This window comes from Desulfovibrio gilichinskyi (assembly GCF_900177375.1).
GTDB classification, from domain to species: Bacteria; Desulfobacterota; Desulfovibrionia; order Desulfovibrionales; family Desulfovibrionaceae; genus Maridesulfovibrio; species Maridesulfovibrio gilichinskyi.
This window is the reverse complement of record NZ_FWZU01000003.1, coordinates 403,699-461,369: the sequence shown is the minus strand read 5'-3', so window position 1 is coordinate 461,369 and position 57,671 is coordinate 403,699. Positions and strand designations below refer to the sequence as shown.

Here is a 57,671-nt window from a genome sequence, read left to right as displayed (position 1 = left end):
TGATGATCAGAAACAACAACAGTCATTCCCATTTCATTTGCAGCAGCTATTTCCACATTATTACTTATGCCGCAGTCGACAGTAAGCAGAAGCTCGACCCCTTCATCACTAAGCTTTTTAAGCTGAGGAATATTAAGCCCGTATCCTTCTTCAATTCGATTCGGTAGATGATAAGCACATTCAAAACCGCGAGATTCAAGAAAAGATATTACGAGAGCTGTGGAGGTTATGCCGTCAACATCATAGTCGCCCCACACCGCAAACTTTTTACCATCAGTAAGCCCCTTGACCAGTACATTCGCGGCTTCTTCAATACCGGGTACTTCTGTAGGTTTACATAAGTTTCTAAGCCCCGGAGACAGAAAAAAATCCATCTCGCTGCGAGTATGAAAGCCTCTGTTCCATAATATTTCAGCTAAAAGTTCAGTAATACCTAACTCCGCCGCCAATGATGTTAATGACGAAGGCAATTCCTCTTCACTTCTCAGCTTCCAGATGGATGGCAAATCAAACTCCGTTATTCTTTGTGAGGTAAGTCTTTAAGGTGCGGCTGTTTATTGCGGTTAAAAACTAATCGTCAAATCTGGGATTGGACCTTTTATGCTTTTTTTCTTTTTTGTAATAGGATTAACAACGTTTTCAGATTGAACGACTTTGTCCTTTCCGTAGACGATATCCTGCATATACTTTAAAAAAAGACCGGCTTCTTCATGGTTAGGATTAATCTTAAGACTTTTGTTAAGGTATTTCAGGCAGCCGTCAATATCTGATTTTTCAAAATAGGCACGAGCAATATTGAGGCATAAATTATCATCTTTTTTGCAGAGACTTTCAGCTTTGCGATAATACTTCAAAGCCTGGTCAAGCATGCCGTTTTTGCGAAGGCCCATCCCGAATTCATTGAATAAATGTTTATGCTCCGGTTCATATATCGCCTCAAGATTAATCAGACGATTAAAAAGAGCTCCAGCTCTTTCAGTTTCACCGCGGTCAAGATATGTCAGTCCCAAACCAAAATTTGCCCTGATATTATACTTATCAATTTTTACAGCAGAATTGAATTCATACTCCGCGCTGTAATTTTCAGAAAGGTCACGGTGGTGCTCACCACGCTTGATTGTGGCTTCAAGTTCCATAATTTTAGGCAGAACAACATCAGCGTAATATTCAGGCTCAGGTTCAAAATTATCCCAAAATTCAGCTTTACTCACAGTATGTTTAATCCCCGAAGGAACATCATTACTGTTTAAAGGCTGAACCTCAAAGACATCCCCTGCAAGTTCCTTTACAAACAAGTAGGTCTTTTGCATGATTTTTTTGGTCGTAGTCCCTATTCCGACTTTTGATCTAGTCATAGTAGAAAAAACACCAGTAATTTCATTTTTATGTCCGGTAGACATTTTACCGTCCAACCTCCAACTAAGAGTTCATTTCAGCAACAATTCTGCGAGCAGCTTCGGCCGGATTATCTGCGCCGGTAATAGGTCTGCCCACAACTAAAAAGTTTGACCCTCTACTTACTGCTTGAGCCGGGGTAACAACTCTGCGCTGGTCATCTGAGACGGACGCAGGTCTGATTCCCGGGGTCAAGCATAAGAAATCGCTTCCGCACTTCTCTTTGACAGACTCAACTTCAAGTCCGGAACAGACAACTCCGTCAAGACCAGCCTGCGAAGAAGCAAGTGCTAAATCAAGCACAACTTCGCCGATTCCGTTAGGAACGGCAAAAGGCAGATCTTCTTCACTCATACTTGTAAGCACTGTAATGGCCATAAGCAATGGCCCTTCGCCGCCGACAGCAGCTTCAGCCCTGCCTTCACGTGCGGCAATGGCCATGCGCTCTCCGCCCATAGCATGCAGACTGAGCATGTCGGCTCCGGCAAGAGTCGCTGAACGAACAGCACCTTTTACGGTATTGGGGATATCAAAAAATTTAAGATCGATAAAAACTTTAAACCCCATTTCCTTAAACGTGGTCACGATATGAGGCCCTTCTGCACAAAAAAGTTCAAGACCTACTTTTACCCATGGAGCAACTCCGCGGACTTTTTCGGCCATGGCTATGGCAGATTTTGCATCTTTAAAATCTAAGGCGACTACCAATTCAGACATACTACTCCCAGGTGCTTAATATACTTTCTAGAAGTCCCGGATTTGTACAGGGACGGTTTTTTCCGGCAAGATAAATTGATCTCAACTCAAAATAAGCCTTTTCAAGATCATCATTGACGATCCAGAACTGAAATTGAGGAGCTGAGGCCATTTCACTCATGGCATTTCTGAGTCTGCGCCCGATAACCTCTGCAGAATCGGTATTCCGACCTTCAAGACGAGCTTTAAGTTCAGCATAAGACGGAGGCATCAAAAAGACAAATATCGCATCCGGCATTGTTTCCATGAGCTGCATGGCTCCCTGAAAATCAATGTCAAAAAGAATATCCATTCCTTTAAACAACATTTTCTCAACAGGTCTTTTCGGAGTTCCATAGAAATTACCATGAACTTCGGCCCATTCAGCAAATTCTCCGCCATCGCGTTTTGCCATAAATTCTTCAACAGATAAAAAATAATATTCTCTACCATGCGCCTCGCCCGGTCTGGGTTCACGCGTGGTGCAGGAGATAGAAAATCCGACTTCCTGAAAATCACTGCGAAGACTCTTCACAAGCGTGCTTTTACCAGTGCCTGATGGCGCGCAAAGCACCAGAACCTGTCCTTTTCGTGGGGGGAAAGGATTATCACTCACTATCAGCTTCTCCAGATGTATAACGATGTCCGATGGTTTCCGCCTGTATAGCTGAAAGGATTACATGGTTGGAATCCATAACTATAATAGATCTAGTTTTACGTCCCTGCGTTGCATCGACAAGACGGCCTTCCTGCCTTGCATCTTCACGAAGCCTACGCATCGGAGAAGATGAAGGATTAACAATGGTAATTACGCGGCTGGAAACCACGTAATTACCAAAACCAATATTGAGTAATGTCTGCTTTTGCATTTCAGATATAATTATTCGATGTTTTGAACCTGCTCACGGCATTTTTCAAGCTCAGCCTTAAATTCAACAACAACACGGCTGACTTCTGCATCCTGACACTTGTTACCGCAGGTGTTAATTTCTCTGAATGTTTCCTGTAGCAGAAAATCAAGCCTCTTACCCGCATCATTGTCACTGCGTAAGACTTCAAAGATGCGGTCAAGATGAGCATCGAGACGGGTTGCTTCTTCTGATACATCAAGCTTATCAGTAAGAATAGCAACTTCCTGAATCATTCTGTCTTCTGAATATTCAGCTCCTAAAGTTTCCATCATGCTGGCCACTCTTTCAATAAGAGCGGCACGTCTTGCTTCAAGTATTTCAGGAACTTTAATTTTTACGCTTTCACCGTATTCTTTGAGCAGAGTAAAACGTTCTTCAAGATCTTTAACAAGATCCGCTCCCTCAGCTTCTCTTGATTCCCGCCAGTTGGCAAGGGCGCCTTCAAGTCCGGCAGTAATGCTTGCTGCAAGCTTTGGATCAGGCTCACTCAAAGCATCTCTCCACAAAGAAGAAAGTCCGAAAAGTTTATTATAATCAGGAGTGAAAGCAACTCCGTCAGCTTCGGCCATTTCACGAACCTGATTGATCATAGCTTCAGCCTGAAGTTTATTCAAACCTATTCCCATAAGTTCTGCGCTGAAAACTTCAAGGTTTAAAGAAATATCAACTCTACCGCGGGAACCGTATTTTCTGACAAGTTTTTCCCAGCGGGCTTCATAGCCGCGCAGAAAACCGGGAAGTCTCCATTTCAGATCAAGGTAACGTGAATTTACACTGCGTATTTCCCAGCAATGGCTCCATTTATCTTCAGTAGTCTCAAAACGTCCGAATCCAGTCATGCTAACAGGCATTTGTGCCTCCTTCGTTTAAATATCATTCAAGCAGTATACGTACGGGCTGCGCATCAATTTTATAAGAACAAATTCACTATAACATTAAGGTTCTAAAAGCCGAACCAGCAACTTATCTTCCAAAACTTTTACAGGAACCACTTTCACTAGTTCACGCGGAACTATTCCTTCAAAACTATTTTCCAATTCGCATGTAGAATAAAACTCACAAATTCCTTTATCCTTATCCTGAAAAAGAACATTCAATGAATCAAACTTGGAAATTTTGTGTAAAAATTTACTTTTTTTCTCTTCGACAAGTGCGCGAAGTTTTGCCCCGCGTTCTTTTTTAACAGAGCTTGAAAGCTGCCCTTTCATCTTTGCCGCAGCTGTTCCCGGTCTGATTGAATACGGAAAAACATGCGCGTACGTTAAAGGAAGCTTTCGGCAGAATTCAAGAGTATTATTGAACTCATCCTCAGTTTCCCCCGGGAAACAAGTTAAAATATCAGCTCCAAGACCGAAAACAGGCCATATTTTGCTAAGTTCTTCGGTAAAGAGAAGCGCATCTTCAGCTTTGTAATGTCCTCTTCCCATCCTTTTTAAAACAGAATCATCTCCGCTCTGCAAAGACAAATGCAGCTGCGGGCATATCAATTTAGAAGAGGAAAAAATTTCAAGGGCACGATCTTTAAGCTGTCCCGGTTCCAGTGAGCTGATTCGCAGTCTGGCTTTTGTGCCCCACTCTGCGCCGAACTCTTTTTCAATCCTTTCCATGAGATCCCAGAAATCAAGGTGATCCTTGAATTCCCGTCCATAATGACTGAGGTTGATACCGCTGATCACCATTTCTCTGAATCCGGCATCCAGAAGTCTTTGAATCTCACTTATGATATCTTCCATTTTCCTGCTGACGCTGGGGCCGCGGGTAATTGGAACTATGCAATAGGTACAGCGGTGCGAACAGCCGTCCTGAACTTTAACAACAGCTCTTGCCCGTTGGTAATCTTTAATCTCAAACGGCTGAAAAATTGTTGTACTGCCTGAAACTTCGCCGTTAATCTCAGCTTTATCCCTATCGCCGAGCCTTAAAATATCCGCTTTACGATCTTGGGGAATAACTTCACTTACACCGGGAAGTTTTTTTAAATCTTCGGCAAAAACCTGCGCGGCGCATCCTGTAATTATAATATCAGCTTCAGGATTACGGCGATTTATTCTACGAACCAACTGTCGCAAATCACTCAAGGCCGAAGCAGTTACAGCGCACGAATTAATCACGACCTCGTGAGCCTGCGCATCGTTTAAAGCCAGCTCAAAACCCATCTGTTCCCAACGCTGACGAATTGATTCGCTTTCATATTGGTTGATCTTGCAACCAAGGGTGGTAATCCAAAATTTTTTCATATTTATATCCGATCCATTTCAATCATATATCATGGAGGCCCAAGATATTAAACAAGTTTACTTTTTAGTGTTAAACCCGCCCCTTAGCACCGTGACTCTGGATTTTAACGCCTTTCTTAAAGCGATAGGATTTGCCGTGATCTTTCTTCAAAACAGGTTCAGGTAGAACAGGCTCAGGCTTAGCCATTTTATAATCAAAATTTTCAAGATGATGTAAGGAAAGATGCCCGCCGATTAATTTATCGATCTCTTCAACCTGCTTAATGTCTTCATCTGCCGCGAAAAGAAAGATCACACCTTTTTTGCCGTCAATATCAGCCTTTTCTATACGATGTTCATATATTTCAGTAGTATCCGGCATATCATAATTAATGACATGCGTAATGGATGAGCATTCGATACTGCAGGCAGCGAGATCGGTTGCGACCATAATTTTAAATTCTCCGGATTTAAATCCGTCTAAAACAATCTTCCGCTTACTTTGAGACAAATCACCGTGAAGCGAGACCGCATTCAACCCTGCTTTTATAAGCCTTGCTCCAAGCCGGTCAGCCCAGCGTCTTGTTCTGACGAAAACAAGAACACTTTCAAATTCAATATCTTCAAGTAAGGCTTTTAAAAATTCCTGCTTAAGATGCACGGGAACAGGACAGCAGATATGCTTTACAGTTTCAACAGGCGCAGTGTTGGCTATTTGAAATATTTTCGGATCTTTTAGGACCGCTGCAGAAAGGCTGCTCACGCCTGAAGGCAGTGTTGCGGAAAACATTAAATTCTGACGATTCTTTGAAAGCTTAGTGAGAATAGACTTGATCTCGAAAGAAAAACCCTGCTCAAGCAGGCAGTCAACATCGTCAAGAACAATGGTATCAACCTGCGACAAATCAACTTCGGCCCGGTTAATCAGTTCCATGAGTCTGTCAGGACCGGCTACAAGCACGGTCACATGGAAAAGATCTTTCAGTTTGGTCTGCTTTACTAATTCAGAATCATCGGCGCTGAAAACTGCGCCGCAGCGTATTCCGGTCTGCTTGCCGAGTGAAATAAACTTTTCATGAATTTTTATAACCTGTGCAGAGCCTGGAGCAAGCACCAAAACACGCACAGGACCGCGTGTATGGGCTTCGGAATTGATTAAACGCTGGAGAACAGGCAGCACAAAAGCAGAGGTTTTTCCGGTTCCGGACTGAGTTAACCCGAGTACATCATAGCCTTCCAAAATTGCGGGAATAGCTTTTACCTGAACAGAGGTCGGAGAGCTGTAACCGGTCGCACGAATGCCTGAAGCTATGCGGGAGTCAAAGCAAAACGATTCAAAATTCAAGTATTTCTCCGTTATCTTATTAAAGTTACAGCGCGCCCTTCACGGTGTCAAACAGCTATACGCTCAGTCACGCGAGCGCGCGGACTATCATATATTTATTGCACACTGTAAAGCTAAATGGGAGTGCTATAAATATAAAGAATCTCCTCCGACATACCATAAAATATGCAGGAGGAGATTCAAAAATTTGTAAATATTAATATTTAAGGCAAGTTACTTTGACAACTGAAACAGATATTTTTTACCACCTGCGTGACAGACGTTCGCGTGCCCATTCCGCCATATACGGCAGCAGTTCCTCGCCAAGCTGATGAAGAGGAACAATACTTCCTTCTATTATAATACCCTGCGGCAGAAGCTGCATATCATGGTATTCTTTAGGCCCCAGAAAAGCCGTGTTTTTTGCAAGCAGCACAGAAACATTCATTTCAGAACAAAAGGCTATCAATCCTTCCGGAAAAAATCCGGCATCTTTGATATTTTCACCTACAGTTCTAAAGAGAGTGCTGCAAATTGCTACTAAATGTTCACGACGCAAGGGTTGATGCATTGCGGCAACGTTTTCATTTGAGACAAATGTAATCTGTTTGTCCTTCAAAAATTCATAATTTCGACTGTCCCGGGCATCAGCAAGAATAATCTCGGCAATACCCAGCTCTTTAAAAATTTTATAACTCTGCAATCCGACCATTTTATCATATTCTATCCCGAAAAGATTAATATTTTCAAACCCCAGTCTGCGGGCATGGATATGCTGTGCAAGGAGTAAAATTCCTGTTCCGGTCCCGATATCAAGCCCGACATATTCATTTGAATCAATTAAATTCGGAGAAATTTTATGGGTGATAATAGAACGTATAATATGACTTGTTTTTGGAATATCAGCGAGCATTCGGAGAGAAAATGACCACTGACGCAGATAATTCATAAGTTCAATGTCATCATCAGGTTCGTTAAGACTGCGATGCCGGCTGAACATCTCGCAAAGAGAGCTTACTTCTTCCAGCGGAACAACTTCATCAAAACTGCCCTTATGAACATAACAATAAAAAAATTTGAGAACCATTCCCATAACCATGGGATCGGTTACAACAACAGAAGGATCACTCATCATGCTTACATCTTTCAGCAATGATCTTTCAGCATAAAATGACGGATCGATGACCATATCCTGAATAAATTTATTCTGATGACCAGCCTTCTCTACTTCCGCGGCGATATGTTCATGCATATCTATCTCCCCTTGCAACCATCAATATGTTAATCAGGCAGGCTTTGCCTTTCCTCTTCGCACATTGCATAGACCGTACCCAATCTTTTATGATATTTACATAAAGCGAAATTTTATATATTTATCATTATATTTTGGTATGTTGTTTGTCTAAATTTATTTTAGACTCTCATAAAAAAAGGTCGTCTTCAAAATTGAAAACGACCTTAATGGGAAATAAATTCACCCTGACAGCAGCTCTTCTTGTGAGAAAAGATTTCGCCTTATTTTTAAAAACTCCTGAAAGCCCCTCCTGAGGGATATCTGCGTCTTATGGAATCCACCACATCAAGATGTGCCTTGAAAGGATTCAGCGGTTCCAAAACTTCAGGAAGCGGCTTAAGATCATGCTGCGGAAATCTTTCAATATGCAGATTATACCCGCGAATCATTAAATTTTCGAGGTTGACGCTGTCCAGAACATTGTACGCAAGCAAAGTTTCGAGAGCTTTATCATTACCGGACATTTCATATTCATTCCATAAAAGAACTGCAAAATACCCATCGAGCCCTTCCGCATCTCCGCGATCCATACCGAAATAATGTTCAATCCCCTTAAGACCACCGGTAATCCCTAGCGACCGGAAGACAAATCGCAAATCAATATGGGCTGCTTTAACCTTTATACCGAAGTACTTTTCAATAAACGGGACATCAAAACATTTTCCATTAAAACTTACTATCATCGAATACTTGGCAATCTCATCTTCAAAATCATAAAGATTGCGCCCTTGAACGTAAGTTTTAACGTCATGCCCGTTCCATAACGCGATAGTTGTAATATCACAGCTATGAGAATCTGTTCCGGTGGTTTCTATATCTATATATGCAATGTTCTTTCTAAAATGAGGAAAAAGACGCCATTGATCCGAGGCAGGAAGCCTTTCCGCAAACCAGACGGGATCACATTTTTCAAGTCTGTCCAGAGATTCACTGCACCCCTTCTCAAGCTCGTTCACCTTAGCAGAGGAAAAAGGTATTTCAATTCCGGCAAGAATATCCTTCCAATGACTTACTCCGGATTCCCAAATTTTTGCTTCGGACGCGGCTCCGATTCCTTTAAGATGACAAAAAGTCCTTTCGAGCATTTCACAAACCTTTTATTAAGCAATGTTATCACATACGTTACAATAACCATTTATTCTGGAGGTGAATAGCCGTAATGACCATTATAGTCCAGAGCAAACCGACATTGACAATTTAACGGTCCGGCAACTACATAGATACATAATAAGTATAAATTTTAGCGTACTCATATATTCACAACAGGATATCAATAATGGATAAATTAAACCTTCAGCTCTTGTTAGACAAAATAAATACAGTGATCGTAGCCCCGGTTATGAAAATTTTTAAGACCATGCCTCCGGAGTCTATACCCATCATACTTGCAGCTGCCGGAGCCTTAGCTTTACTTGCTTCGCTTGTTGCTTATCTCATAATCCGACCTTCTTCAAAAAAACAAAGCAGCGAAACTTCCGGCAAAGAAAAGTTGATATCAAGTTTCAAAGATAACGGCGTAATCTTGGACATTGCTCTTCCTGATGCGCATGAAAATGTTCTGGCAAGAGCTGTTATTACGGACATAAAAGAGGACAGATTAAGCTTAGAAATAGTTTACGATATGGGTCTGTCGGAGCAACAGGAATCCGGCCGGATACTGCTGATGTTCCCACCGGAGAAAACAGCAACAGGAACAGTTAACAGCTTCAAAGTAACAATAGCGACTCTTCAATGTAAAAAAGAAGGATGCAGCAGATTAAGCACAACTCTTCCACAAGCTTTTTCAGCAGTTATCCGCCGCCGTCATAAGCGCAAAAAAGTTATCGATCAACAATTCATACGGGTTAAAATATGGCTAGGAAAGCCGGATACAGATGATGCTTCGTTTGCGGATTCCATTCCTGATCTGGCTGTTAATTCGTATGACCCAAGATCCGGCGGTCATGAAGACAATGAAGTTATTAATATTTCGAACGGTGGGCTAGCAATCAGCACGCCTCTCATCTTAAGCGAAAATAAATTTGATACGGATACGGATGTGCTTATCAATATTTTTATGTTCAATTTTCGACAAAAAATATTCAAACCTTATTGGTATGCAGGTAAAATACGCACGGTTGAAAATATCAACAGAGCATCATGCAGACTTGGTGTGGGTTTCACCATGAGTGGAACCATACGGGATGAAAATGAACAATTTATTGATTGGGTTAAAATTTAATTCATTACACCAGACGATAAACCCCGACCGGAATATAATTCCTGCCGGGGCTAATCATGTCGTACCGTCATCTACCGCATAAAGATTAGACTAAAAACCTGTTTGCGAAGTTATCCAACCTTATTGATAAACATATTTGTCATGCGAGGAGTCCCCTTAGCAGCGCCGAGATACCCCTTAAACCTGACATTTTCTTTCTTGGTCCGGCCCAAATCAGCTTTAAGTGAAGCATGCAGCTTCTTCGCTTCTGTAGTCAGCTGTCCCTGAAGAGACTTGAGCTTTTCGATCCTGCTGAGTACATCATTAAGACTTACGCTTGCTTTAGTTTCAAGGGCCTGACTGGTGTAAAGACCTCTTTTTTCAGCAGCCTCAAAAGCTTCATCAACGTCTCCGGCCAGCAGGAGCTTGAGTTCCTTATGGCCGAGATCCAAAGCCTGATCCAAAAGATGTAGTGTGTCAGCCATAATAATTACCTCTTTGCAGCCTCTCTGATATCTTCACGAATTGCGGAAATAACGTTCTTCCACTTTTCAACTGAAGGCAGAAATTCATATTCAAGTAGGTCTGCAAGTAAAATCCAGTCTTCGTTTTCAAGTACTTCAGTCATTTCAGTGAAAAGACTGGAAAATTCTTCCAGTACAACACCGAAGCCATTGCTGTCTTTAAGAGAAAAGTTATCTCTGAGGCTGCCCAGCATATTGAGAAAATCTCTGGTTACATCAAGTAGATCCTGATATAATTCAAGAGCTTCTGCATCATCTGCCTGCCTGAAAAGTTCTGCTACCTGCTTACCGCCGCCAGCCATAATGTTAACGACTTTATACAGTTCAATGGTAATGCTGCTTGCAATTTCAACGGTTGAAGCACTCTTGATTTCAAGGCTTTCAATTTCGGTAGTTTCAATATCCTCGGATTGGTTGGGGTAAATTTCGCTGAATGGTTCATCATTTACAAAAACATCAGTTACAATGCGGTCAGCAAGAAAACCCTGTTCCAATACACTGTCAAAAACTTGCTCAAGATTTTCAAAACTTCTAACATCCAAGTCCTTTTTCTGCCCATCGATGACGATCATGATTAATCTCCTTCTAAAATTAGGTACGTAATTATTTCCGGTTGGTCCGGTACACAGGAGATTATACAAGAGTTGTGCCAATTTTATTCAAAAGAGACATAAAGCGCAGAGACAAGCCCCATGTAACGACTTAAAAGAAGCGCAAGTCCATCCATTGTATCATTCGCTCTGGACTCAAAATACCAAAGAGAAGAAAGGACTGTAAGCTCAGGGCATGAAGACAAAATATCCTGTATTTTTTGAAAGTTAGCCAAAAATTTAACCTTAAGATTTTCCATAGGATTGTCTTGCAAAAGCTGCGCTTGTTTACTCAGCAGAAAGAGAATATCCCGTGCTTCTGAAAGCGGCCTTACAAGTCTTAAACGAAATTCAAGTGAAGGAGGTTCGCCATGCAGTGTCAGTGCAGAAATATCTTCATCGTCAAGAAAACGACGATATAGTTCACGTTGAAGCATTATCCATTTATAGCGGTCAGTATCATTGTGGTCTGAACGCGACGTCAGGGACATAAAACCAAGTTCATCCCGTCCGGTGAGATATAAACGGGCTCCCTTCAAGGTTGAAGCTTCCCATACTCCTTTAGTAATGAACTTAGAGACCGCCTCAAAAACGGCATCTGCGCTAACCTCATACCGGCACATATTATCATGTGGACAGGGGACTCCAAACGGGCAGGGATGACAATCAACATCGGGTTCCAGACAAAGCGAGTTGACTGCCGCCGGTCCTGTATCCCAAGGCTGAGCTGTAGCCAGAAAAATCGCAGCAACAGGTGTTCCAGCTCCGGCGGCAAGATGCATTGTTCCGGTATCGTTTGTCACAAGCACATCAAGCTTGCCAAGCACTGCAGCAAGTTCAGGGAGGCCGGTTTTACCCATCAAATTTACGGACGGAAAAGAAGCTCCTTCAAGAATTCTGTCTCCGAGATGTCGTTCTCCTTTGGTTCCTAGAAGCACAGGAACCTTCCGCAGTTCTTTCCATAACCGTTCGCCAAGTTCTCTGAAATATTTAACTGGCCAGCGTCTGCGTTCTTCACTTGCTCCTGGTTGAAAGCCTACGTATCCTTCTGCTCCGTCTATAGTTTCAGCAAAAAGTATGTCAGATGCCACCTTCATTTCAGGTGAAGGATCAGCAAGTTTAAAAGGAACTGTATTCCCGAGTCCGGCTACCCTGCTGAAAAGATCAACAACGTTAAAGGGACTGGCCCCTCTGTTAGCCGAAGCGACTTGAAGAAATCCTGCCCACGGAGTGGTATCAGCGTTAAAACCGAAACTGTCCACGGCAAAACCGCGCAGTTCCCGCACCTTTCCCTCCATTCGGCTAAACCGCATTGCCAGCAGACGTGCAGGAAGTGACGGGGTTAAGTTCACTATTAGATCAGGATCAATCTGCTCCAGCACTTCAGCGCAAAATATTTCAAAAAGCTTTAAGGATTCCCGCCAGTCACGGTCAAGAGCGGCAAGAACAGAAGCTCCCGGCAAGGCAAAAGTTAAAGAAACATCCCGCATAAGATCCGTTGTTCCGGCAAAATTTTCAAGACACATGATGCTGGTCTCATATCCGTTTTGCACAAGGCCGGAAACCACAGGTTGAGTTTGGAGTAAATCTCCGAAACGCGTAAGATTTATGACAAGAGCTTTCATCGGGTAAAACTTCCTTTTTTCATCTTTTTTAGACTATTATACTCTGATAACACCAGTCTACAGACTCGGGCAAGGGTTACAAGTCTCCATTAACGGCATCTTGTTTAGGTGAACGGGCCTTTCACTCCGCCAAACGGTACTCCATTCAACCCCTGATTTTAATAATGCCGTTTATCGAAAAGCGTGTGCATCACCTTGGAAAAACGTATATAACTAACTCATCTGGTCAAAAGAACTGTTATACAGGCGGCTGACCGAATACAACTTCTTTACATAAACAGGCATCTGCAAAAACTCTCAGGAGGTCCGGGACATGAATGAAGAAAATAAAATTGAAAGCCTTTCCACTGAACACAGAATTTTTAACCCTCCGACCAACCCGACTGCATGTGTAAAAAGCCTTGAAGAATATAAAGCCATTTATGATCGTTCCATCAACGATATGGATGGATTCTGGGCTGAACGCGCAGAGGAACTCCTCACATGGGACCGTAAATGGGACACTGTCCTTGAATATGATTTCGACAAACCTGAAATCAAATGGTTTGAAGGCGGAAAGCTCAATGCCTCTGCAAACTGCCTTGACCGTCATCTGGAAAATGGACGCCGTAACAAAGCAGCCCTTATCTGGCAGGGTGAGCAGGACAATGAGGTAAAAGTTTACACATACGATATGCTTCATCGTGAAGTTTGCCGGTTTGCAAATGTGCTTAAAAAGCTTGGCGTTGAAAAAGGTGATCGTGTTTCAATCTATCTGCCCATGATTCCGGAACTGGCCATTGCCATGCTGGCCTGTACCAGAATTGGAGCTCCTCACACAATCATTTTTGCAGGCTTCAGCTCCAACAGCCTTCGTGACCGCATCAATGACTGCGGCGTAAAAGTTCACATCACAGGTGACGGAGTTCTAAGAGGCGGCAGAGTCATTCCTTTGAAACCTAATTCAGATGAAGCTCTTAAAGAATGCCCCACGGTTGAACAATGTGTTGTTGTCCCGAGAGCAGGCAATGAAGTTAACATGGTTGAAGGGAGAGATCACCTGTGGGCAGATCTTATGTCCGACCCGGATATAACCGACAACTGTCCTTATGAGCTGATGGATTCGGAAGATCCTCTCTTTATCCTCTACACTTCCGGCAGTACCGGAAAACCGAAAGGTGTTTTCCACACAACCGGCGGTTACATGACTTACGCAGCACACACCTGCCAGTGGGTCTTCGACCTTAAAGACGACGATGTTCATTGGTGTACAGCGGATATCGGCTGGGTAACCGGACATTCATATATTGTATACGGCCCGCTCGCTCTCGGAGCGACCAGTGTAATGTTTGAATCTGTACCCACCTACCCTGACCCGGCAAGATTCTGGCAGATCTGTGAAAAATTCAGAGTTAATATTTTCTACACAGCACCTACGGCCATTCGCGCACTGATGCGTGAAGGCGATCAATGGACTGAAAAATATGATCTCTCCAGCCTGCGCATTCTGGGAACAGTCGGCGAACCGATCAATCCTGAGGCATGGATGTGGTATCATAACCAGATAGGCGGGGGAAAACTCCCTATCGTAGACACATGGTGGCAGACCGAAACAGGTGGGCATGTTCTCTCTCCGCTGCCATACGCCACACCACTCAAACCGGGGTCCGCAACACTACCGCTGCCCGGTATTGATGCCGCGATTGTGGACAGACACGGCAATGAAGTCGGACCGAATGAAGGCGGATTCCTTGTTATCAGAAAACCGTGGCCCGGAATGCTTCGGGGTGTCTGGGGCAATCAGGAAAGATTCAAGCAACAATACTTCCAGGGATTCCCCGGCGTATATGAATCCGGTGACGGAGCACGCAGAGACGAAGACGGCTATTTCTGGATCATGGGTCGCGTTGATGACGTTATCAATGTATCAGGTCACAGGCTCGGAACAGCCGAAATCGAATCGGCTCTGGTTTCACATCCAGCTGTTTCAGAAGCAGCAGTTGTCGGAATGCCGCATGAAATTAAAGGGCAATCTATTTATGCTTACGTGACTCTCAAGGCTGAATTCGATGAAGGCGAAGATATCACCAAGGAACTGCGCAATCATGTCCGCAAAGAAATCGGACCTCTGGCCGCACCGGAAGTGATTCAGTTCTCACCGTCACTGCCTAAAACCAGAAGCGGTAAAATCATGCGCAGAATTCTTCGTAAGATTGTTGAAGGTGACACTGCAAATCTCGGTGACACTTCAACACTGGCTGATCCGTCAGTAGTCACAGCTCTTATCGAAGGTTACCATGAAATTATGAATTCTAAATAAATCTTAAATATTCCGGATCAGGCCGGGAGTTCGTAAGGCTTTTGCATATTGGAAGGTGGCAGCAAAAGTAATATGAACCCCGGCTTTTTTATGCCCGGCGTAATTATCATGCAAAATTATCATGTTCACACTTGCAAAGCTTATTCTAACTGCTACTATATAGGTATAGAACTTTTACAAATAAGGAGTACCCAGTGAGACGTGAGATAGGTCAAATTTTTAAAGGGGAACCTGTTACTGAAGGGGCAGGTGTAAAGCTGCATCGTGCTTTCGGATATTTTGAAGCATCTCTTTTTGATCCATTTCTGATGCTGGATGATTTCCGTTCGCATAATCCGGAAGATTACATCAAAGGTTTCACGTGGCATCCTCATCGGGGAATAGAAACCATAACCTATATTCACAGTGGTGATGTAGAGCATGGCGACAGTCTCGGTAATAAAGGGATAATTTCATCAGGCAGTGTGCAATGGATGACTGCCGGAAGTGGAATTATTCATCAGGAAATGCCCAAGGGAGATGAAAACGGTTCCATGCTGGGATTTCAGTTATGGGCAAATCTTCCTGCGTCTCATAAGATGATTGAGCCCTGCTACCGCGAAATAGGCAAAGATGAAGTTCCGGAAATTGTACGAGAAAACGGTACTAAAATAAAAATTATTGCAGGTACTGTTGACGGTATAAAAGGCCCGGCGCGCAATATTGCCATTGATCCTGAATACCTTGACTGCCGCGTTCCGGCAGGACTAGAATTTGTTCATCCGACAAACAGAGAATACACCGTTTTTATTTATGTAATAGATGGGCAGGGAACCGTAAACGGTTCCGAAGTTAAAAACCGCTCACTTGTTCTGTTTGATAAAGGTGATGAGCTGGCCGTAACCGCCGGCAAAGAAGGTTTGCGCTTTCTGCTCATTTCCGGCAAACCATTAAATGAACCTATCTTCTGGCGCGGTCCTATAGTTATGAACTCCATGGAAGAGTTGGATCTGGCATTTAAAGAGTATAAGGACGGAACATTTATAAAACACAACCCATAGGGAGGATAATATCATGGATTTTAAGGATATTTTAATAAAAAGAAGAGCTGTTAACTTTTTTGACCCTGACCGCAACGTAGAAGAATCCCTCTTAAAAGCGGTTATCGAAGATGCAGCCAAAGCGCCTTCAAGTTATAACCTCCAACCTTGGAAGCTTATGGTGCTAAGAGACCAAGCCGAAAAAGCAAAGCTCCAAGCCCTTGCTTTTGACCAGCCTAAAGTGAGCGAAGCTCCAGTCACACTTATTGTTCTGGCTGACCGTGACGGATGGAAAGAAGAAAGCAGCACCCTGAAAGCTGTCTTCAAAGACCTTGTTGCTTCCGGAAAAATGCAACTGGAACAAAAGGAATGGTTCGCAGGAGTAACGCAGGGATTATACGGAAGAAGCGATGAAGCTGCGCAGGCTTTTGCCAATAAAAATGCAGGGTTATTCTGCATGTCACTTATGTATGCGGCATCTGAACATGGCCTGCAAACTCACCCCATGGATGGTTTCGATCATGACGGAGTAAAAAAAGCCTTCAATATACCTGACAATTACTGGATTCCTATGCTCATTGCCGTTGGATACTTGAAACCGGGAATTGAAGTTTATCCCAAAGCATGGCGGCAATCTTACGAAGAAATGGTTATAAAATAGCAAACACACATTTTAAAGCGGCTCTGATACATTCAGGGCCGCTTTTTTAAGACAAGCAAAATAGTTTCAACCTCTTTATCATAAAAGATTCCTACCACTGTTTTCCCTTTCATTATAAAACCTGTCCATGGCCCCGTAAACGGCTTTAATATTACGATGGATGGTATACAAAATATGCTCCCCGCCATCCTCCAGATTATCCTGCCCGTTCACCGAAAAAGAGATGCATAAGTCTTTTTACTGTGCTTTACTCCATAAATAAGGAGACTTTTGCAGCAAAAAGTGATTGTACACACCTCTGGAAAAGGAATGGCTAACAACAACACTTGAACTGTAAAAATACGAAACCAAAAGAGGAGAATTAAAATGGAACAGAAATTAGCAAATCCGGCACCTTTGGGGCTCATGGGATTCGGCATGACAACCATTTTGCTTAACATTCACAATGCGGGGTTTTATCCTATCAGTGCGATGATTCTTGCTATGGGAATATGTTATGGCGGAATAGCGCAGGTCATTGCCGGAATAATGGAATTTAAAAAAGGAAATACATTCGGCATGACCGCATTTGTTTCCTATGGTTTTTTCTGGCTCAGCCTAGTCGCTCTTATTGTTTTACCTAAAATAGGATGGGCGGAACCGACTCCGGCAGGATTTATGGCATGGTATCTTGTAGTTTGGGGAATTTTTACATTATTCATGTTCATAGGCACACTTAAAAGCAACAAAGTTTTGCAGTTTATCTTCCTGTCACTTACCATTTTATTTTTTATGCTTGCAGCCCGTGACTTTACAGGCAATGAAGCAATAGGAACTCTTGCCGGATATGAAGGCATTATCTGCGGAGCTTCAGCCTTCTATCTTGCTATGGCAGAAGTTATAAATGAAGTTTACGACCGTACAGTACTGCCGATAGGTTAATTCTACAGTTTATTTATTAAGACCTTCATGGAAAACATGGAGGTCTTTTTTATGTATGCTTTCGGCTAAAAATAAATTTTTCATTACCATTTTTCATCCAACCTTAGCTTGACAGGGATGATGTCAGTCACTAACTCTTATCAGTTACAGCAATGCGCAATATTAGAAGCCGGAACAACTTTTTATTTCCGGCCTTTTTTTATAATGACAATCAAATTTAAGGAGAGTTCCTGTGGCTTACAATGTAAAGCTTTTTAAACTGATTAATGGCGAAATGGTTATCGGAAAATGGGATGCTGAAAAAAATCTTATCAATGATCCTGCAGTACTTCAGACTGTTCCTTCACAGCAGGGCGGTGTACAGATGATGATTCTGCCGTTCGGATACCCCTTTGACAACGAAATTGAAGGCGAAATTGACGGCAAACATATTATGTTTGAATACAAAAACTGCCCTGAAGATGTTTCTAACAAATATCTTGAAGCAGTAAGCAAAATCACCCTTTCTTCAGGCGGACTCGGCGGAAAACTTTCCGACATTTCCGGACTTATAAAATAGCAATTCTGACGGGGAGTTTTTACTAAGCTCCCCGCTTTAAACTTCCCGCGATATAAATACTATGGTATTTTATTAAACGCGCCCTTTTACGCAACGTCGCGCATAAATCTTTTTTTACAGGCAATACATTTGAAAAAGCTACTCCCCCTCCTTACACGCCCCACCCGTTACCTCGGCTCTGAATGGGGCACCGTTCACAAGGACCTGACCACGGTTAAAGCTCATATAGCTTTGGGATTTCCAGACCTGTATGAAATCGGAATGTCATATCTCGGTCAGAAAATTCTTTATGAAATTGTGAACAAAATTCCTGAGTTCTACGCTGAACGTGCTTACGTGCCATGCGAAGAAACAGCTGGAATAATGCGCGAACATGGCGAATTGCTATGCACCATGGAAAGCGACACGCCGCTCAAAGAGATTGACGCGGTCGGTGTAAGTCTTACGCATGAGTTATGCTATACAAATGTACTTTATATGCTGGATCTCGCAGGAATACCGCTTAAATCAGCTGACAGAGCAGAAGACTGCCCGCTCATCATTGCCGGCGGCGGGGCCTGTTTCAACGCTGAACCGATGGCTGATTTTCTTGACGTAATGATGATCGGAGACGGTGAAGAATCCATTATATCCGTTCTTGAAACTATTGCGGACTGTAAAGAAAAAGGTCTTTCCAGAGCGGACAAGCTGACAGCGCTGTCCAAACTCCCCGGTATTTATATCCCATCCTTTTTCGATCCGGAAAACCCCGGTGATTTCATGGTTGAAAAAGCTATTGTAGACGATCTTAATCCCATTGATTTCCCGAAAGATCAGGTTCTTCCATACGGTAACGCCATTCACGACAGACTGACTCTTGAAATTGCCAGAGGTTGCACAAGAGGTTGCAGATTCTGTCAGGCAGGGATTATCTATCGTCCGGTAAGAGAGCGTACACCTGAGGTTTTAAACAATACAATGATGCAGGGGCTAGATGAAACTGGGTACGAAGAAACCTCTTTGCTTTCACTAAGTACTGGCGACTACTCTGCTCTTGATACTTTGTTTGCAAAAAGTTTCGACCACTGCGCAGCCGAACAAATTTCAATTTCACTTCCTTCTCTGCGTGTAGGCTCACTTTCACAGCCTATCATGGAACGCATTGCAACCATCAGACGCACAGGCGCAACCCTTGCGCCGGAAGCGGGAAGCCAGCGTTTACGTGATGTCATCAACAAAGGAATCACGGAACAGGGTTTACTCGATCATTCGTTAATGCTCTTCGAGAACGGATGGCAGAGCATCAAACTTTATTTCATGATCGGACTGCCCACAGAAACCTTCGAAGACCTTGATGCAATGTTGGATCTTTGCCTCAAAGTCCGCGATATTGCAGGCCCGCACGTTAAACTCATGCAGATAACAGCGGCAATTTCTCCGTTTGTGCCGAAACCGCACACTCCGTTTCAGTGGGAGCAGCAGATTTCACTGGCTGAAATTAATGAGCGGCTTGACTATCTGCGCTCTAAATTCAGCAAATATAAAAGAATTAAACTTAAATTCCACATTCCGCGCATGAGCTTCCTTGAAGGCATTTTCTCACGCGGTGACCGCCGTCTCGGACCTGTTATTCAAAAGGCGTACGAACGCGGTGCTCTTTTTTCAAGCTGGAAAGATCATTTGAATTTAGATCCTTACCTTGAAGCGATGAAAGAAGAAGGTCTCACTCCCGAAGAATTTCTTGCAGAACGTCCTGTTGAAAGCAGACTCCCCTGGGATCATATTTCCAGCGGTGTGAGCAAAAAATTCCTGCTCACCGAAAGAGAACGCGGTTTTAAAGGAAAAATCACCCAAGACTGCCGTTACGAAGAATGCCGTAATTGCGGAATCTGCGAATTTGACGGACGCAAATCTCTGTTAACCAAACAGGCTGCAGTAAAAGACATACGCCATAAAATGGTCTTCACTCAAAGAGATCAGGCTAATGAGGATATTCCTCCGTATATTCCTAAAGAAAAACCGGACCTCGGACTCAAAGGAAGTCATTTCAGAGTATGGTATACGAAAATCGGAACAACTGCTTATTTGAGCCAGCTCGATTTGCAACCTGTTTTTGAACGGGCAATACGCAGAGCCAAACTTCCGCTTACTTTCTCTCAAGGATTCCACCCGATGCCGCGGATTTCCTTCGGACGGGCACTTCCTGTCGCAGTGGAAAGTCAGGCTGAATGGATGAACATAATGTTCCGTACAGAAATTCACGAGAGCGAACTGGTTAAAGAGCTAAACAAGCAAATGCCCATCGGCATTGTCATAATTAAAGCGGACACGCTTTCTCTTTCTCACAAACAGGAGCAGCCTCAAGTTGAAGATTTTATCATCTCTTTCAGAGGTGATGATGAAAAAACCGCCCAGAGAGTTGCAAAATGGCGTGAATATCTTGAGTCTGAAGAATATCTCATTCAGCACAAGGTAAAAAAGGGATTTAAAGAGAAAAATGCCAGAGCATGTCTAAGCAGTTACGAAGATCTAGGGCATAATACAATAAAAATGACTTTTGACTGGACTGACCTTTACATCAGCCCGACCAAAATTATTGCAGCGATTTGTCCGGAAACAACATTACTGGACTACTCATTAATAAAAACCGATCAACGATTCTAGCTGACAACCGATAATATCAAAAAAGGGTGCATTTCATATTATGAAATGCACCCTTTTTATTTGAGAAAAAATCAGCTACCATTTTAAAAACGGCTCACCGTCTTTTGTAATATTTATCTTTACAATTTTATAAGCATCACGCTGTGTATCATTTGCCCTTTTAATATTTATAACGATCGGAACTTCTCCTATCGCCAAAACATTAAACTTAAACCGCCAGCGTCCGAAATCACCCATCATGCCGGAATCAGGCTTTACTATTTTAAATTTCTCAAGCTTGACCAGTTTAGGGTCAAACGTAACCCCGTCAAACAGATACCCGCCTGAGCCGGGATTTCTCATTTCAAAGAGAACGGAGTCGCCAGGCTTCATAATCAATGACAGTTCATGCATTCCATCAAGATCATACTCCGGAACAGAAGAGGCAAATGGATTAATGGATGCGCAACCACCTGCAGTTACAAGAATCAGGACTAATATTGAAAAAAATACAGCCCTGTTCTTAGCTCTAAATTGCAACAAACATTGACTTTTATTGGCAAATTTAAAACTATTCTCGAATAAATTATTTTTCATAAGTAATTTCAAGATGTTAAAGATTTGAGAAAAAATTAATTCGAGCGTAATACTATAGAGCACTTACGGCAAGGGGAAGCCGTACAGTTTACATTTTTTTGCAATATCTTAATGTTTTGATGTAACCTTTTTCGAGCGTCATTTGTAAAAGGTCTACCTGTTTTTATTACCGTTTTTTAATTATCAAGGAGTGTGGGGATGAAACGTTCATTAGTATTTCTGGTGATTGTCGCCGTTCTGGCTCTCGGCCTTATCGGCTGTAGCTCAGAAAAGAAAGAAGAAACCAAGGCTAAACAGGAAACCGCTGAAAGCGCAACCGGCGGAAAAACTCTTAAACTTGCTATGGATGCCGACCCGGTATCTCTCGACCCTCAGGTCCAGCTTTCCGGTGGGATGATGCAGTACGCACACATGGTTTTTGATCCACTCCTACGCTGGAAAAAAGACGGTTCATTTGAACCTCGCCTCGCAGAATCATGGGAGCAGATTAATCCTACAACCATGCGTTTCCACCTTCGTAAAGATGTAAAATTCCACAGCGGAAACCCCTTTACAGCTGAAGACGTTGTATGGTCACTCGACCGCCTCCAAAAAAGCCCTGACTTCAAAGGACTCTTTGAACCTTTCGGACAGGCCGTTGCAGTTGACGATCATACTGTAGATCTCGTTACTAAGAAGCCTTACGGATTGCTACTGAACATGGCCACTTATATCTGCCCCATGGATAAAAAATTCTATGCAGGTAATGACGAGAGCGGACAGCCTAAAGATGCTATCGTAAAAACCGGACCCTCTTTTGCAAACACACACGAATCCGGAACAGGTAAATATATTGTAGCTGAACGCGAACAGGGTGTCCGTGTCGTTTTCAAAGCTTTCCCTCAGTACTGGGACAAAAACACCGGTAATGTTGACACCATCATTCTTACTCCAATCAAGAACGATGCTACACGCGTGGCAGCGCTTCTCTCCGGAGATGTTGATTTCATCATGCCCGTCCCCCCCCAGGATCTGGATCGCATCGGCAAGACAGAAGGCCTTCATCTTGTAACCATGTCAGGTTCACGTGTCATCACCTTCCAGCTTAATCAGAAACGTTTCGAACCGTTTAGAAATCTTAAAGTACGTCAGGCTATCTGTTACGCAACAGACAATACCGGTATCGTAGAAAAAGTAATGAAAGGTTTTGCAACAGTTGCATGTCAGCAGGGTCCAAAAGGATATGCAGGTTACAATCCTGAACTGACTCCTCGTTACGACCTCGAAAAAGCTAAAAAGCTTATGAAAGAAGCCGGTTACGCTGACGGTTTTGAATGTACTATGATTGCACCTAACAACCGCTATGTTAACGACGAAAAAATATGTGAAGCTTTTGTTTCCATGCTCGGCAAAATCGGTATCAAAGTTAACCTCAAGACTATGCCTAAAGCACAGTACTGGGATCAGTTTGACGCACAGGTTGCTGATATTGAAATGATCGGTTGGCATGCAGACACAGAAGATTCTGCAAACTACACAGAATTCCTGCTTATGTGCCCGAATACCAAAACAGGTTACGGCCAGTACAACAGCGGTAACTACTGCAACCCTGAAGTTGATGCTCTGACCCTTGAAAGCCAGACTGAAACCGACCTTGCAAAACGTAAAGCTATCCTTCAGAAGACTGAAAAGATCCTTTACGACGACGCAGCATTCGTACCTCTTCACTGGCAGAACCTTTCATGGGCCAGCAAGAACAATATGAACACTGAAGAAATCGTGAATATTCAGAACTTCCCTTACTTCGGCGACCTTGTTATTAAATAGCCTACCATAACCTATACTAGAAACAGAGGGGAACCCCGTAATGGAGTTCCCCTTTGAAATGAAGTGCCTATGTTTGCTTTTATAGTTCGACGAATCGCGCAGGCGATAATAGTTATGCTGGTTATCAGCTTCATCGGCTTTGCAATAAAGCAAAGCTTCGGTGATCCGATCAGGGAAATTACCGGAGTTACGGTTTCGGTTGCAGAACGTACAAAACTCAGAAATGAGCTCGGGCTTAATGATCCTTTCCTAGTCCAATTCGGCAGATTTATGAAAGGAGCGGTCCATGGCGACATAGGCAGATCCTTTTTCTATAAAAAATCTGCTCTGGATGTCATTCTTACAAAAGCCCCTGCGACTTTAGAGCTTGTTTTCTGCTCTGCTATAATAATTGTGCTTTTTTCTATCCCCCTCGGGATATATTCAGCCATCAAGCCGCGATCGATACTCTCGCGAATTATCATGAGCGGTTCGACTCTGGGTGTTTCTATCCCGGTATTCCTGACCGCGATTTTGATGATTTACATTTTTTCGGTTGAATTACACTGGCTCCCTTCTTACGGACGCGGTGAAACTATAAACCTTGGCGGATGGCGTACAGGGCTTCTGACTCTTGACGGTCTCAAGCATTTAATTATGCCGTCAATCGCCTTGTCCTCTATCATGCTCCCTCTGTTTATTCGCCTCATCCGCTCTGAAATGATGGAAGTTCTGCAGAACGATTACATCAAATACGCATGGGCGAAAGGACTTACTCCTCGCCGCGTGTGGATCGTTCACGCTTTCAAGAACACTCTGCTTCCGGTCATCACCGTCGGCGGTGTACAGCTTGGAACAATGATTGCGTTCACCATCCTGACTGAAACTGTATTTCAGTGGCAGGGCATGGGTTTCATGTTTATTGAAGCCGTTGAACGAGGTGATGCTCCATTGATGGTAGCCTATCTGGTAGTTGTCGGATTTATATTCGTTATTGTTAACACTCTGGTTGACGTCATTTACGGACTGGTCAATCCACAAGTCAGAATTACGGGGCAAAAATGATAACCAGATCTCGCTGGCAGAGATTCAAAGAATCATATTTTCTGCATGATTTCCTGCGCGACCCCGTTGCTATTACAAGCTTCTGTATTTTGGTCGTGCTCGTATTTTTGGGTTTTGCGGCTCCGCTTGTTGCACCCTTTAATCCATATGATTCCGCAAACATAAACATCATGAATGCGGAAATTCCGCCAGCATGGCTCGCCGGCGGACATTCGGCTTTTCTGCTTGGTACGGATGGGCAGGGAAGAGACCTTTTTTCCACAATGCTTTACGGCATGCGAGTCTCGCTTATTATCGGTTTCGGCGCAGTTGCACTCCAGGCTTTTCTTGGAATTCTGGTCGGGCTTATTGCCGGATTCATGGGCAAGAAAACAGAATCAATTTTAATGCGTGTTGCAGATATTCAGCTATCATTTTCAACTTATATGGTAGCTATTTTTATTTCTGCAATCTTTCAGGCCGCTTTCGGCGTAGCCCAGTATGAAGAAATTGCTGTACCGCTCCTTATTCTGATTATCGGATTTGCGGAATGGCCTCAGTATGCCCGAACTGTCAGGGCTTCCGTGCTGGCTGAAAAGAAAAAAGAATACGTTGAAGCTGCGAAGGTTATCGGCCTTTCCCAAAAACGTATTATGTGGAGACATATTCTCCCTAACACCCTTTCACCTGTATTCGTTATTTCCACCATTCAGGTTGCAAATGCTATCATGAGTGAAGCAGCTCTTTCCTTCGTAGGACTGGGCATGCCTGCAACAAAGCCCTCTCTCGGATCGCTGATTAATGTCGGGTTTGAGTATATTTTCAGCGGATCATGGTGGATTACCATGTTCCCCGGAATAATACTTGTAGTCCTGATTCTGGTCATAAACCTGCTTGGGGACTGGCTGCGCGATTATCTGAACCCGAAGCTGTATAAGGGATAAAGCATGCAACATCTACTCGAAGTAAAAGACTTAAGCGTAGACTTCGCTTTGCGGGCAGGCTCTTTAACGGCTGTGCGCAATGTGAGTTTTAATCTGGATAAAGGCGAAAGACTGGGGCTGGTGGGAGAATCCGGAGCAGGAAAATCCGTTACCGGTTTTTCAATCATTAATCTTATTTCACAGCCTGGCCATATCTCAAAAGGCTCAATTCTGTTTGAAGGTAAAAATCTGGCTAAACTTCCTGACGAAGAGATGCGTCAGATTCGCGGCAACAGAATTTCAATGATTTTTCAGGACCCGATGATGACCCTTAATCCGGTTCTGACCATCGGCACCCAGATGATCGAGACAGTTCTGGCCCATATGGATGTCAGCCACAAAGAAGCTGAAGAGATTGCTCTTGAAAAACTTAAAAAAGTTTATATCCCATCTCCACGCAAAAGGCTCAGCCAGTACCCGCATGAGTTTTCCGGCGGAATGCGGCAGCGCATTGTAATTGCAATTTCACTGCTCACTGAGCCGTCTTTGATTATTGCGGATGAACCTACAACAGCTCTTGATGTTACTATTCAGGCTGAGATAATGGACCTGCTCCTTGAGCTTTGCCAGTCTGATGATATGGCACTCATCCTTATTACTCATGACCTTGCCGTTGTTTCAGAAGTCACGCAGAGAATTGCCGTTATGTATGCAGGAAGTATTGTTGAAACAGGTCTCACCAGTCAGGTTACAGGAAATCCTGCTCATCCTTATACTAAGGGACTTATTGCGGCTCTGCCGCAGAGCGGAGGTTCCGGCGACAGATTGACTCAGATTCCCGGAGCCATGCCTTCTTTACTGCACATGCCTTCAGGTTGTCCGTTCCACTCAAGGTGCTCAATCTGTACAGATATTTGTAAAATAGAAATTCCTAAACTTATTGAAAATAAATCCGGTATTCTGGTGGCCTGCCACCATGCCGATAAATAATAGAGAATCGTCATGAAGACCGACTCCCTTGTAGAAGTAAAAAATCTGGTTAAGCACTTTGATATTTCCGGAGGATTGCTTGATCAGTTATCAATAGAAAAAGGGCGCATCACTCGCCAGCACACAATTGTTCAGGCTGTAAATAACGTCAGCTTTGCAATAAAAAAAGGCGAAACCTTGAGCGTGGTAGGTGAATCCGGTTGCGGTAAATCAACACTGGCAAGAACCGTTATGGGACTGTACCCTCCTAACAGCGGTGAAATTTATTACGACGGACAGCGCATCGATAAGCTGTCCTCATCGAAAATGCTGCCGTTCCGCAAAAAAATGCAGATGGTTTTTCAGGATCCTTATGCATCCCTTAATCCTCGCATGAGAGTTCGCCAGATCATTGAAGAACCGATCTACTTTCACAATAAAGGAATCTCCCGCGGGGAGGCTAAAGAACGCCTTCATAATGTAATGAAAAGTGTAGGCATGGACCCCGAATGGGCAAATAACTATCCGCATGAGTTCTCAGGCGGTCAGAGGCAGCGTATCAGCATTGCCCGTGCACTGGCTGTAGACCCTGAATTCATCGTAGCAGACGAACCGATTGCGGCTCTTGATGTTTCTATCCAGGCTCAGGTTCTGAACCTGCTGATGGACGCACAGGAAGAACGCAATCTGACCTACCTGTTCATCAGCCATGACCTTTCTGTTGTTGAACATATCAGTACAAGAGTTGCTGTTATGTACCTAGGATGCTTATGTGAACTTGCACCTGCAAAAGAACTTTTTTCATCACCGAAACATCCGTATACGCAAGCTCTCCTCTCAGCAATACCGACCCTTGGCGGAAAGCGTAAAAAGCATATTCACCTTTCCGGTGATGTCCCGACCCCGATTAATCTACCAACAGGCTGTGTCTTTAACGGCAGATGCCCTCATGCTAATGACCGCTGTCGTGAAGAAATACCGCAAGCCGTTCAAGTCGGTGCGGAAGGATTAGTTGCATGTCACGCCTTTGAAGAAGGAAGAATTTAACATTCTAATCGACATAGTTTATAAACCTGCTTATAATACTTTGGATAAAAACCATTTTTGATTTTATTTAAACGAAATCAAAAATGGTTTTTATCTGATATACCCTCCATTTTCTCTAAATTTGTTGAAAAAGCATTTTTTTCTTCAAAAACACGAATAATATTAAATTTTAATTAGAAAATAATTTGATTTTTATAAATATTCATATTTAGTTCTTTTGCGTATCTTAAAAAATTTAATTTTCTAATTTTGCTCATTACGGCTATCCGATCACTCTTTAGGGAAAAATATTATGACTGAAATAAATCAAGTGCTGGGCGTCTATTCAAAAAACACCGAAGAAAAGACCGGAACAGGCACAACCCTTCAGAAAGCAGCTCATAAGACATTTTACTACGTAACCCGTTCAGAAATTGATGAATACCATGTACAGCCGTTAAATCAGCAGCATGTTCCTTCAGGACTTGTAACCAGTTTAACAAAGCGACAATTTTTAACAACTTTTACTCCTGAAATGGACTATTATGAAAAGAAAACAATCCCTGCATTAAGATCTCTGCAAGCTAAAATTTTAAAGGGAGAAGAATTGTTTTCCGAAGGAAATCTGGACGAGGCTGAACAATATTTTGCAAAAGCACTCCTGCTGGACCCTGAAAATCCGAAAGCAAGTCTGGGAATAGGCTCAATCTTATGCAATAAGCAAAACTTCCAAAAGCTTTCTAAAATAGTTAGCAAACTCTTAAACAGTGATGCAGTCTTTTTAGAATCACAAAGAAAAGAATTTAATATCTTTGCTATAGCTCTACGCAAGCAGGAACTTTTTGAGGAATCTATCAATTTCTACAAAAAAGCGTTGGAAATTAATAAAAATGATGAAAACCTGCATTTCAATCTTGCAAGAGCATATTTTGATTCAGGAAATACTGGCAGGGCCTTAAAGCATATTGATAAGGCATTAGCTATTCAGCCAAACCTTGAGTGGGCACATAAATTTAAAAAATATATAATCAAACAAACGGGAAAATGATGAATCAAAGTGCAAAACTGAAAGCAGCATGTACTCCGGGATTACGAGTTGCCATTGAACTCGGCGGCCTTAATGACAAAGCTCCTTCCATTGTTATAGGAGGAGACCCGTCTAAATATATACTCCTCAAAGAACCGATGGTTCATCCAAATGACAAATCAATCTGGTCAGAATACCTCTACCCTGGAAATGAAGCCACTGTCAGGTACATATTTGAAGGTGTTGCCTCCGGATTTAAAACCAGCATCATCAAATTGATCAACTCGCCTGACAAAATACTTTTCTTAAAATATCCTAATCGCGTAGAAACATACAATCTCAGAAGACATAGGAGAATCAATTGTTTCCTGGAAGCTGAGATAATGATCGGTGAGCAAAAGACTCTGGCAATTGTTGAGGATTTGAGTAGTAGCGGATGCGGAATCACCTATCTTAAAGATGATAATTCATTTTTCCCTGAAATCGGAGATGATGTTAAAATATTTTGCCCATATTTTATTGAAAATGATAAAGGATTCATCCCCTGCAAAGTTCAAAGAGCCACAAAAGATACACGTAAAATAGCACTCGGCTTAACCTTTGATAAGCCTGCTCCGGAAATTCTTGTCAAAATTCAGGACTATGTTGCTACGGTTCTACAGCACTCAATATAGTACGATATTAAAATATAAGCAGAATAGCCTCATAAAAAAAGATCAAATCTACGAACAAATATTGTTTCGTAAATTTGATCTTTTAATTTTAAGCGACCATTTCTCAGATTTTCCCGTTAACCTTTCCTCTTTACCGTCAGTCCAAGATCACTGAGCATTGTAAGGTCATTTTCAAGTCCCTGCCCTGAAACAGTCAGAAAATCTCCGACCATAAGACCGTTACATCCTGCATGGAATATAAATGACTGCAGAGAGCGCAAAGCACCGCGTCCGGCGGCCATTCTTACTTCTGAATCGGGATTTACAAGACGAAACATAGCGATGTTGAGTAAAATTTCAAGCGGTTCCAGCTGTGGACGATCTTCCATTGGCGTACCGGGAATCGGAACCAGAAAGTTAAGCGGAATTGAATCAACTTTCTCAGCAGCAATAGCCATTGCAAGCTCCACTCGTTGCTCAAGACTTTCGCCAAGTCCCAAAAGTCCGCCACAACATACTTGAAGTCCTGCTCGCCTTGCATCACGTACGGTTCTGATTCTTTCCGCATAAGTATGTGTAGTACACACAGAAGGGAAAAAGCTCTCAGAGGACTCAAGGTTATGATGGTAACGCGTAACCCCTGAATCTTTAAGCTTCTGTAAAGATTCAAAGCTTAGGCAACCAAGAGAAGCACAATGGTTGAAAGATCCTTTTGACGGGTTCATTCCACGCACCGCTTCGCAAACATTATCCAAAGATTTATCGTCAAGAGCCCTGCCGCTGGTAACATAACTGAAAAATTCAACAGGGGCTTTTCCACCTTTTTCAGCGCATTTTTTTATCTCATCAACGGACATAAGCGGATATTTCGGAGCAGGCACTCCCTTAAAATGGCTGGACTGAGCGCAGAATGAACAATTTTCAGAACAGTTTCCACTCCGCACATTTGCTATGGAACATAAACTAATTTCATTGCCGAAACGGTGCGTGGTAACATGATGCGCAGCGTGAAGAATTTCAGCAAGTTCTCCATGCGATGCTCTGAGAACTGCAAGGGCTATATATTTATCTATGGCTTCACCTGCGTGGACACAGTCCCACAAAGCCAGTTTTTCCTGTCTATCCATCAAAATTACCTCTGCAAACTGACCACTTCGCAAATAGCGGAAGTGAGAGCTTCAAGCTCAAGGTTGGAAATAATATAAGGCGGCATAATATAAATAAGCTTACCAAAAGGCCTTACCCAAACACCGCGCTTAACAAATTCACGCTGTATGGCATCCAAATCCACAGGATTTTTCATTTCAACAACGCCGATAGCACCGAGACAGCGCACATCCGCAACAGTAGAAAGCTTTGCACAAGGGGTAAATCCCGCTCGAAGCATAGCTGTGATCTGCGGTATGCGCTCCTGCCAGTTACTTTCCACAAGCAAATCAAGGGCCGCATTGGCAACAGCGCAGGCAAGAGGGTTCGCCATAAAAGTAGGCCCATGCATAAAAACACCGCCGTCTGACGAAATTCCCTCTGCCACTTTAGCAGTAGCAAGAGTTGCTGCAAGAGTCATATAGCCGCCGGTTATGGCCTTTCCTACGCACATTATATCAGGGCATATTCCGGCAATCTCACTGGCAAACATAGCCCCTGCGCGGCAAAATCCGGTTGCAATTTCATCACAGATCAGCAGTACATCATGTTCATCACATGCTTGCCGAACTCTTTTAAGATATTGCGGAGAATAAAAGCGCATCCCCCCCGCGCCCTGCACAACAGGCTCTAAGATCACAGCAGCAAGTTCATGTGCGTGAGTTTCAATCTTAATTTTAAAATCAGCAAAATCAGCATCCGAGCAACCGTCTTCATAACCGCAGCAAGGAGCATCTGCAAAAATATGTTTCGGAAGAACTGACGCAAACAACGAATGCATTCCGTTTACCGGATCACACACAGACATAGCACCCAGAGTGTCACCGTGATACCCGTTGCGTATTGTCATAATTCTATTCTTTTCTGTTTTTCCGGTAGCCTGAAAATACTGAATAGCCATTTTAAGGGCAACTTCTACAGAAACAGAACCTGAATCAGCAAAAAATACATGCTGTAGCGGAGCCGGCGAAAGATCAATAAGCTTACGTGCGAGAGAAACAGCAGGTTCATGAGTAAGACCGCCGAACATGACATGAGACATTGTCTGCGCCTGATCACAAACAGCTTTATTCAGTACAGGGTTATTATACCCGTGAATAGCACACCACCACGAAGCCATCCCGTCAATCAGCTCTCTACCGTCTTCAAGGATTATCCTTACACCGTCGGTTTTAGCGACAGGATAGGCGGTCAGAGGATTTACGGCAGAAGTATAGGGATGCCAAAGATGCTCGCGGTCAAAGGCAAGCATAGATTCTATATTATTCATTATTACTCAGTAGAGCCGTCAGGACTCTTTGCGAATGAATTCAGGTCAATTCTTGCTAACGCGCGATCCACTTCGATCCAGCAACGGAGTTCGGACGGATTCCAATTCGGAATATACGGAATAGAAGCAAGCACTTTAATACCGGAGAAAGATTCAATAGAACGGATATTCTCTTCCGCCATGCCGAATTCTAAAGGCTCAGGCCCCGCGCTGGAAGTCATGATAACCCCGGCAGTTTTTACTCCGGCTTGTTTTAATGCGGCAAGGGAAAGCAAAGTATCGTTAATAACGCCAAGTTTGTTTCCGGCAACCAGAACTACCGGATAGGAAAGTTCTTTCATCAGATCCAGCATGGTCCGTTCACCGTTCAACGGGACAAATATTCCTCCGGCACCTTCCGCAATCAATGTTGCCGAACCTTCCAGCTGTCGTACTTTATCTGCGATATCGACAACATCAAGCGCAACTCCGGACAGCCGCGCAGCAAGATGCGGAGAACAGGCGGGCTCAAATATATACGGGCACTGTTTATCAATATCCCAGACAGCTCCCGCACTTTTATAAACTTCTCCATCCGGAGAATCCATTTTGCCGTGGGAATTATTAATCCCGCCGGACTGTACAGGCTTAACGGGTAATACTTTATACCCAGCGCCTTGCAGCAATCGTACAAGTCCGGCTGTGACAACTGTTTTACCTACATCAGTTCCGACTCCGGTTACAAATAAACCGGAAATATCAGTATTCACAACAACCAGCCTTATTTTGCTTTGTTTGCCGCAATCACATCAATAGGATCTTCATCTGATGTTTCAGCAAAAAAGAATTCTTTATCATATGGTCCGAAATGCTTTTCGTCACCGACCAGAGTGAAAAATTCTAAGCGTGAGTATCTTTTGCAACGCTCATCACTGACCATGTGTTTCAAATAATATTCAAATTTAGGCATGGAATGAGTTGACTCAGTCAGATCAATAACTCTATCAGCGAATTCACACCATGCATGAGTAACCCACTTGCCTTCCTTAAAAACCCAGCCATGGACAACTTCAACTTCGGTATTCTCACTTGCCCCTTCGAGGCAGTATTCCCATGCAGAAGGTTGACGATCAAACATTACTCACTCTCCTTGTTCATATTATCAAGAGCCATTCTCACTGCGCCGAGAGCGTTTCCGACCTCATGATACTCAGGAAAAACAGCTTCGGTATGTAATTCTTCAGCAACTTCCGACAGCAGACAATCAGCCGCTGCGCCGATTCCGACAATGGGAAGATTAAGGGAAACATCAAAGCTGACCAGCTTGCTGGCAGAACGTCCGGCAACGATACCGGCCATATTCCCGCCGATTTCTTTACGTACAATATGCTCCAGCATCGCATTTTCGATTTTAAAGCGCGTATCGTTCAAAACTTTTTCTGAAAATTCTTCGCTGCTCATTTCAAATAAGGCACCGAGAACTTTTGCGGCAGAAACAGACATATCACGATTGCCGATTTTTATTTTATCAAGCACATGAAGTGCATCAGTCGGCGTAAAACCTACTTCATCAATCAACTGTTCCCGCACGAGTTTCTCAAGCTTACTTCCTAGTGAAATTTCACCGAGATCAAGCCCGGCCATAAGTTGACCAAAAGTAGACGGTCCATTTTCTGAAAGATAACTGAGAATTGCGTCATCAGAAACATCTGAAGCGGCAGGTCCGAGCTTAATCAACCGGGAATCGTTTCCTGCACCCATCCATTTTTCAGGAAGCGGAATCTCCCCGGCCATACATAAAGGTACAACCCTGCCGGGGCCTATTTCAAGCTTTCCGGAACGGTTAACGCGTGAATAACTGTCGCCGCCTATACCAACGGTAAACATTTCCACAGCTTCAACATGAGTTTCCCAGTCACCGATAGTACTGCCGTTTTCCTGAATGGTAGGCTGTGAATTTCTGATTAGAGTAACATCGGTAGTTGTTCCGCCCACATCAACAATAAGTGCATCCTTCGCGGGAGAATAAATACAGCCGTAGTAGGCTGTGGATGCAGGTCCGCTTGCAAAGGTATCCGCAGCACGTTTGGTAGCCTTTTCCATGCTCATTGAAGTAGCATTTCCGCGGATGACAACAACATATCCGCCAAGACTGCGTTCATTAAGTACCGCGCTGACACCTTTGAGAAATTCGGACATAACAGGCATGAGACGGGCGTTCAGCACTGTTGTTGCGGAGCGTTCAGCATGGCCGGCTTTGGTGCTTATTCTATGGGAGCAGAACACCGGCTTAGGATCAGTAAGTGAAATAGCTTTTTCTGCAATAATTTCATGGGCGGGATTCTTGATACTCATGGCAGAGCAAACAGCATAACTGTCCACATACCCTTTCATATTCATTACGCCGTCAACAAGTGACTCGATATCAAGCGGATCAACTTCATCACCTGTGACTTTATGTCCGCCTTTGACGTAGCGTGCAGTAACAACAGGCAGCTTAACAGCCTTGGACGAACCGATACTGAACAGGCCGACTCTGGCCCCTTTATTTTCCACAACGGCATTTGTCGCAAGAGTTGTTGAAACCGCAACAAGATTCACTTCCGCAGGGTCAACTTTACTTTTCTTTAACACCTCATCAAGAGATGCAGCCAGACCGAGGCTCAAATCATGATGAGTGGTCGGCGATTTAGCAGTCGCAACAACACTTAAATCAGCACACTTCACCACAACGGTATCAGTGTATGTTCCACCTGTATCAATTCCGATTGCATAGCCGTTTTCAAAATTCATTTGTATATCCTTCGATCATTATTATTCCAGATTCAACAAATTCGGGAACATATCTGTAACCGACGCTCAGTACTGATAATGCCGCTTAGCGACAATGGCAACCTGTTGCCACCGTTTAATTTTAATAACAGAGATAATCAGCTAAAATAAAAGGGTTATTTAAACCCACAAAAAAACGGCCATTATGAATAATAACGACCGCTAAATAAACCATTTCCAAACAAAGACACTCTGTTTATGAAATAATTATTCCCGCATAAGCGACAACACTTTCATAATCCCCAGTGACTTTACCGGAATTAGTATATTCAAGAAGTTTACCGCGAACAGCCCCGGCCTTACGCACAGCATACATGGCTAGCGTCATGGGAAGAACTCCGCACATACTTATATTATTTGAAACTATTTCCGAATAGAACTCTTCAGGGTCCATCCTGATCACGGCTTCAAGCGCAATTGAATCAAGTTTCTTGGCCATATCGGAACTGATAAAATGGCTCATGTCGGAGCTGACGACTATTGAAACATCCATCTGACTGCGTTCAATAATTTCTGCCAGTGCTTCTCCGGCTTTTTTTAATGATTTAATTGATGATTCGGCAACAGTGACAGGAACAATTTTAATTGCCGGATTAACGTAATTAAGAAAAGGAATAAGAACTTCAAGAGAATGCTCTCTGTTATGAGCTGCTTCATTGTGAACAAAGCCGGCTCCGCTTTCAATAAGCTCCGCTGCCAGATTTTCGTCCACATCGAGCTTGCCTCCGGGAAAATTCCAGCTCCCTTTAGACCAGACCGACAAAGGCGCGCCAAGTCCGGTATGATTCGGACCTAATAGAATTACTGTCGAAGCCAGAGAGGCAGCAGCCAGAGTTTTACCGCAGGTTTCACCGGAAAAAACATATCCGGCGTGAGGAACCATCACCAGCCTGTCATGCGGCCCTTTAGATTTCTTTTTAACCTTTCCCACAAACTGCTCTAATTCGCTTCTGAGCTCCTGCGGATTCTCGGTATAAAAACGTCCGGCAACAATCGGTTTTCTGTCCATGCCCATCTGCCTCCAGAAGATCTAATCAAAAACTGCTGCCGATTACATAGAAGGACTCGGCACAAATTTTGATGCGTCTCGCTCGATTTTACTGGTTTCAAGAGCGGATTTAGCCAAGCGTCCATATAGACCGTCAGGACTTTTCTTGGCAACTTCTTCCATCAATTTTTTCCATTCAGCAGTAGCCCCGGCTTTTTCATAAAGTTGAGCCAGTCTAAAACGGGAAGAAGCCCACTCCGGATCTGAAATAGGAATATACTTATCATACTCGGAAGCCCACTGAAGAGCCTCTCTATACCTGCCGGAACTTTCGGCCGCATAGATAGTCATTAAAATACAATCTTTAATCTTCTCTCTATCGCCGCCTGTTTCAAGCAGCATTGAAAGGGCTTCCTGAGAGTAAACAAATACTTTTTTCAGTTCCTTCTGCTTCATAGCAGACTTTGCCATATAGTACATGGCGTAAGCTCTTGAAGATTCCGGAAGCTGTAAATTAGCGGCAAGCCCGGCCCAGAGAGGCGTACTTGATTCTGTCTCACCAAGATTTTCATATGCCATTGCATTGGCGTATTCAATATGGGCTTTTTGCTTGGGATCAATATCCCAATTCTTTTGAACCATATCAGCGAGTTCTGAAACCTTACTCCACTCCTGACCATCCACATATATTCCAAGAGCCATATCAAGTGCCATAGCGGAATATTTAGGAATCTGCTTCTCTTTCAGATAACGATCTATCAGCTTCAGAGCTGCATCAGGTTGTTCTTTTTTCCAGTAACTTAAGGCAACGCCCAGCCGAGTCTCATCGCTGACACCGTCACCATCATTATTTTTCTTGGCATAAGAATCCCAGAACTTAACAACTCTGCCGTAATTTTCATCTTTTACCAAATCAGGAACAGCTTTATCAAAAACTCTGTATCCTAATTCACTGGCTTTATCATGCATAGAGCTTCTAGGATATTTATCCATAAAGTCCTGTACAGCTCCAAGACAGTCTCCATATTTTTTATTCCAGTAATACCACATTGCAAGCTTGAGCTGAGCCAGCGGAGCAAGGGGACTGTCAGGATGATTCTTAACAATCTCAGTATAAATTTTCTGAGGTCTGAGATTATAAGGACGATCAAAAACTTTATCCATCTGGTTCATGTTCGGGTCGTCATAAATGCCTTCCTCAGCAAGACGCATCTTGGAGACAAGGCCGCCCTCTTCATCAGGATAATCCTTCGCCGCTTTCTCATAAATTTCTTTTGCAGCTCTCATATCATCAGATTTAAGATAAATATCCCCGATACGGGCTAAGACTGTATCATTCTCTTTTGATTCAGGATTAAGATTGTAAAACGCCCAATAATTTTTCTTGGCATCATCAAGCTTCCCGAGTTTGTTCTGGGTGTTAGCCGCCATCAGCAAAAAGTTGAGATCTTCAATATAATATCTGGGCCAACGTTTATCAATATAATCAATGATCTGGTATGCCTGCTTGTTATATCCCAAAGCGTTCAAAGATTTGGCAAGTCCAAGAGCAGCCTCGCGCACAACCTTGCTGTCCGGGTAACTCTGAACCAGATTTTGAAACTGGTCCGCAGCTTTCTCATACTCATGCATCCCTAAATAATATTCCCCCCAGTAATAACTGATATACGGAATATTCAAATCGTTCGGATACTGAGATTTCAATAGATTAAAGTAAGCTTTTGCCTCAGGCATATTTCCGGCTTTCAAATTTACAAGACCAAGATTAAGCAATGCCATCGGCACATTGGGAGAGTTGGTGTCCGAATTCATGGCTTCCATCCATGAACTGGAAACGGTGCCGAAATTATTTTTAAGGTCGTCTTTATGAAGTTCAGTCAGAGCCTCAGCTTTGCCGTATACCGCTTTAATTCTCAAATCTTTAGGCAAATAAGACATTGCAGCAACGTCTTTAAACCCATCAACCGCGGCCTGAATCTCCCCGTCTTCAAGGGCTGTTTCAGCAGCAAGCAAAAGACCTTTGGCTATTTTTATCTTATCTTCCAAAGTCAGCTCTTTTGACTCACCATCTTTTCCTTTAGCAGCGTCTTCTGTAGGATATGCATCAGTACTATCCATAGGCTTTTCCGCCACGTCCGTACTGTTATAAACTTCCCCGTAATTTATCTCAGCATCTCCTGCGCCCGGAGCAGCCGCAACACTTGGCTCTGGAGGAGTTGCCACCGAACCTGACACCTGTGCCGGAGGTAGAGGTGGAGGTGGGGAGACAACTTCAACCGCAGTTCCACCATCTATCGAATTTGCCGCAGCTTGCACGGGTTCAGGAGGCGTTATTGCGCCCGAAGCAGAGCCGCCAGTCTGATCTTCAACAGGCTGGGTCTGGCCGGAAATAGCGCCTTCGTTATTGAATGGAGGTGGCGGCGCAACTATGCCTCCGACTGTCCCTCCGGATGATCCGGCAGGCAACTCTACGGCCACACGTTCTGTCACAGGACTGGAATCACCACCTGCTCTGGACGGTGGACTCGAAGTATCAACAACAGCCGCATCTTCCGGCCCGACTTTTGAAACAGGCGAGCGATAAGTGTATGGAACAGAATAGAAAGGACGTCTGGGGCCGGAATCAGGCGAAACAGTATCATTTTTGATGGGAATAGCCTGCCCGTCATTTTCGGGAGTAATATCAATTTCCTCAAGAATCGGAGGTTTAGCGTCAGAAACAGCTTTCTGTTGATCCACTATATTTTGATCAATAGTTTTTTGAGCAGCTGATTTTCTGGCGGCAGCCTGTTGAGCAGCGGATCTTTGGGCGGCGGCTTTTTTAGCAGCCTCAGCCTTTTGAGCATCGGCTTTAGTTTTCTGAGCCGCAGCGAGTTTTGCGTTATCAACCGGAGAACGCCATTTGGAACCAATGGGATCACGGAAAAACTGCAAAACCATTTCCCCGTTTCCACCCGGAAGACGGATAAATCCGAAGCCGCTCATTCTGGTCCCGATAACAATAGAGTTTGCACCTATTTTAACGGAATCAACCACACGCATGCCTGATAAGGGCATAGGTGCAGGAGCTTTTTCGCCTTTTAATGAGCCTGCCGGGAATGAAATTGTAATCTGCTGACGTCCGGTTCGGCGTACGGAACTATCAAGATTCTTCTGATCAAAGACAAGACGAAGGGAATCCATGTCTGACTTGGTATTGATATAATACTGCATAGCCAAACCAGAATGAGGGCAGGCGAGCCAAATAAAGGCCGCCATCAAGAGTGTCCGGAGTATTCCGGTAAAACTGCTGATCGTCACAATCCGGTATTTCTGCAATATTCTTGCCTACCCTGCATAATCAACAAATAAAAATGAAATAATCTTTACGCTTCCAGATTTCTTTTCTTGATTTTCTCAATGAGAGTTGTTCGTTTAACTCCAAGAAGTTCTGCGGCCTTGTTTTTGACGCCATCCGCTTTCTGCAAAGCTTCAAGAAGAATTCTATCTTCAATCTGGTCAAGAAAATCTTTAAGACCATCGGAACTGTGCTCGTTCATATCTTCTAAAGTAGGCCACGTAAAACCCGCAGGCTGAACAAGTGCCGCAACTTTAACTTTCGGTTCAGCTCCGACATCCTTCAGTATTTTCTCAGGCAGATCATCCGGAGTGACTTCATCCTCATCACATAGGATAGACAGCCTCTCCATGAAATTCTCCAGCTCACGGACATTGCCGGGCCAGGAATAAGAAACCAGCATATCCGCAGTTTCCGGACTCAGCTTCAAAGTACATCTGTCTTTTCCGGAGCAGAAACCTGCAAGAAAATGCTTAGCCAGAATGAGAACATCCCCTCCCCTTTCACGCAAGGGAGGCAGATGCATCGGAATAACATTTAAACGGTAAAAAAGATCTTCGCGAAATCTTCCGGCAGCAACTTCGGCTTCCAGATCCCTATTGGTTGCAGCAACAATTCTGACATCCACTTTTTTGATCTGTGTACCGCCGACCCGCTCAATTTCCTTTTCCTGCAAAACTCTTAAAATCTTAACTTGCAGGCTGAGATCCATTTCGCCGATTTCATCAAGGAAAATAGTTCCGCCGTCAGCCAGTTCAAATCTGCCCGGCCGTGAACGGATTGCGTGAGTGAAGGCACCTTTTTCGTGCCCGAAAAGTTCTGACTCAAGCAACTCCCTGGGAATTGCGCCGCAGTTAACAGGAACAAAAGGTTTACCCCTGCGTTTACTGTTATGATGCAGTGCTCTGACGATAAGTTCCTTACCCGTACCGGATTCCCCGGTCACCAGCACGGTACTGTCAGTAGGCGCAACTTTTCCAAGGATTCTAAAAACATCCTTGAGCGTAACACTGTTACCGATTATTCCATCAAGATTAAGAGCCATCTGGCCTCCGAAATTTACTATCCGGGGAACTGATAAAATAACGTTCCAAGCATCCCGTCTTAGACCGGATTACTTATTTTTCAGACAGTTGAGAGAAAGTCTATATATTCAGTGTCAATGAAATGACACAAAGTCAATATACAAGTTGATTTTTGTTGTGAAATCACAATAAAACCACCTAAAATAGGAATTTTCACCTTATTACATTTCTTCCAGTTCCTTCCCGCGGGTTTCACGCACACAAAACATTACAAAGAAAAATGAAACAGCGGCAAAAAATGCATAAATGGAATAAGTTCTTCCAAGTCCGGCCCATGCAACCATTGAGGGAAAAGAAGCTGAAACTAAAAAGTTAGCTATCCACTGCGCACCTGCGCTCAAAGCAAGAGCAGAAGCTCTTACGCGATTATTAAACATTTCCCCGAGCAGAACCCACACGACAGGGCCCCACGAAAAACCGAAACAGAATACATACAGATTTGCAGCAAAAAGGGCTGTTGTAGCTGAAGAGCCGCTTAAAGCAGGATGGCCTGCCGCGTCGAGCGGAGCGTAAGCAAAAATGTAAGCAAGCACCCCCAGAGTCACCAGCATCCCGGCGGAACCTATAAGAAGTAAAGGTTTGCGCCCAACACGGTCGATAAAAGCAATAGCCACAAGAGTGGTCACAACATTTACAACTCCGGTAATCACTGTGATCCACAAAGAATTTTCTTCTGAAAAACCAACACTGCGCCAGAGCATGCTGCCATAATAAAAAATCACATTAATACCGACAAACTGCTGAAGTATTGAAAGTCCGAATCCTACCCAGATAATGGGTGAAAATCCGTACCGTCCTTTCAAATCAGAAAAGGAAGAGCCTTTTTCTGTTTTAAGTGAGTTTTTAATTTCATCTATTTTTTTGAGGACATCCTTTCCCAGAACTTTAAACAAAACACTTTCTGCCTCACGCTCACAACCTGTTCCGATCAGATAGCGGGGAGACTCCGGTATAATCAAAGCAGCAACACCGTATAACACGGCGGGTGGAACTTCAGCCCAGAACATCCAGCGCCATGTTTCGGCTCCTAACCATAAATCCATACCGGCAGATCCGCCGGCAATCTTAACCAGCAAGTAGTTACTGACCATAGCGACAAAAATTCCAGTCACAATAGCTAACTGCTGGAGAGAACCGAACCGTCCACGCAAGTGAGCCGGTGAAATCTCCGCGATATAAGCAGGAGTAATTGCACTGGCAAGACCGATTCCGACTCCACCGACAAAACGCCAGAAAATAAAATCCCAAACTGAATACGGAAGTCCTGACCCTATGCCGCTTGCAGTAAACATTACCGCGGCAATCAGCATTGGTTTCACTCTGCCGTAACGATCTGAAATGCACCCGGAGGACAACGCTCCAACCGCCGACCCCATGAGAGCCAGCGAAACAGACAGCCCTATAAGAACAGGTCCGACGTTAAAATGTTCCCCCAAAGCAATCACAGCACCGTTGATTACGGATGTATCAAATCCGAAAAGAAAACCGCCTAGAGCTGCGGAAACAGAAATGAGCAGAACAAAAACTATATTTGTAGACTGGTTATCTGATGAAACCTCATTAACCATAACGGACCTCTATTTTATAAGATTGTCATCACGAATTAATTTAAAAAGGCTGTGCCAAGAGAAAACATGAAAGAGAGTGTTTAAAAATCGGTAACATACTCAGTAATATGTGTCACCATTATAAGGTCATAGTTGCGTATATTTATATAGAAGCATCATCCGTGAATAAAAAAATCCGCCGGATGTATTCGCATCCGGCGGATTATGTATTTTAGTCAAAATATGCGGCAAGAAGCCGTTTTTATAATTTAATCAAGTCAGCTGTTCCTGCGGGCAATTTCCTTGGCTGGAATGAGACCGGTAGCAGAAGCGGAAACAATATTTCCGGCGACTCCCGGACCGTCTCCAGCAACAAACAGACCTTCATAAGCAGTTTCAAGCATATTGCTTGTTTCCACCTGTGTTGAAAAGAATTTAATCTCAGGAGCATAGAGCAAAGTTTCTTCATTCGCCACACCCGGAATAACTTCATTAAGTTTTTCAAGACCTTCCACGATATTCCGTACAATACGCTCAGGAAGAGCCATTGCGATATCACCGCAGGTGACATTTTTCATGGTAGGTTCAATAAAACTGTTATGAACGCGATTCCATGTTGAGCGGCGGCCGCGTTTTAAATCTCCGAAACGCTGCAAAATAGGTTTTCCACCACCGATAATAGTTGCAAGCTTACCTATAGATTCACCATATGCATGGTTATCCGTCACAGGTTCTTCAAGCACTACTTTAGAGAGAAATGCAAAGTTCGTATTTTCTGATTTTTTATCCATGTAGGCGTGGCCGTTGACACACACAAAATCCTGATAGTTTTCAAGCGCAATGAAACCACCCTGATTAGTACAGAATGTACGAACCTGATCATCATACGTAGTGGTGCGGATAAAGAACGTGGGGTCATAAATAACATCACAGAGATCACGCATGATATCAGCATGAACTTCAACACGCACTCCGACTTCAATACCGCGCTGGGTAATGGCAAGGTCGTGACGTTTAGCAAGACTTCCCATCCATTCAGAACCGACTCTTCCAGGAGCAAGAATTACATTTTTAGCGCGATATTCATCACGGCTTGTAACAACTCCGGCGAGAGCCCCGTCTTCAATCAATATATCTTTAACTTCTTCCGAAGTATGAAAGGTTACGCCGCATTTTTTGACATATTCAGCCATTGCCGCAATATGATTAGGAAGATTATCACTTCCAAGATGCTTTTGCTTAATCAGGAGAAGGTCAATGCCGTTTTTAAGTGCATTTTTGCGAATCTCTTTAGCTGCATTCATATCAGTCGGGAAAACTTTCCCGTCCATATTGAACCGGTTAAAGATTTCTTCAGTCTCATCAATAAGCTCTTTTGCTTTAGAAACAGTCATAAACTGAGTTAAATCAGTTTTACCGAGCTTATGTATGTAATTAAGTTTACCGTCGGAAAACAGCCCTGCTCCGCCGACACCGGAAAGGATATTACAAGGTTTGCATTTAATACATTCCTGATCTCCGGTTATGGGACAATTTCTTTTAAGTGAAGGTTTTCCTTTTTCGATTACAAGAACATCAAGGTTTGTGTTTTCACCAAGATAGTAAGCAGCGAAAAGCCCCGCAGGTCCGCCGCCAACGATAATAACATCAAACTCTTTCTTCACGGTACTGTTCGAGCACATAATTTTCTCCAGATTGGTCTTCTTATCAGCGTCAACGCAAGACGCGCAAACATCCCAATATACGCTTTTACCTAAGGTCAATCAAGAAAACAACACATAAATTTTTTTTTACTTTTTAAGATGAATACTGCTATCAGTTGAATAGAAAAACTTATAATCTAGACTAACTTTAATGACGTTAGCGACTTGACCGGACAACGTTACTTTCCTAATGCTGTTAGAAAAACAAGGAACTGATCATGAGACTTACTACCAGAAGCAGATACGGAACAAGAATGATGCTCGACATTGCAATGCACTGCGACAAAGGACCGGTTCGCATAAGTGATATTGCCAGTCGTCAGGGACTTTCCACGAAATATCTTGAAAAACTGATTCGTGAACTGAAAAAAGCCGGTTTCATATCCAGTAAACGCGGCCCCGGCGGTGGACATACACTGTCCATGATTCCGAAAGACATTTCAATAGGTGCCATTGTTAGAAGCCTTGAAGGTGAAGCTGCGCTTGTAGAATGTCTGGAAAGCGACAAACTCTGCCAGAGAATTGATGACTGCCCTACCCGCGAAGTCTGGATCAAAGCAAGCAAAGCAATGTACGCCGCGCTGGATGAAATAAGTTTAGCAGATATTCTGAAAGAAGGAGTGTTCTGTATTAAAAGTAGCCCGTTTTAAAAGCGTCCACAGCGAAAACAGCCTGCGCAGTCCCAACTTTCAGGCTTGAGACTGCGAGGAGGCCGAAGACAAATAATTTTCTATTATAAGTGCTTAGCTATTTGTTTACTTTTTTATTAGAATATCACTCTGCATAGCAACTACTATTCAAACAACCCTGCATTCCTTCTAAGTTACAAAGCTCTTATATCAGAGATGTAGATGCCAAAACTCTTGATCCATCCATTATTAAGATTAGACCTTTTCAATCCACATGCATATATATGATCGTCTAACTCTGATCACACTCAAAAGGAGAAAACTATGTTTGCGCCCAAAAAAATTTTATGCACCTGCTCTGCCGTTCTTATGATTCTACTTATTGCCAGCGCGGCTTTTGCTATGAAGGATCAATATAATTACATGAGTTCTGATTCATTGCAGAACGCTATTGATCAAAATGCGGCAGTAACAATTGTTGACATTCAGATTGCTGACGAATTCAATGTTCATCACATTAAAGGTGCTATTGAAACTTGCGCATTCCCGGTAAAATCAAGCGAAGATAAAGCTAAACTTGATGCTGCACTCCCGGAACTGAAATCAAGTACAAAGCCTGTTGTCGTTATCTGCCCACGCGGTCAGGGCGGAGCAGAACGCACAGTTGACTATCTTAATGCAAACGGCGTCCCGTCATATCGCCTATTCATTTTGACAAATGGTCAGGGTGGCTGGAATCACGCAGTTGAAACAAAATAGTTTCTGAATCTTTTTGAAACACAAAAGGGTCGGCAGAAAAACTGCTGACCCTTTTTTTATTTCATAGCTTGCCTGTTTCACTCAAAACACCTTACTGTTCCAGTATGACATACAAACTAATTATACTTTGCGTTTTAGTTCTGCTGGCGATTCTTTTTATATCCGCCTGCTCCGCAAAAAGACCTGATAATCTGGGTGTTGTAAACGGAGAGTTCGCAGCATGCCCATCCAGCCCTAATTGCGTTTCTTCACAGGCAGCCGATCCTGAACATAAAATCGATCCGCTCAAAGCTCATGGCAATATTAAAAACGTGATGGAAAAGCTTAAAAAAAGTATTGAGCAAATGGAAGGAGGCAAAGTTATTACTCAGGAAGGAACTTACCTTCACGCAGAATTTACAAGCCGTATTATGCGCTTTGTAGATGATTTGGAATGTTTTTACCAAGAAGAGAATGGCGAAATTGCAGTTCGCTCAGCATCTCGCATCGGATATTCAGATTTTTCCGCAAATAGAAAAAGGATTGAACATCTGCGGACAATATTTGAGTCCATGCAACAATAAAACAACTTGCCGCCATCGCCCACCTCAAATTCCGAGGAAGCAACAGCGGCTATTGTCAGTAACAAGCGGAGTATAACTCCCCTGCTACCTATATTTAATATAGCGATTTATTTTTTTTCAATACTTGCAAAAGCACAATGGTTGTGAATTGATTCAAAACTTTCCACGTCAACTTTATACCATGTTATTTTAGGCTGTTTTTCAAGACCATTAGCGGCATTTCTCACAACATCTTCAACAAATGTGGGATTTGAAAAAGATTTTTCGGTAACGTATTTTTCGTCTTCTCTCTTAAGGAGTGAGTAGACTTGTGACGAGCCGGAGCGTTCCGCAATTTCTATCAAGTCTTCGATCCAGACAAATCCTTTTGAACGTGTCTTGATGTGTACTACAGCACGCTGGCTGTGCGCACCCTCATCACTGATTGCTTTTGAACATGGGCAAACTGTCATTACAGGAACTTTTACACCTAGCGTAAATTCCAGTTGCCCGCCGATCAGTTCACCCTCAACAGAACAGTCATAACTCATGATCCCCTTGCGCCCGCTGACGGGAGAAGTCTTTTGCAGGCAAAAGGGAAAGCAGAGTTCTGCGTGGGCACTTTTAGCTTCCAGCCTTTTCAAAATATCACTCAAAAGATTAAAGAAACTTTTATAATCAAGTTCTTCCGACCAATCTTCAAGAGCTTCAATAAATCTGCTCATATGCGTACCCTTGAAATGGGCAGGCAAATCAACCGAAAGAGCTACTTTAGCCATGGTATTCTGGCTCTTGGCCGCACGGTCTTTAACGAGCAAAGGCAGGGTAAGGTCACGGACTCCGACCCTGTCAATTGACATGGCCACTTGAGAAGGACTGTTCTGAACGTCTTCCATTTTACTCCATCGGCATCAAAGTGCTGAAGCCTTATTTAATCCACCCGCAAAACTTAGCGGCGGGAATAATTTATACGAGAGTTTCTCCGGTAGTAGTCAGTCCGAGTTTACCGTGCTTGACTCCTTTGGTAGAAATAAGTCTGTGAGCAAGTTCTTTGATTTCCTTGCCGTCACCTTTTAAAATAATAACTTCCAGACAGTTGTCATGATCTAAATGAACATGCAGCGTGGACATGATAAGGCTGTGGCTGTCATGCTGCAATTCGGTAAGCCTTTGTGAAAGGCCGCTTTGATGATGATCGTATACTAATGATAAAGTTCCGGCCATTTGACCGTCAGTCTCGTCCCATTCTTTCTCGACCAGCATATTGCGGATAAGATCTCTGATGGCTTCAGAGCGTGTCTGATAACTTTTTTCATCACACAGTTTATCGAATTTTTCCAGCAGATCTGAATCAAGAGAAACCCCGAAACGTATAGTTTTACCCATTTTAGTCCTCCATATTAATTAGATGTGCCGGGAACAACTTCCCGAATATTAACTGTCATTTCAGCACTGCAACAGGCAGCTTTTTCAGTCAGAGGCAAAGATGTGTTCCAACCTAGCTTTTCAAGCTTTTTCCATACAGGAGTTGAAACATCTCTCACAGGCTCCGCCATCCAGATTTTTCCATCAGGTTTCAGCACCCGTTTGAACAATTTTTCCAGCGGACCAAAAAATCTTTTTTCATAAAGAATGTCCCCGCCCCATATATAATCAAATGAATTATCGGCTAAAGCAATCTCACGCCAATCCATCTGCAACCAAAGGGGGGAAGGAGTTCCGTTTAAAACGGCATTTTCTTTTGCGAAAATAAGTGGAGGAAATTCATAGTCAAATGCAACAACGTCCGCGCCGAGTGACGCGCCGATAATAGCTGTTAAACCGAGTCCGCAACCAAGATCGAGACACTTCTTGCCGTTAATTAAGGATTGGTTGCGGTAAAGCCATTCACCCAGCAAAACGCTTGCAGGCCAAAGCTCTGCCCAGTAAGGCAACCGTTCGTCTTCACCGAAATCATCTTCACCGATAGATTCCCACAGACTCTCAAGGTCGGCGGTACGTTCTACCTTCCACTCGCGCCCTGCGGTGTTAACTAAAATAATTTCTCTATCACCTGAAGTCCAGTCCATCAAAGAACGCTCCACAAGAATAGTTTATCATTTAAAGATATTACGCAGATCACAAAACATCTTTAATATTTTAAATCAAAATAAACATATACATTTAAAAGAAAATACTTTCATTTGCGTATGCTTTTTTTCGTCAAAAGACAAGCTTTGGTAACACGAATAGAACCATTATCACTTGCACAAATTCATTATTTATCTTTTTTTTGTTAATTTTGCAGGCATATTTTATTGAATTACCCTATCAGTAAGACTTTTATTTCTTAAGCAGGAATGCTATCAGAAAAAAGTCCTCTGAATGGACTACTCATAAATAACATAAAATACAGAGCACTCATAAAGGAGGCTTCATGATCCCTCAGGAACTTCTTTACGCCAAATCTCACGAATGGCTGAAAGTCGACGGCGAAAACGGAACCATCGGTATCACCCAATTTGCTCAGGAGCAGCTTGGAGATCTTACTTTCATAGAATTACCGCAGGAAGGCGATACATTTGAAGCTGGAGACGAATTCGGCTCTATCGAATCTGTTAAAGCCGCCAGTGAAGTTTACATGCCTGTAGCATGTGAAGTTATCGCTGTTAACGAAAGCCTTGAAGACGCACCTGAAAAAGTAAATGACGATCCCTATGGCGAAGGCTGGCTGGTCAAAGTCAAAATCACCGGATCGACCGACGATCTTTTAGACGCTGCTGCCTACCAGGAAGTAACCGAAGAAGACGCCCATTAATTCAGGTACACCGCTACCTTATATAGTTAACTGAATCTTCCCCGCATGCCTCAAGTGGCTGGCGGGGAAGTAACTTTTTTATCGGAGGTTTAAATGCCTTACGTACCCCATTCCCCGGAAGAAGTACGGGAAATGCTTGATGTGATCGGCGTAAACTCCGTGGATGACTTGTTCGCTGAAATTCCGGCAGAACTCAGACCTAAAAGCTTTGACCTTCCTAAAGGTAAGAGCGAAATGGCTGTTCTGCAAAATATGGAAAAACTGGCTGCAAGAAACACCACAGATTTAACCAGCTTTCTCGGAGCCGGATTTTACGACCACTTCATCCCTACCGCAGTTGATGCCCTTGTTTCCCGCAGCGAATTTTACACCGCATATACACCGTATCAGCCGGAAGCTTCTCAAGGAACTTTGCAGGCTATTTTTGAATACCAGACAGCAATGGCAAGACTTATGGGTCTTGATTACTCCAATGCGTCTGTATACGATGGCGGAACTGCTTTGTATGAAGCAACCCTTATGGCTGTCCGCAAAACTAAACGTCGCAAAATCATAGTCAGTGAAGCGCTGAACCCCATTTACAGGGTAATGCTGGACTCATATACAGGCAATTTGAACCTTGAACTGGTGACTGTTCCACACAATCACGGGCGGACAAACATCAAATCACTCACAGCCGCAATCGATAAAGATACCGCAGCTGTAATCGTTCAGAACCCTAACTTTTTCGGCTCAGTAAATGACTTCACAGATCTTTTCGCTACTGCTCATGAACATAAAGCCGTTACGATCATGTCAGCCTACCCGGTACTGCAGGCGGTCTTAAAGACCCCCGGACAAATGGGTGCTGACATTGCCGTTGCAGAAGGACAAAGCATAGGCCAGCCTCTCTCCTTCGGCGGTCCTTACCTCGGAATCATGACATGTTCCAAAGACCTTGTCCGCCAGATGCCCGGACGCGTGGTAGGACGGACTGAAGACGGTGAAGGCAGAACAGGTTATGTTCTGACTCTTCAAGCAAGAGAACAGCACATCAGAAGACAGAAAGCGACCTCAAATATCTGCTCGAATCAGGCGTTATGTGCTCTTCGTACTCTTATTCATCTCTGCCTGCTCGGGGAAGAAGGACTTCGCCGTACAGCTTTACTTTCAATTGAGCGTGCACATTACGCAGCAGAAAAACTGACCTCAATCACCGGCGTAGAGCTTTTCACCAAGGGACCTTTCGGTAACGAGTTTGCAATTACCCTTCCGGTTAACGCATTTGAAATTATAGACAAACTTACCGAGCGCGGCATTATCCCGGGCTTCCCTCTCGGACGCTACTATGAAGGTCTTGAAAACGGACTGCTTGTAGCCTGCACTGAAAAGACCACGGAAGAGCAAATCGGCATTTTTGCTGAAATACTGCGGGGGGCAATCTAATGAAAACCGTATTCAAAAAATCCGTATCCGGTCGCGAAGGTGTGTGGCCTGAAAAACCCGCAAGCAACATAGAAGACTTCATTCCGGCAGAACTGCTCCGCGAAAGCTCAGGCATGCCTTCCCTTTCCGAACTTGATGTAGTTCGCCATTTCACAAAGTTGTCCATGAAAAACTTCGGGGTAGATTCCAATTTCTATCCTCTCGGTTCATGCACAATGAAATACAATCCTAAATTCACAGAACAGGTTGCAGCTCTGCCAGGGTTTGCAAGACTGCACCCAGCTATATCCCAGCTCAAAGGAGCCGGACGTCATTGTCAGGGCGCGCTAGAAGTCATTTTTGAAACAGAAAGACTGCTGAGCGAACTTTGCGGTATGGCAGACTTCACCATGCATCCTATGGCAGGAGCACACGGCGAACTGACCGGTGTTATGATTATTTCCGCCTACCATAGAGATAAAGGTAATAAAAAAACTAAAGTAATATGCCCTGACTCAGCTCACGGAACCAACCCTGCATCGGCTTCAATCGCCGGATACGAAGTTGTTTCTGTTGAATCAAATAACGGAATTATTACTCCTGAAGCACTCGCAGAAGTTCTGGATGATGAAGTTGCGGCAGTTATGATGACCTGTCCGAACACTCTTGGACTGTTCGAAAAACACCTCCCTGAAATAGTTAAAATGATTCATGAAAAAGATGCTCTGCTCTATTATGACGGAGCAAACATGAACGCTATCATGGGTAAAATGAGAGTCGGTGATGCAGGATTTGATGTTGTTCATTTAAATCTGCATAAAACTTTCGCTACTCCTCACGGCGGAGGCGGTCCCGGCTCCGGACCTGTCGGTGTTTGTGAAAAACTGACCCCTTTCCTGCCTGTTTCAAGGGTTAAAAAACTTGAAGACGGTCAGTACTACCTTTCATACGATGCTCCTAAATCAATCGGTTTTGTGGCACCTTTCTATGGCAACTTCGGAGTTTATCTTAAAGCATATGCCTACATGCTCCGCTTAGGACGTGAAGGTCTCATCAGAGCTACAGAAAATGCAGTTCTCAGTGCGAACTATATGCGCAAAAGACTCGAAGACTACTTTGAAGTTCCATACAACCGCACCTGCATGCACGAATTCGTTCTTTCAGCTGTGAATCAGGCTAAAAACGGAGTTCGCGCACTGGATGTTGCAAAAGCTCTTCTCGATAAGGGGCACCATGCTCCCACCATCTACTTCCCTCTTATTGTTAAGGAATGTATGATGATCGAGCCTACTGAAACAGAAAGTAAGGAAACGCTGGACCGCTTTGTCGATGATCTGATTGAAATTGCAAAAATCGCAGAAGAAAATCCTGATTTCATTACGAACGCTCCGGTTACCCTTTCAGTCAGCAGACTGGATGAAACTAAAGCTGCTCGCGACATGGTGATCACTGATGACATTAACTAATTTACCAGCCGGACCCCGTTCCTACGACCTCGTGGTCGTAGGAGCCGGACCGGGCGGTTTTGACGCAGCAACGGAAGCGGCTGCACTCGGAATAAAAGTTGCCTTGGTAGAAAAAGATCTGCTCGGCGGAACCTGCTTAAATGTCGGCTGCATCCCCACAAAGCTGTATCTGGGAGCAACTTCTCCGGTTGAAGACCTCGCCGCGCAGGTCAAAGCTAAAATAGCTACAGGTAATATTGAAATAGATTTTGAAGCTCTTTGTACTAAAAAAGACCGCTTTACAGGTGCTACCCGTAAAGCAATGGCGCAAAAACTGAAAGCTCTGAACATTGATTTTTACCATGCTGCGGCAAAGATCATTGAGCAGGGAAAAGTGGAAGTTTCCCACCATAATGAAACAGCGGTGCTGGAGTATAAAAACCTTGTACTCGCTACAGGTTCCCACCCAACTGTTTTCCCCGGACTTGAACCTGATAATGAGACTGTTTTAGACAACACAGGGTTTCTTGCTCTTACTGAAATGACTAAGTCACTTCTCGTTATCGGAGCGGGGTTTATCGGCCTTGAAATGGCTCAAATTGCCCACAGAACCGGAACTGAAATCACAGTTGTTGACGCTCTCGACAGAATAGCAATGTATGAAGACCCGGAGGTCTCCAAAACTTTGCATTCAGTTTTCAAGCGTAACAAGTGGAATATTAAACTCGGCGTGAAAGTAAAATCCGTTACTGCTGAAAACGGCAAAGCTGTTTTACGCACTGAAGACGGTGAAGAAATAATCGCGGACAAAGCTCTTATAGCTGTAGGAAGACGACCCAATTCAAAAGACCTGGGTCTGGAGAACTGCGGAGCTTCAACCGTTGGTCCCGGTTTTGTTAAAATTAATGAAAACCTCGAAGCCGCGCCCAATGTTTATGCAATCGGTGACCTTAACGGTAATGTTTTACTCGCTCACGCAGCCAGCCATCAGGCCGGATATGTTGTGCGCAGAATTACCGGAAAAGACAAGGGGCCGTACACACATGCTCCTGTCCCTTCTATTCTGTACGGTTCACCGGAAACCATGCGTGTAGGGCTGATGGTCAAAGACCTTGAAGGAAAAGGCGAAATAAAAGTTTCATCATTTCCGCTTGTTGCTAACCCCATTGCGCAGTCTTACGCCTCGACACAAGGCTTTGTGAAAGTTGTATGGCTGGATGATAAGGTTGCAGGTATTACAGCTGTGGGACACCACGTCTCCGGCTTTACAACTGCGGCCGCAATGATTGTTCAGGAAGCTTGGACCGAAGAAGATCTGCATAAAGTAATCTTCCCCCATCCTTCACTTGATGAAGCCTTACTTGGTGCATTGAAAGCTGATAAACAATTACCAAAATAGTTTACCGACATAGCAGAAGACTGCTTACCAAAGTTAAACACAATCCCGTTGAAGAATATTCTTCAACGGGATTTTACAATTTACTGTCCGGAATAATTTATTACATTTACGCTTTGCCTGAAGCAAACTTCTCCACTTCATTAAGCCGCTCAATATAATCCTGCGTGTAAAGCGGCCCGTTTGCAGTAAATTTCAGTACATTTTCACGATGAACATTGCACCACAGCGCAAGATCCGGATTTCTCCAAATTCGCCCATAAGTTTTAATCATATGCAACGTGTTATGGCATACAGGTGTGTACTGCGCTGTTTTTACCAATAATTCTGTGTAATCATGCTCGTGATTAATAAAAAAGCTCCCGATTGCCCTGGCGCAAAGATAATTAGCTCCTGACCCGAGCATTTTAAGCAATTCTTCATCCTGATATTTCTCTGGCTGCCACGACCTTTTCCACTCAGCAGGTATGACTTCCTCTGCGCAGTAACTTATTTTACCTTTCTCAACAAATTCAGTGATCTTTTTGGCTAAAACTGGCCACATTGAACCTATATGTTCAACATCGCGACTGGCATGAAGTCCGGTTATTACATTATCTTTTTCTGTCAGCTTAAATTTTAAAAAAGGACAATGAGCTTCAATCCTTTTTTCAGATGCGGACCAAATTCCTGCAAAAATTCTATCCATATCAACAACAGTTAAATCAGAAATATTGTTTTCCCATCGATTAAAGATTTGACCGCTGTATTTCCAAAGATCATTCCACCCCTCAAGGTAAGAATATGGTTCCGGGCCAAACGCGGGATAATGGGACAACCTTGAAACAACAAGAATAGGCACCTGCGGAAACTTCAAGCGAAGATTTTTAATCATCTCTTCATATCGTTTTAAGTACGTAGCAGGATTTGTCTGAATCATACCGAATCCGGCTTTCATCCACTCCTCAAAAGATGGATGATATGTCCAAGCTTTCGGATCAATAAAAAATATATATTTCTGCTCTTTTTCAATAAAAAGAGGACTGCTTTCGTGAAACAGGTTAATTACTATTGCTTCTGGTTCATCATCAGCAGAAATCATTTCAAACTGATTAAACAGACTGCGATCATGATAAAAATCTGCAAGACCGAAAGTTTGATCCTTCTCAAGCAACTCGTGCGGAATGATTCCCGGGGAACTATTATATGTAAAAGGCGACGCAAGAACTCTATATATGCAATCGTGTCCGAGCTCAGTAACGGCGCGACTTAGAAAATCCATTTGACAGTTTCCTAAAAAGTAAAGCATCTTTAATCCTGTTTAATTATTAATTATTCTAATAAAAAATAAATTTAAGTTCACTATATGGCCTGTACACAGTCAAGGATTGTAAAATGACAAATATTGCAGTTGAAACGTTTATTCTAGGACCACTTGAAACAAACTGCTACCTGCTGACTTCCGGCAAAGATGCAATCGTAATAGACTGTGCGCCGGAACCTTTCCCTCTTTTGGAGGCAATCAAAACCAGAAATCTCAATGTTACAGCCATCTACCTGACTCATATGCATCTTGATCACATCGGCGGAGTGGGCGAGCTGCAACAATTGACCGGAGCGGAGGTTTTTGGAAATATCGAAGACATGTACTTAAACGAAGTTTCTTTCTCCTACGGAGGATCAAAAGAGTTCCCGCAACTGCATGACTTTAAAGCGACAGACCTTAAACCCGGAAAACAGTTTATATTTGATCAGCCGATGATGGTGCTGGACACCCCCGGGCACACACGAGGCAGCCTTTCATATTTCTTCCCTGCTCTAAACTGCGTATTCGTCGGAGATGTAATATTTATGATAGCAGTGGGCCGGACAGATTTTCCCGGCGGAGACAGTGAAACTTTGCTAAATTCCATACGAAACAGAATCTTTATTCTGCCAGATGAGACTCAGATTCATTCAGGACACGGCCCCATGACCACTGTAATTCACGAAAAACGGAATAATCCGTTTTTTACATAAAAAAACAGCCCCGCACGTTATGACATGCGGGGCTTAGTTTATAACTAGTATTTTAGATCAAGTTCTTTCTTTATGTATGCAAAATCGATATGCGACGCTACAAGTTCCGCGCCATGCTTGATTTTAGCAGGTTCGCGCAGTTTATGCCGCGATAGAATGTCTTCCATTTTTTTCGCTACTGAAAAGGTATCGTCCCGCACAACAATTATGGGAGTCCCTAAAATCTCTGAGCGGGTTAAAATAATATCATTAGGGTAAAGATTTCCGGTCAGCACAAGACATGGACATTCGCCCTCAAGCGCGACAAGCTGAACATCAGACCTGTCACCGCCGACAATAACAGCGGAATTACGGTGCTTGCGAAAATGGGTCATAAAGTTTTCGACCTGCATAGTACCAATCAGAAAACTTTCAACCGGCTGCTCTTTTTTACTGTGAGCAGAAATAATTTTTCCGCCGAGGTGCTCTGCCAGATCACAGACTTTAATCGTTCCCATGAGTGAATCTTTAGGAATTACTCCTAGCACTTTAACTCCTTTTCTTTCGAGAAAAGGTTTAATGAGTGAGGTAATTTCATCCATAAAAGTAGGCGGGATATCATTTAAAATTACCCCGATCATGCTGTCACCTAAGGTTTCTTTAAGCACTACCAGATAATCATAGTTCAATTCTTTTTGGAATCTATCAATAACAATGCATTTGATTCCCAGAGTTTTAACAAGATGAATCCCGTCAACTCCGCAGTATTTGCCAGAGTTCATTGAACCGGATCCGGCGACAAGGGTAAGATCCTTATCCGCGCTTATTTTTTCGTAAGCCTGAACTATAGGTTCAACATGATCTTCACATTTTCCGTTAAAAGCCTGAACTTTAAAATCATGGGTAACTACAACCGGAGTGACAACTTTAGCGGGATTAGAAACACCTAAAACCTCTTGAATAAAGAATGCATCTTCATCACCTAAACATCCGTCAACTTCAACCGGAATAGCTCCGACAGGCTTCATATAACCAAGGCTGATGCCTGCTTTCTGAAAATATAGACCAAGGCCCATAACGATCATATTCTTACCGGAATATCCGCTGGTGGAGCCTATATATAAACCGGGCATGAAGGTTACTCCTTATATTTGAAATTTTAACCGATAGTCATACGCATATTGGCGACAACCGCCCCGTCAGGTCCCGCAATAACAGGGCTGAATTCTGCTTCCTGAATTTCCGGCAGATCTGACGCCATTTGAGAAACCATAAGCAGGATATCTTCAAGGCAGCCTAAATCAATTGCAGTCCCTGCTCTGGCTCCGCGTAAAATAGGATAAGCCTTAACTTCACGGATCATTTCCTGCGCGTCATTAAGGGCTAACGGTGCCAGCCTTGATGAAACATCCCCAAGCATATCAGCGTGAATACCGCCAAGAGAAAAACTGATCAAGGGGCCGAACTGGGCATCCCGTCTGAATGAAATGACGACTTCATGTGAGTCTTTGGGGCCCATAGCCTGAACAAGGCAACCTGTAATATACGCATCTTTACATCTTCTGGCTGCGCGGGAAGTTATCTCTAAAAAAGCCCGTCGCAATTCTTGAGGAGTATTGAGATTTGTTGCAATCAGTCCAAGTTCATCTTTTCTGGATATCTGAGGTGAAGCAATTTTAAGGACAACAGGATAACCGATCCGCTTAGCGGCCTTAGCAGCCTGATTAGATGTGCGGGCCAAAACTGTTTCCGGAACCGGAAGTTCATAAGCCGAGGCCAGATACTGTGCATCAAGTTCAACAAGTTCCATAAGTCCGATTCTTCTGGAATTAGCCACAATGCTTTGTGCCTTTGCAATATCCCGTCTGAAACAGACCTCAATGGGCCAGTCTTTACTTTGCCACCTGTGGCAGTGCGTCAACGCATCAAGGCTTCTGACTGCCGCCTCAGGAAAATCATAACATGGAATCCCACCGTCGCGAAGCAAAGCTCGTGCTCCGCTGACAGAATGCCCCCCCATAAAACAAGCAACAATCGGCTTAGGAGAACTCTGCGCAGCAGCAAGAATCACCTCGGCAACTTTTTCCACTTCTGCTGCAACCTTTGCGACAGGTGTAAGAATTACCAAAACAGAATCGAAGACATCATCTTCAATTACAGCTTTAAGCGTCTTTGCATATGTTTCGGCAGTGGCATCGCCGATCATATCCACAGGATTATACAACGAGGCATAAGGCTTTAGAAAACTTTTCATTTCATCAATTGTGGAATTTGAAGGACATGAAACCGTAAGACTTCCCTTTTCACACATATCAGCGGCAATTATTCCGGGTCCGCCGGAATTAGTAACAATTGCGACACTTGGTCCATTTGGAAGCGGCTGGCAGGAAAAAGCGTGAGCCAGATTGAACATATCCTCGATATCAACCGCCTGCAGCACTCCTGCCTGACGGAAAGCGGCGTTGTATGCGCAAGTTGCCCCGGTTAAGGCCCCTGAATGAGCTGACGCAGCTTTTGCACCGGACGATGTACCGCCGGCCCGAAGTAAGATCACAGGTTTCTTACAGGTTGTATCATAGGCAACTCTTAAAAAATCCTGCCCGTCCTCGAGTGTTTCACAATAACCGACAATAACTTTCGTATCCGGATCATTAGCAAGATATCTTAGCATTGTAGATTCGCTAAGCACCGCTTTGTTACCCAGACTGATAAATTTAGAAAAACCGACGCCTTCACTGTTGGCCCAATCCAGCGCAGTATTGCAAAGAGCTCCGGACTGAGAAAAAAATGCAATATTTCCCTTCTTAGTATAATCTACCGAAAGACTGGCGTTAAGTGCCAGCGATGGATTCATGAGCCCGAGGCAATTAGGTCCAAGTATAATCATACCGGTATTTTTAGCCATTTTAGCAAGATGCTGCTCAAGCATGTACCCTTCGCGCCCAGTCTCCCCGAAACCGGAAGAGGTTACGATTGCGGCGCGGACAGGAAGCTCAGCCAGCATTTCAACCGCCCCCAGCACCTCTGCCGGAGACAGGCAGATAACAGCCAGATCCGTAAATCGTGGAATCATAGAAATTGAAGAAAAAGCCTTTATTCCGAGAACTTCTTCACCTTCGGCATTGACTGGAAAGATTTTGCCCTTATATCCTGAGTTAAGAAGATTGGCCGCAACGATACTTCCAGGATCAGCCGGATCTGAGGTTGCTCCGATAATAGCAATAGACGCTGGCTCAAATAGAGCCTCTAGCGATGAATAAGAGTGCATTATTAATTTACTATAAATTTAAGCAGGTTTTTTATGGAAGAAGAATACTTACCCCTACAGCAATGTATCCACTATCGATTTTCGCAAGTCAAGCATTTAACAACGGCATTAACCCACAGTTCATGGGCAAATGAACAGCTTGAACCATGCGAAGACAATGAGCGACTCGAATTTCTCGGAGACGCAGTTCTTGAATTATGCGTAACCGAAGAACTTTTCAAGAGATTTAATGATGCGCATGAAGGACAGTTAACCAAAATCAGATCTAAACTGGTAAAGGAAAAAAGTCTTTCAACAATCGCTCTTGAATTAGGGTTAAATAATTTTTCCAGACTTGGCAAAGGGGAAGAGTCTCAGGGTGGCAGACTGAGATCGTCACTGCTTGCAGATACAATGGAAGCGGTTATAGGGGCTGTATTCATTGACGGAGGATATCAAGAGGCCCACGATTTCATTATGAGAATATTTAAAGATAAATGGCCTGAATCTTTCGAAGTTGAAACATCCAAAGATTTTAAAAGCAAACTGCAGGAAATAACACAGGCTCTCTTTAAAGAACGCCCTACATACACACTTTCAGGAACTGAAGGGCCTGAGCATGAAAAAGTATTTCAAGTTGAACTGAATCTGCCGAATGGCAAGAAATTT

At 43.5% G+C, this 57,671-nt stretch carries 53 protein-coding genes (2 of these 53 only partly in view); 23 read left to right on the top strand and 30 right to left on the bottom strand.

What is annotated here, in order from left to right; translation table 11 throughout:
* The 10 genes from recJ to B9N78_RS10490 form a co-directional block, all read right to left on the bottom strand.
* Nucleotides 1-506, bottom strand: partial view of a single-stranded-DNA-specific exonuclease RecJ gene (gene recJ / locus B9N78_RS10535; protein ID WP_085101996.1) — the beginning only. Its footprint begins 1,228 nt before the window's first position; the window shows 506 of its 1,734 coding nt (coding positions 1-506); its start codon is at nt 504-506; its stop codon lies off the left edge, out of view.
* Between the two features lie 57 nt (nt 507-563).
* A complete protein-coding gene (locus B9N78_RS10530) occupies nt 564-1,400 on the bottom strand; it encodes a tetratricopeptide repeat protein (RefSeq protein WP_085101994.1) in 837 nt (278 codons plus the stop codon).
* A gap of 19 nt (nt 1,401-1,419) precedes the next feature.
* Nucleotides 1,420-2,112 carry an orotidine-5'-phosphate decarboxylase gene (gene pyrF / locus B9N78_RS10525; protein ID WP_085101992.1) on the bottom strand — a complete coding sequence of 231 codons (693 nt, stop codon included), beginning with the start codon at nt 2,110-2,112 and terminating at the stop codon, nt 1,420-1,422.
* Nucleotide 2,113: 1 nt separating this feature from the next.
* Complete coding sequence (gene gmk / locus B9N78_RS10520) at nt 2,114-2,746, bottom strand: guanylate kinase (RefSeq protein WP_085101990.1); 633 nt, start codon at nt 2,744-2,746, stop codon at nt 2,114-2,116.
* A complete protein-coding gene (locus B9N78_RS10515; RefSeq protein WP_085101988.1) occupies nt 2,739-2,999 on the bottom strand; it encodes a DUF370 domain-containing protein in 261 nt (86 codons plus the stop codon). The genes gmk and B9N78_RS10515 overlap by 8 nt, the downstream gene beginning before the upstream one ends.
* An 11-nt stretch (nt 3,000-3,010) precedes the next feature.
* The gene (locus B9N78_RS10510; protein WP_085101986.1) at nt 3,011-3,892 is read right to left on the bottom strand and encodes a YicC/YloC family endoribonuclease; all 882 of its coding nucleotides are present in this window, start codon (nt 3,890-3,892) and stop codon (nt 3,011-3,013) included.
* An 84-nt stretch (nt 3,893-3,976) separates the two neighbouring features.
* On the bottom strand, nt 3,977-5,278 hold the full coding sequence (gene mtaB / locus B9N78_RS10505; protein ID WP_085101984.1) for a tRNA (N(6)-L-threonylcarbamoyladenosine(37)-C(2))-methylthiotransferase MtaB: 1,302 nt from the start codon (nt 5,276-5,278) through the stop codon (nt 3,977-3,979).
* Between the two features lie 70 nt (nt 5,279-5,348).
* Nucleotides 5,349-6,602: a DEAD/DEAH box helicase gene (locus B9N78_RS10500; protein ID WP_085101982.1), complete on the bottom strand. Its 1,254-nt coding sequence runs from the start codon at nt 6,600-6,602 to the stop codon at nt 5,349-5,351.
* A 241-nt stretch (nt 6,603-6,843) separates the two neighbouring features.
* Nucleotides 6,844-7,833: a hypothetical protein gene (locus B9N78_RS10495; protein WP_085101980.1), complete on the bottom strand. Its 990-nt coding sequence runs from the start codon at nt 7,831-7,833 to the stop codon at nt 6,844-6,846.
* 269 nt (nt 7,834-8,102) lie between these two features.
* Entirely contained in the window at nt 8,103-8,960 is an 858-nt protein-coding gene (locus tag B9N78_RS10490) for a ribonuclease H-like domain-containing protein (RefSeq protein WP_085101978.1), read from the bottom strand.
* Nucleotides 8,961-9,151: 191 nt separating this feature from the next.
* Here B9N78_RS10490 and B9N78_RS10485 point away from each other — a divergent pair, with 191 nt between their 5' ends.
* Nucleotides 9,152-10,096, top strand: a complete 945-nt coding sequence (locus B9N78_RS10485) for a PilZ domain-containing protein (RefSeq protein WP_085101976.1) — start codon at nt 9,152-9,154, stop codon at nt 10,094-10,096.
* A 110-nt stretch (nt 10,097-10,206) separates the two neighbouring features.
* Here B9N78_RS10485 and B9N78_RS10480 read toward each other — a convergent pair whose 3' ends face one another.
* The 3 genes from B9N78_RS10480 to B9N78_RS10470 form a co-directional block, all read right to left on the bottom strand.
* Nucleotides 10,207-10,560, bottom strand: coding sequence for a hypothetical protein (locus B9N78_RS10480; protein WP_085101974.1), 354 nt, complete (start codon nt 10,558-10,560; stop codon nt 10,207-10,209).
* 5 nt (nt 10,561-10,565) lie between these two features.
* Entirely contained in the window at nt 10,566-11,171 is a 606-nt protein-coding gene (locus B9N78_RS10475; protein WP_085101972.1) for a DUF8043 domain-containing protein, read from the bottom strand.
* Between the two features lie 83 nt (nt 11,172-11,254).
* Nucleotides 11,255-12,814: a glycosyltransferase family 9 protein gene (locus B9N78_RS10470; RefSeq protein ID WP_085101970.1), complete on the bottom strand. Its 1,560-nt coding sequence runs from the start codon at nt 12,812-12,814 to the stop codon at nt 11,255-11,257.
* A 313-nt stretch (nt 12,815-13,127) separates the two neighbouring features.
* On the opposite strand from B9N78_RS10470, the gene acs reads away from it, so the two are divergent.
* From acs to B9N78_RS10440, 6 genes are all read left to right on the top strand, one after another.
* Nucleotides 13,128-15,113 carry an acetate--CoA ligase gene (gene acs / locus B9N78_RS10465; RefSeq protein ID WP_085101968.1) on the top strand — a complete coding sequence of 662 codons (1,986 nt, stop codon included), beginning with the start codon at nt 13,128-13,130 and terminating at the stop codon, nt 15,111-15,113.
* Nucleotides 15,114-15,307: 194 nt separating this feature from the next.
* Nucleotides 15,308-16,153, top strand: coding sequence for a pirin family protein (locus tag B9N78_RS10460; RefSeq protein WP_085101965.1), 846 nt, complete (start codon nt 15,308-15,310; stop codon nt 16,151-16,153).
* 13 nt (nt 16,154-16,166) lie between these two features.
* Nucleotides 16,167-16,793 carry a nitroreductase family protein gene (locus B9N78_RS10455; RefSeq protein ID WP_085101963.1) on the top strand — a complete coding sequence of 209 codons (627 nt, stop codon included), beginning with the start codon at nt 16,167-16,169 and terminating at the stop codon, nt 16,791-16,793.
* A gap of 366 nt (nt 16,794-17,159) precedes the next feature.
* Nucleotides 17,160-17,714, top strand: coding sequence for an acetate uptake transporter (locus B9N78_RS10450; RefSeq protein WP_085101961.1), 555 nt, complete (start codon nt 17,160-17,162; stop codon nt 17,712-17,714).
* A 232-nt stretch (nt 17,715-17,946) separates the two neighbouring features.
* The gene (locus B9N78_RS10445; protein WP_085101959.1) at nt 17,947-18,273 is read left to right on the top strand and encodes a hypothetical protein; all 327 of its coding nucleotides are present in this window, start codon (nt 17,947-17,949) and stop codon (nt 18,271-18,273) included.
* Nucleotides 18,274-18,402: 129 nt separating this feature from the next.
* Nucleotides 18,403-20,916, top strand: coding sequence for a TIGR03960 family B12-binding radical SAM protein (locus tag B9N78_RS10440; RefSeq protein ID WP_085101957.1), 2,514 nt, complete (start codon nt 18,403-18,405; stop codon nt 20,914-20,916).
* Nucleotides 20,917-20,991: 75 nt separating this feature from the next.
* Here the strand turns inward: B9N78_RS10440 and B9N78_RS10435 are convergent, their stop codons facing one another.
* Nucleotides 20,992-21,492, bottom strand: a complete 501-nt coding sequence (locus tag B9N78_RS10435; protein ID WP_085101955.1) for a hypothetical protein — start codon at nt 21,490-21,492, stop codon at nt 20,992-20,994.
* A 198-nt stretch (nt 21,493-21,690) separates the two neighbouring features.
* Here B9N78_RS10435 and B9N78_RS10430 point away from each other — a divergent pair, with 198 nt between their 5' ends.
* The 7 genes from B9N78_RS10430 (at nt 21,691) to B9N78_RS10400 (ending at nt 28,940) form a co-directional block, all read left to right on the top strand.
* Nucleotides 21,691-23,298 carry an ABC transporter substrate-binding protein gene (locus tag B9N78_RS10430; RefSeq protein WP_085101953.1) on the top strand — a complete coding sequence of 536 codons (1,608 nt, stop codon included), beginning with the start codon at nt 21,691-21,693 and terminating at the stop codon, nt 23,296-23,298.
* Between the two features lie 69 nt (nt 23,299-23,367).
* Nucleotides 23,368-24,342, top strand: coding sequence for an ABC transporter permease (locus B9N78_RS10425; protein ID WP_085101951.1), 975 nt, complete (start codon nt 23,368-23,370; stop codon nt 24,340-24,342).
* Nucleotides 24,339-25,265, top strand: coding sequence for an ABC transporter permease (locus tag B9N78_RS10420; RefSeq protein ID WP_085101949.1), 927 nt, complete (start codon nt 24,339-24,341; stop codon nt 25,263-25,265). Before B9N78_RS10425 ends, B9N78_RS10420 begins: the two co-directional genes overlap by 4 nt.
* Before the next feature lie 3 nt (nt 25,266-25,268).
* Complete coding sequence (locus tag B9N78_RS10415; protein ID WP_085101947.1) at nt 25,269-26,234, top strand: ABC transporter ATP-binding protein; 966 nt, start codon at nt 25,269-25,271, stop codon at nt 26,232-26,234.
* 12 nt (nt 26,235-26,246) lie between these two features.
* Entirely contained in the window at nt 26,247-27,260 is a 1,014-nt protein-coding gene (locus tag B9N78_RS10410; RefSeq protein ID WP_085101945.1) for an ABC transporter ATP-binding protein, read from the top strand.
* Between the two features lie 292 nt (nt 27,261-27,552).
* Entirely contained in the window at nt 27,553-28,287 is a 735-nt protein-coding gene (locus B9N78_RS10405; RefSeq protein ID WP_085101943.1) for a tetratricopeptide repeat protein, read from the top strand.
* A complete protein-coding gene (locus B9N78_RS10400; protein ID WP_245805522.1) occupies nt 28,287-28,940 on the top strand; it encodes a flagellar brake protein in 654 nt (217 codons plus the stop codon). Before B9N78_RS10405 ends, B9N78_RS10400 begins: the two co-directional genes overlap by 1 nt.
* 116 nt (nt 28,941-29,056) lie before the next feature.
* Here B9N78_RS10400 and bioB read toward each other — a convergent pair whose 3' ends face one another.
* The 10 genes from bioB to B9N78_RS10350 form a co-directional block, all read right to left on the bottom strand.
* Nucleotides 29,057-30,046 carry a biotin synthase BioB gene (gene bioB, locus B9N78_RS10395; protein ID WP_085101939.1) on the bottom strand — a complete coding sequence of 330 codons (990 nt, stop codon included), beginning with the start codon at nt 30,044-30,046 and terminating at the stop codon, nt 29,057-29,059.
* A gap of 5 nt (nt 30,047-30,051) precedes the next feature.
* Complete coding sequence (gene bioA / locus B9N78_RS10390; RefSeq protein WP_085101937.1) at nt 30,052-31,335, bottom strand: adenosylmethionine--8-amino-7-oxononanoate transaminase; 1,284 nt, start codon at nt 31,333-31,335, stop codon at nt 30,052-30,054.
* Between the two features lie 2 nt (nt 31,336-31,337).
* The gene (gene bioD / locus B9N78_RS10385) at nt 31,338-32,084 is read right to left on the bottom strand and encodes a dethiobiotin synthase (protein WP_085101935.1); all 747 of its coding nucleotides are present in this window, start codon (nt 32,082-32,084) and stop codon (nt 31,338-31,340) included.
* 11 nt (nt 32,085-32,095) lie between these two features.
* Nucleotides 32,096-32,452 (bottom strand): hypothetical protein, encoded by a 357-nt coding sequence (locus tag B9N78_RS10380; protein ID WP_085101933.1) that lies wholly within the window; start codon nt 32,450-32,452, stop codon nt 32,096-32,098.
* Nucleotides 32,452-34,107 carry a hydantoinase/oxoprolinase N-terminal domain-containing protein gene (locus tag B9N78_RS10375; protein WP_085101931.1) on the bottom strand — a complete coding sequence of 552 codons (1,656 nt, stop codon included), beginning with the start codon at nt 34,105-34,107 and terminating at the stop codon, nt 32,452-32,454. The genes B9N78_RS10380 and B9N78_RS10375 overlap by 1 nt, the downstream gene beginning before the upstream one ends.
* Nucleotides 34,108-34,342: 235 nt before the next feature.
* Nucleotides 34,343-35,155 carry an AmmeMemoRadiSam system protein B gene (amrB, locus tag B9N78_RS10370; RefSeq protein WP_085102360.1) on the bottom strand — a complete coding sequence of 271 codons (813 nt, stop codon included), beginning with the start codon at nt 35,153-35,155 and terminating at the stop codon, nt 34,343-34,345.
* A gap of 42 nt (nt 35,156-35,197) precedes the next feature.
* Nucleotides 35,198-38,392, bottom strand: a complete 3,195-nt coding sequence (locus tag B9N78_RS10365; protein WP_085101929.1) for a tetratricopeptide repeat protein — start codon at nt 38,390-38,392, stop codon at nt 35,198-35,200.
* 107 nt (nt 38,393-38,499) lie between these two features.
* Nucleotides 38,500-39,516, bottom strand: a complete 1,017-nt coding sequence (locus tag B9N78_RS10360; protein ID WP_085101927.1) for a sigma-54 interaction domain-containing protein — start codon at nt 39,514-39,516, stop codon at nt 38,500-38,502.
* 201 nt (nt 39,517-39,717) lie between these two features.
* Nucleotides 39,718-41,124 carry a sugar porter family MFS transporter gene (locus B9N78_RS10355; RefSeq protein ID WP_085101925.1) on the bottom strand — a complete coding sequence of 469 codons (1,407 nt, stop codon included), beginning with the start codon at nt 41,122-41,124 and terminating at the stop codon, nt 39,718-39,720.
* Between the two features lie 257 nt (nt 41,125-41,381).
* The gene (locus B9N78_RS10350) at nt 41,382-42,785 is read right to left on the bottom strand and encodes an NAD(P)/FAD-dependent oxidoreductase (RefSeq protein ID WP_085101923.1); all 1,404 of its coding nucleotides are present in this window, start codon (nt 42,783-42,785) and stop codon (nt 41,382-41,384) included.
* Nucleotides 42,786-43,024: 239 nt separating this feature from the next.
* Between B9N78_RS10350 and B9N78_RS10345 the strand changes: the two genes are divergently transcribed.
* From B9N78_RS10345 to B9N78_RS10335, 3 genes are all read left to right on the top strand, one after another.
* Nucleotides 43,025-43,456, top strand: coding sequence for an RrF2 family transcriptional regulator (locus B9N78_RS10345; RefSeq protein WP_085101921.1), 432 nt, complete (start codon nt 43,025-43,027; stop codon nt 43,454-43,456).
* A 303-nt stretch (nt 43,457-43,759) separates the two neighbouring features.
* Nucleotides 43,760-44,194, top strand: coding sequence for a rhodanese-like domain-containing protein (locus B9N78_RS10340; protein WP_085101919.1), 435 nt, complete (start codon nt 43,760-43,762; stop codon nt 44,192-44,194).
* Nucleotides 44,195-44,298: 104 nt separating this feature from the next.
* A complete protein-coding gene (locus B9N78_RS10335) occupies nt 44,299-44,757 on the top strand; it encodes a DUF1499 domain-containing protein (protein WP_085102358.1) in 459 nt (152 codons plus the stop codon).
* 107 nt (nt 44,758-44,864) lie between these two features.
* Here the strand turns inward: B9N78_RS10335 and folE2 are convergent, their stop codons facing one another.
* The 3 genes from folE2 to B9N78_RS10320 form a co-directional block, all read right to left on the bottom strand.
* Nucleotides 44,865-45,632 carry a GTP cyclohydrolase FolE2 gene (gene folE2, locus B9N78_RS10330; RefSeq protein WP_085101917.1) on the bottom strand — a complete coding sequence of 256 codons (768 nt, stop codon included), beginning with the start codon at nt 45,630-45,632 and terminating at the stop codon, nt 44,865-44,867.
* Nucleotides 45,633-45,702: 70 nt separating this feature from the next.
* The gene (gene nikR, locus B9N78_RS10325) at nt 45,703-46,122 is read right to left on the bottom strand and encodes a nickel-responsive transcriptional regulator NikR (RefSeq protein ID WP_085101915.1); all 420 of its coding nucleotides are present in this window, start codon (nt 46,120-46,122) and stop codon (nt 45,703-45,705) included.
* Between the two features lie 14 nt (nt 46,123-46,136).
* Nucleotides 46,137-46,805, bottom strand: a complete 669-nt coding sequence (locus B9N78_RS10320; RefSeq protein WP_085101913.1) for a class I SAM-dependent methyltransferase — start codon at nt 46,803-46,805, stop codon at nt 46,137-46,139.
* Between the two features lie 347 nt (nt 46,806-47,152).
* On the opposite strand from B9N78_RS10320, the gene gcvH reads away from it, so the two are divergent.
* The 4 genes from gcvH (at nt 47,153) to B9N78_RS10300 (ending at nt 51,781) form a co-directional block, all read left to right on the top strand.
* Nucleotides 47,153-47,533 carry a glycine cleavage system protein GcvH gene (gene gcvH, locus B9N78_RS10315; RefSeq protein ID WP_085101911.1) on the top strand — a complete coding sequence of 127 codons (381 nt, stop codon included), beginning with the start codon at nt 47,153-47,155 and terminating at the stop codon, nt 47,531-47,533.
* A gap of 93 nt (nt 47,534-47,626) precedes the next feature.
* Complete coding sequence (gene gcvPA, locus B9N78_RS10310; RefSeq protein ID WP_085101909.1) at nt 47,627-48,958, top strand: aminomethyl-transferring glycine dehydrogenase subunit GcvPA; 1,332 nt, start codon at nt 47,627-47,629, stop codon at nt 48,956-48,958.
* Nucleotides 48,958-50,403, top strand: a complete 1,446-nt coding sequence (gene gcvPB / locus B9N78_RS10305) for an aminomethyl-transferring glycine dehydrogenase subunit GcvPB (protein WP_085101907.1) — start codon at nt 48,958-48,960, stop codon at nt 50,401-50,403. Before gcvPA ends, gcvPB begins: the two co-directional genes overlap by 1 nt.
* On the top strand, nt 50,390-51,781 hold the full coding sequence (locus tag B9N78_RS10300) for a dihydrolipoyl dehydrogenase family protein (RefSeq protein ID WP_085101905.1): 1,392 nt from the start codon (nt 50,390-50,392) through the stop codon (nt 51,779-51,781). Before gcvPB ends, B9N78_RS10300 begins: the two co-directional genes overlap by 14 nt.
* Before the next feature lie 106 nt (nt 51,782-51,887).
* Here B9N78_RS10300 and B9N78_RS10295 read toward each other — a convergent pair whose 3' ends face one another.
* The gene (locus B9N78_RS10295; RefSeq protein ID WP_245805521.1) at nt 51,888-53,039 is read right to left on the bottom strand and encodes an SGNH/GDSL hydrolase family protein; all 1,152 of its coding nucleotides are present in this window, start codon (nt 53,037-53,039) and stop codon (nt 51,888-51,890) included.
* 113 nt (nt 53,040-53,152) lie between these two features.
* Here B9N78_RS10295 and B9N78_RS10290 point away from each other — a divergent pair, with 113 nt between their 5' ends.
* Nucleotides 53,153-53,776 (top strand): MBL fold metallo-hydrolase, encoded by a 624-nt coding sequence (locus B9N78_RS10290; protein WP_085101901.1) that lies wholly within the window; start codon nt 53,153-53,155, stop codon nt 53,774-53,776.
* Between the two features lie 44 nt (nt 53,777-53,820).
* On the opposite strand, the gene B9N78_RS10285 is transcribed toward B9N78_RS10290, so the two are convergent.
* Both B9N78_RS10285 and B9N78_RS10280 read right to left on the bottom strand, forming a co-directional pair.
* Entirely contained in the window at nt 53,821-54,888 is a 1,068-nt protein-coding gene (locus B9N78_RS10285; RefSeq protein WP_085101899.1) for a phosphotransacetylase family protein, read from the bottom strand.
* A 26-nt stretch (nt 54,889-54,914) separates the two neighbouring features.
* Nucleotides 54,915-57,023 carry an acetate--CoA ligase family protein gene (locus B9N78_RS10280; RefSeq protein ID WP_085101897.1) on the bottom strand — a complete coding sequence of 703 codons (2,109 nt, stop codon included), beginning with the start codon at nt 57,021-57,023 and terminating at the stop codon, nt 54,915-54,917.
* A gap of 33 nt (nt 57,024-57,056) precedes the next feature.
* Here B9N78_RS10280 and rnc point away from each other — a divergent pair, with 33 nt between their 5' ends.
* Nucleotides 57,057-57,671 carry the 5' portion of a ribonuclease III gene (gene rnc / locus B9N78_RS10275; RefSeq protein ID WP_085101895.1) on the top strand. Its footprint extends 90 nt past the window's final position, so 615 of the gene's 705 nt are visible here — the first part of the coding sequence; it begins with the start codon at nt 57,057-57,059; its stop codon lies beyond the right edge, outside the window.

Coding starts and splice junctions, on each gene's coding strand:
- B9N78_RS10530 (WP_085101994.1), bottom strand. CDS start 1,400: ATGTCTACCGGACATAAAAATGAAATTACTGGTGTTTTTTCTACTATG.
- pyrF (WP_085101992.1), bottom strand. CDS start 2,112: ATGTCTGAATTGGTAGTCGCCTTAGATTTTAAAGATGCAAAATCTGCC.
- B9N78_RS10515 (WP_085101988.1), bottom strand. CDS start 2,999: ATGCAAAAGCAGACATTACTCAATATTGGTTTTGGTAATTACGTGGTT.
- B9N78_RS10510 (WP_085101986.1), bottom strand. CDS start 3,892: ATGCCTGTTAGCATGACTGGATTCGGACGTTTTGAGACTACTGAAGAT.
- mtaB (WP_085101984.1), bottom strand. CDS start 5,278: ATGAAAAAATTTTGGATTACCACCCTTGGTTGCAAGATCAACCAATAT.
- B9N78_RS10495 (WP_085101980.1), bottom strand. CDS start 7,833: ATGCATGAACATATCGCCGCGGAAGTAGAGAAGGCTGGTCATCAGAAT.
- B9N78_RS10490 (WP_085101978.1), bottom strand. CDS start 8,960: ATGCTCGAAAGGACTTTTTGTCATCTTAAAGGAATCGGAGCCGCGTCC.
- B9N78_RS10485 (WP_085101976.1), top strand. CDS start 9,152: ATGGATAAATTAAACCTTCAGCTCTTGTTAGACAAAATAAATACAGTG.
- B9N78_RS10480 (WP_085101974.1), bottom strand. CDS start 10,560: ATGGCTGACACACTACATCTTTTGGATCAGGCTTTGGATCTCGGCCAT.
- B9N78_RS10475 (WP_085101972.1), bottom strand. CDS start 11,171: ATGATCGTCATCGATGGGCAGAAAAAGGACTTGGATGTTAGAAGTTTT.
- B9N78_RS10470 (WP_085101970.1), bottom strand. CDS start 12,814: ATGAAAGCTCTTGTCATAAATCTTACGCGTTTCGGAGATTTACTCCAA.
- acs (WP_085101968.1), top strand. CDS start 13,128: ATGAATGAAGAAAATAAAATTGAAAGCCTTTCCACTGAACACAGAATT.
- B9N78_RS10455 (WP_085101963.1), top strand. CDS start 16,167: ATGGATTTTAAGGATATTTTAATAAAAAGAAGAGCTGTTAACTTTTTT.
- B9N78_RS10450 (WP_085101961.1), top strand. CDS start 17,160: ATGGAACAGAAATTAGCAAATCCGGCACCTTTGGGGCTCATGGGATTC.
- B9N78_RS10435 (WP_085101955.1), bottom strand. CDS start 21,492: ATGAAAAATAATTTATTCGAGAATAGTTTTAAATTTGCCAATAAAAGT.
- B9N78_RS10430 (WP_085101953.1), top strand. CDS start 21,691: ATGAAACGTTCATTAGTATTTCTGGTGATTGTCGCCGTTCTGGCTCTC.
- B9N78_RS10425 (WP_085101951.1), top strand. CDS start 23,368: ATGTTTGCTTTTATAGTTCGACGAATCGCGCAGGCGATAATAGTTATG.
- B9N78_RS10420 (WP_085101949.1), top strand. CDS start 24,339: ATGATAACCAGATCTCGCTGGCAGAGATTCAAAGAATCATATTTTCTG.
- B9N78_RS10415 (WP_085101947.1), top strand. CDS start 25,269: ATGCAACATCTACTCGAAGTAAAAGACTTAAGCGTAGACTTCGCTTTG.
- B9N78_RS10410 (WP_085101945.1), top strand. CDS start 26,247: ATGAAGACCGACTCCCTTGTAGAAGTAAAAAATCTGGTTAAGCACTTT.
- B9N78_RS10405 (WP_085101943.1), top strand. CDS start 27,553: ATGACTGAAATAAATCAAGTGCTGGGCGTCTATTCAAAAAACACCGAA.
- B9N78_RS10400 (WP_245805522.1), top strand. CDS start 28,287: ATGAATCAAAGTGCAAAACTGAAAGCAGCATGTACTCCGGGATTACGA.
- bioB (WP_085101939.1), bottom strand. CDS start 30,046: ATGGATAGACAGGAAAAACTGGCTTTGTGGGACTGTGTCCACGCAGGT.
- bioA (WP_085101937.1), bottom strand. CDS start 31,335: ATGAATAATATAGAATCTATGCTTGCCTTTGACCGCGAGCATCTTTGG.
- B9N78_RS10380 (WP_085101933.1), bottom strand. CDS start 32,452: ATGTTTGATCGTCAACCTTCTGCATGGGAATACTGCCTCGAAGGGGCA.
- B9N78_RS10375 (WP_085101931.1), bottom strand. CDS start 34,107: ATGAATTTTGAAAACGGCTATGCAATCGGAATTGATACAGGTGGAACA.
- amrB (WP_085102360.1), bottom strand. CDS start 35,155: ATGGACAGAAAACCGATTGTTGCCGGACGTTTTTATACCGAGAATCCG.
- B9N78_RS10365 (WP_085101929.1), bottom strand. CDS start 38,392: ATGGCGGCCTTTATTTGGCTCGCCTGCCCTCATTCTGGTTTGGCTATG.
- B9N78_RS10360 (WP_085101927.1), bottom strand. CDS start 39,516: ATGGCTCTTAATCTTGATGGAATAATCGGTAACAGTGTTACGCTCAAG.
- B9N78_RS10355 (WP_085101925.1), bottom strand. CDS start 41,124: ATGGTTAATGAGGTTTCATCAGATAACCAGTCTACAAATATAGTTTTT.
- B9N78_RS10350 (WP_085101923.1), bottom strand. CDS start 42,785: ATGTGCTCGAACAGTACCGTGAAGAAAGAGTTTGATGTTATTATCGTT.
- B9N78_RS10345 (WP_085101921.1), top strand. CDS start 43,025: ATGAGACTTACTACCAGAAGCAGATACGGAACAAGAATGATGCTCGAC.
- B9N78_RS10340 (WP_085101919.1), top strand. CDS start 43,760: ATGTTTGCGCCCAAAAAAATTTTATGCACCTGCTCTGCCGTTCTTATG.
- B9N78_RS10335 (WP_085102358.1), top strand. CDS start 44,299: ATGACATACAAACTAATTATACTTTGCGTTTTAGTTCTGCTGGCGATT.
- folE2 (WP_085101917.1), bottom strand. CDS start 45,632: ATGGAAGACGTTCAGAACAGTCCTTCTCAAGTGGCCATGTCAATTGAC.
- nikR (WP_085101915.1), bottom strand. CDS start 46,122: ATGGGTAAAACTATACGTTTCGGGGTTTCTCTTGATTCAGATCTGCTG.
- B9N78_RS10320 (WP_085101913.1), bottom strand. CDS start 46,805: ATGGACTGGACTTCAGGTGATAGAGAAATTATTTTAGTTAACACCGCA.
- gcvH (WP_085101911.1), top strand. CDS start 47,153: ATGATCCCTCAGGAACTTCTTTACGCCAAATCTCACGAATGGCTGAAA.
- gcvPA (WP_085101909.1), top strand. CDS start 47,627: ATGCCTTACGTACCCCATTCCCCGGAAGAAGTACGGGAAATGCTTGAT.
- gcvPB (WP_085101907.1), top strand. CDS start 48,958: ATGAAAACCGTATTCAAAAAATCCGTATCCGGTCGCGAAGGTGTGTGG.
- B9N78_RS10300 (WP_085101905.1), top strand. CDS start 50,390: ATGACATTAACTAATTTACCAGCCGGACCCCGTTCCTACGACCTCGTG.
- B9N78_RS10295 (WP_245805521.1), bottom strand. CDS start 53,039: ATGGATTTTCTAAGTCGCGCCGTTACTGAGCTCGGACACGATTGCATA.
- B9N78_RS10290 (WP_085101901.1), top strand. CDS start 53,153: ATGACAAATATTGCAGTTGAAACGTTTATTCTAGGACCACTTGAAACA.
- B9N78_RS10285 (WP_085101899.1), bottom strand. CDS start 54,888: ATGCCCGGTTTATATATAGGCTCCACCAGCGGATATTCCGGTAAGAAT.
- B9N78_RS10280 (WP_085101897.1), bottom strand. CDS start 57,023: ATGCACTCTTATTCATCGCTAGAGGCTCTATTTGAGCCAGCGTCTATT.